The organism is Burkholderia humptydooensis (assembly GCF_001513745.1).
In the GTDB taxonomy this organism is placed as follows: domain Bacteria; phylum Pseudomonadota; class Gammaproteobacteria; order Burkholderiales; family Burkholderiaceae; genus Burkholderia; species Burkholderia humptydooensis.
Window position 1 is genome coordinate 1,998,526 of sequence record NZ_CP013382.1, and the last position, 57,671, is coordinate 2,056,196.

At 68.4% G+C, this 57,671-nt stretch carries 44 protein-coding genes and 2 pseudogenes (2 of these 46 only partly in view); 5 read left to right on the forward strand and 41 right to left on the reverse strand.

Going from position 1 to position 57,671, the window contains the following annotated elements; genetic code table 11:
- Window positions 1–151, reverse strand: a pseudogene (locus tag AQ610_RS38455) (glycine betaine ABC transporter substrate-binding protein) (its annotated part extends 83 nt beyond the left edge of the window); the annotation flags it as partial.
- Window positions 143–757, reverse strand: a pseudogene (locus AQ610_RS27865) (sulfatase-like hydrolase/transferase); the annotation flags it as partial. The pseudogenes AQ610_RS38455 and AQ610_RS27865, both read right to left, overlap by 9 nt.
- 193 nt (window positions 758–950) lie before the next feature.
- On the opposite strand from AQ610_RS27865, the gene purU reads away from it, so the two are divergent.
- Window positions 951–1,826 (forward strand): formyltetrahydrofolate deformylase, encoded by an 876-nt coding sequence (gene purU, locus AQ610_RS27870; protein ID WP_006027766.1) that lies wholly within the window; start codon window positions 951–953, stop codon window positions 1,824–1,826.
- A gap of 86 nt (window positions 1,827–1,912) precedes the next feature.
- Here the strand turns inward: purU and AQ610_RS27875 are convergent, their stop codons facing one another.
- From AQ610_RS27875 to AQ610_RS27925, 11 genes are all read right to left on the reverse strand, one after another.
- A complete protein-coding gene (locus AQ610_RS27875; protein ID WP_043282826.1) occupies window positions 1,913–3,568 on the reverse strand; it encodes a trimethylamine N-oxide permease in 1,656 nt (551 codons plus the stop codon).
- Window positions 3,569–3,748: 180 nt separating this feature from the next.
- Window positions 3,749–4,612 (reverse strand): glycine betaine ABC transporter substrate-binding protein, encoded by an 864-nt coding sequence (locus AQ610_RS27880; protein ID WP_006027768.1) that lies wholly within the window; start codon window positions 4,610–4,612, stop codon window positions 3,749–3,751.
- 109 nt (window positions 4,613–4,721) lie between these two features.
- Window positions 4,722–5,861: an FAD-binding oxidoreductase gene (locus tag AQ610_RS27885; RefSeq protein WP_006027769.1), complete on the reverse strand. Its 1,140-nt coding sequence runs from the start codon at window positions 5,859–5,861 to the stop codon at window positions 4,722–4,724.
- 20 nt (window positions 5,862–5,881) lie between these two features.
- Window positions 5,882–7,150, reverse strand: coding sequence for an aromatic ring-hydroxylating oxygenase subunit alpha (locus AQ610_RS27890; RefSeq protein WP_006027770.1), 1,269 nt, complete (start codon window positions 7,148–7,150; stop codon window positions 5,882–5,884).
- A gap of 24 nt (window positions 7,151–7,174) precedes the next feature.
- Window positions 7,175–7,960: a drug:proton antiporter gene (locus AQ610_RS27895; protein WP_006027771.1), complete on the reverse strand. Its 786-nt coding sequence runs from the start codon at window positions 7,958–7,960 to the stop codon at window positions 7,175–7,177.
- The gene (locus AQ610_RS27900; protein WP_006027772.1) at window positions 7,957–9,135 is read right to left on the reverse strand and encodes an electron transfer flavoprotein subunit alpha/FixB family protein; all 1,179 of its coding nucleotides are present in this window, start codon (window positions 9,133–9,135) and stop codon (window positions 7,957–7,959) included. The genes AQ610_RS27895 and AQ610_RS27900 overlap by 4 nt, the downstream gene beginning before the upstream one ends.
- Window positions 9,136–9,139: 4 nt before the next feature.
- Entirely contained in the window at window positions 9,140–11,065 is a 1,926-nt protein-coding gene (locus tag AQ610_RS27905; RefSeq protein ID WP_006027773.1) for a (Fe-S)-binding protein, read from the reverse strand.
- Window positions 11,066–11,067: 2 nt separating this feature from the next.
- Window positions 11,068–13,131 carry an NADH:flavin oxidoreductase gene (locus tag AQ610_RS27910; RefSeq protein WP_043282827.1) on the reverse strand — a complete coding sequence of 688 codons (2,064 nt, stop codon included), beginning with the start codon at window positions 13,129–13,131 and terminating at the stop codon, window positions 11,068–11,070.
- Between the two features lie 60 nt (window positions 13,132–13,191).
- A complete protein-coding gene (locus AQ610_RS27915; RefSeq protein ID WP_006027775.1) occupies window positions 13,192–13,725 on the reverse strand; it encodes a DUF5943 domain-containing protein in 534 nt (177 codons plus the stop codon).
- A 160-nt stretch (window positions 13,726–13,885) separates the two neighbouring features.
- Window positions 13,886–14,857, reverse strand: coding sequence for a dipeptidase (locus tag AQ610_RS27920; protein WP_006027776.1), 972 nt, complete (start codon window positions 14,855–14,857; stop codon window positions 13,886–13,888).
- Between the two features lie 28 nt (window positions 14,858–14,885).
- Window positions 14,886–16,160 carry a serine hydroxymethyltransferase gene (locus AQ610_RS27925; RefSeq protein WP_006027777.1) on the reverse strand — a complete coding sequence of 425 codons (1,275 nt, stop codon included), beginning with the start codon at window positions 16,158–16,160 and terminating at the stop codon, window positions 14,886–14,888.
- A 35-nt stretch (window positions 16,161–16,195) separates the two neighbouring features.
- Between AQ610_RS27925 and AQ610_RS37050 the strand changes: the two genes are divergently transcribed.
- Entirely contained in the window at window positions 16,196–16,390 is a 195-nt protein-coding gene (locus AQ610_RS37050) for a hypothetical protein (RefSeq protein ID WP_006027778.1), read from the forward strand.
- 206 nt (window positions 16,391–16,596) lie between these two features.
- Window positions 16,597–17,622, forward strand: coding sequence for a GlxA family transcriptional regulator (locus AQ610_RS27930; protein ID WP_006027779.1), 1,026 nt, complete (start codon window positions 16,597–16,599; stop codon window positions 17,620–17,622).
- 27 nt (window positions 17,623–17,649) lie between these two features.
- Here AQ610_RS27930 and fdhA read toward each other — a convergent pair whose 3' ends face one another.
- From fdhA to AQ610_RS37055, 3 genes are all read right to left on the reverse strand, one after another.
- A complete protein-coding gene (fdhA, locus tag AQ610_RS27935; protein WP_009914481.1) occupies window positions 17,650–18,849 on the reverse strand; it encodes a formaldehyde dehydrogenase, glutathione-independent in 1,200 nt (399 codons plus the stop codon).
- 268 nt (window positions 18,850–19,117) lie between these two features.
- Entirely contained in the window at window positions 19,118–20,134 is a 1,017-nt protein-coding gene (locus tag AQ610_RS27940) for a substrate-binding domain-containing protein (RefSeq protein ID WP_009914480.1), read from the reverse strand.
- Complete coding sequence (locus tag AQ610_RS37055; RefSeq protein WP_162486727.1) at window positions 20,131–20,412, reverse strand: hypothetical protein; 282 nt, start codon at window positions 20,410–20,412, stop codon at window positions 20,131–20,133. Before AQ610_RS37055 ends, AQ610_RS27940 begins: the two co-directional genes overlap by 4 nt.
- Here AQ610_RS37055 and AQ610_RS27945 point away from each other — a divergent pair.
- Together AQ610_RS27945 and AQ610_RS27950 are read left to right on the forward strand one after the other, a co-directional pair.
- Entirely contained in the window at window positions 20,323–21,879 is a 1,557-nt protein-coding gene (locus AQ610_RS27945) for a glycoside hydrolase family 68 protein (protein WP_041862047.1), read from the forward strand. The genes AQ610_RS37055 and AQ610_RS27945 overlap by 90 nt on opposite strands.
- Before the next feature lie 148 nt (window positions 21,880–22,027).
- Window positions 22,028–23,692, forward strand: coding sequence for a glycoside hydrolase family 32 protein (locus AQ610_RS27950; RefSeq protein ID WP_006027783.1), 1,665 nt, complete (start codon window positions 22,028–22,030; stop codon window positions 23,690–23,692).
- Window positions 23,693–23,888: 196 nt separating this feature from the next.
- Here AQ610_RS27950 and AQ610_RS27955 read toward each other — a convergent pair whose 3' ends face one another.
- From AQ610_RS27955 to tssC, 25 genes are all read right to left on the reverse strand, one after another.
- Window positions 23,889–25,151, reverse strand: coding sequence for an HlyD family secretion protein (locus AQ610_RS27955; protein WP_043283427.1), 1,263 nt, complete (start codon window positions 25,149–25,151; stop codon window positions 23,889–23,891).
- 240 nt (window positions 25,152–25,391) lie between these two features.
- Window positions 25,392–26,972 (reverse strand): efflux transporter outer membrane subunit, encoded by a 1,581-nt coding sequence (locus tag AQ610_RS27960; protein WP_059213601.1) that lies wholly within the window; start codon window positions 26,970–26,972, stop codon window positions 25,392–25,394.
- 50 nt (window positions 26,973–27,022) lie between these two features.
- The gene (locus AQ610_RS27965; RefSeq protein WP_059213602.1) at window positions 27,023–27,982 is read right to left on the reverse strand and encodes a glycosyltransferase family 2 protein; all 960 of its coding nucleotides are present in this window, start codon (window positions 27,980–27,982) and stop codon (window positions 27,023–27,025) included.
- Between the two features lie 57 nt (window positions 27,983–28,039).
- Entirely contained in the window at window positions 28,040–29,617 is a 1,578-nt protein-coding gene (locus tag AQ610_RS27970) for a DHA2 family efflux MFS transporter permease subunit (protein ID WP_045554733.1), read from the reverse strand.
- Window positions 29,614–30,915 carry a glycosyltransferase gene (locus AQ610_RS27975; RefSeq protein WP_059213618.1) on the reverse strand — a complete coding sequence of 434 codons (1,302 nt, stop codon included), beginning with the start codon at window positions 30,913–30,915 and terminating at the stop codon, window positions 29,614–29,616. Before AQ610_RS27975 ends, AQ610_RS27970 begins: the two co-directional genes overlap by 4 nt.
- A gap of 220 nt (window positions 30,916–31,135) precedes the next feature.
- Window positions 31,136–32,047 (reverse strand): alpha/beta fold hydrolase, encoded by a 912-nt coding sequence (locus AQ610_RS27980; protein WP_006029873.1) that lies wholly within the window; start codon window positions 32,045–32,047, stop codon window positions 31,136–31,138.
- Window positions 32,048–32,559: 512 nt separating this feature from the next.
- Entirely contained in the window at window positions 32,560–32,835 is a 276-nt protein-coding gene (locus AQ610_RS27985; RefSeq protein ID WP_043283401.1) for a hypothetical protein, read from the reverse strand.
- Window positions 32,836–33,114: 279 nt separating this feature from the next.
- Window positions 33,115–33,534 (reverse strand): hypothetical protein, encoded by a 420-nt coding sequence (locus tag AQ610_RS27990; RefSeq protein ID WP_006029748.1) that lies wholly within the window; start codon window positions 33,532–33,534, stop codon window positions 33,115–33,117.
- A 22-nt stretch (window positions 33,535–33,556) separates the two neighbouring features.
- Window positions 33,557–33,916: a DUF6277 family protein gene (locus tag AQ610_RS27995; protein WP_006029749.1), complete on the reverse strand. Its 360-nt coding sequence runs from the start codon at window positions 33,914–33,916 to the stop codon at window positions 33,557–33,559.
- A gap of 58 nt (window positions 33,917–33,974) precedes the next feature.
- Window positions 33,975–37,478, reverse strand: a complete 3,504-nt coding sequence (gene tssM, locus AQ610_RS28000) for a type VI secretion system membrane subunit TssM (RefSeq protein ID WP_006029750.1) — start codon at window positions 37,476–37,478, stop codon at window positions 33,975–33,977.
- Window positions 37,475–39,157 carry a type IVB secretion system protein IcmH/DotU gene (gene icmH, locus AQ610_RS28005; RefSeq protein WP_006029751.1) on the reverse strand — a complete coding sequence of 561 codons (1,683 nt, stop codon included), beginning with the start codon at window positions 39,155–39,157 and terminating at the stop codon, window positions 37,475–37,477. The genes tssM and icmH overlap by 4 nt, the downstream gene beginning before the upstream one ends.
- Before the next feature lie 82 nt (window positions 39,158–39,239).
- Entirely contained in the window at window positions 39,240–40,601 is a 1,362-nt protein-coding gene (tssK, locus tag AQ610_RS28010) for a type VI secretion system baseplate subunit TssK (protein WP_009914466.1), read from the reverse strand.
- Window positions 40,598–41,191, reverse strand: a complete 594-nt coding sequence (gene tssJ / locus AQ610_RS28015; RefSeq protein ID WP_009914465.1) for a type VI secretion system lipoprotein TssJ — start codon at window positions 41,189–41,191, stop codon at window positions 40,598–40,600. Before tssJ ends, tssK begins: the two co-directional genes overlap by 4 nt.
- 5 nt (window positions 41,192–41,196) lie before the next feature.
- Window positions 41,197–41,586, reverse strand: coding sequence for a DUF4150 domain-containing protein (locus AQ610_RS28020; RefSeq protein WP_009914464.1), 390 nt, complete (start codon window positions 41,584–41,586; stop codon window positions 41,197–41,199).
- A 36-nt stretch (window positions 41,587–41,622) separates the two neighbouring features.
- The gene (locus AQ610_RS28025; protein WP_015602799.1) at window positions 41,623–42,321 is read right to left on the reverse strand and encodes a DUF3540 domain-containing protein; all 699 of its coding nucleotides are present in this window, start codon (window positions 42,319–42,321) and stop codon (window positions 41,623–41,625) included.
- 2 nt (window positions 42,322–42,323) lie between these two features.
- A complete protein-coding gene (locus AQ610_RS28030; protein ID WP_009914460.1) occupies window positions 42,324–43,394 on the reverse strand; it encodes a pentapeptide repeat-containing protein in 1,071 nt (356 codons plus the stop codon).
- A complete protein-coding gene (locus AQ610_RS28035) occupies window positions 43,394–45,610 on the reverse strand; it encodes a DUF2169 family type VI secretion system accessory protein (RefSeq protein ID WP_009914458.1) in 2,217 nt (738 codons plus the stop codon). The genes AQ610_RS28030 and AQ610_RS28035 overlap by 1 nt, the downstream gene beginning before the upstream one ends.
- 3 nt (window positions 45,611–45,613) lie before the next feature.
- Window positions 45,614–47,905, reverse strand: a complete 2,292-nt coding sequence (locus AQ610_RS28040; RefSeq protein ID WP_043283395.1) for a type VI secretion system Vgr family protein — start codon at window positions 47,903–47,905, stop codon at window positions 45,614–45,616.
- 114 nt (window positions 47,906–48,019) lie between these two features.
- Window positions 48,020–50,311: a type VI secretion system Vgr family protein gene (locus AQ610_RS28045; protein WP_059213604.1), complete on the reverse strand. Its 2,292-nt coding sequence runs from the start codon at window positions 50,309–50,311 to the stop codon at window positions 48,020–48,022.
- On the reverse strand, window positions 50,302–53,163 hold the full coding sequence (tssH, locus tag AQ610_RS28050) for a type VI secretion system ATPase TssH (RefSeq protein ID WP_006029760.1): 2,862 nt from the start codon (window positions 53,161–53,163) through the stop codon (window positions 50,302–50,304). Before tssH ends, AQ610_RS28045 begins: the two co-directional genes overlap by 10 nt.
- Window positions 53,164–53,165: 2 nt before the next feature.
- The gene (gene tssG, locus AQ610_RS28055; protein WP_006029761.1) at window positions 53,166–54,155 is read right to left on the reverse strand and encodes a type VI secretion system baseplate subunit TssG; all 990 of its coding nucleotides are present in this window, start codon (window positions 54,153–54,155) and stop codon (window positions 53,166–53,168) included.
- The gene (gene tssF / locus AQ610_RS28060; RefSeq protein ID WP_006029762.1) at window positions 54,152–56,011 is read right to left on the reverse strand and encodes a type VI secretion system baseplate subunit TssF; all 1,860 of its coding nucleotides are present in this window, start codon (window positions 56,009–56,011) and stop codon (window positions 54,152–54,154) included. Before tssF ends, tssG begins: the two co-directional genes overlap by 4 nt.
- A 13-nt stretch (window positions 56,012–56,024) precedes the next feature.
- A complete protein-coding gene (locus AQ610_RS28065; protein ID WP_006029763.1) occupies window positions 56,025–56,456 on the reverse strand; it encodes a GPW/gp25 family protein in 432 nt (143 codons plus the stop codon).
- Between the two features lie 78 nt (window positions 56,457–56,534).
- Window positions 56,535–57,062 carry an Hcp family type VI secretion system effector gene (locus AQ610_RS28070; RefSeq protein WP_004530039.1) on the reverse strand — a complete coding sequence of 176 codons (528 nt, stop codon included), beginning with the start codon at window positions 57,060–57,062 and terminating at the stop codon, window positions 56,535–56,537.
- Window positions 57,063–57,205: 143 nt separating this feature from the next.
- Window positions 57,206–57,671: the 3' end of a type VI secretion system contractile sheath large subunit gene (gene tssC, locus AQ610_RS28075; RefSeq protein ID WP_006029764.1), read on the reverse strand. It continues 1,037 nt past the right edge of the window; only the last 466 of its 1,503 coding nucleotides appear in the window; the start codon falls outside the window, past its right edge — the gene reads right to left on this strand; the stop codon is at window positions 57,206–57,208.

Sequence of the window (57,671 nt, forward strand, 5' to 3'; positions counted from 1 at the left end):
AGCCGAGCGCCTTCAGCACGACGCCCGCGAGCGCATCCGTCGCTTCGATGTCGGTCCAGCCGGGGCCGGCCATCCGCACGTCGCGGCACGCGGCGGCCTCCGCGGCCGATGCTGTCGCGGCACACCACGACAACGCCGCAGCCGCCGTCATCGCGGCCGGCACGCGGCACGCGCCTTCGAAGAAGGTCATCTTGTACCAGAGGCCGCGCTCGCCGAGCATGTCGCCACGATCGGCGGTGACGATCACGATCGTGTCGTCGGTGAAGCCGCATTGGTCGAGCGCCGCGCCGAACTGCGCGTCGCTCGGCGGCGTGCGGTCGACCTCGCACACGGCGCGCAGGCGCCGCGAATGCGGGTCGCTCGCGTCGAAATCCATTCGGACTGCCAGCAGATCGATGTCTTCATCCCGGTACAGATCCCAGTATTCGCGCGTGATCGCATACGGATCGTGCGGATGCGTGAGCGACACGACCATGCAGAAGGGCCGCGTATCGCGGACGGCGGCTTTCTCGCGTGCGACGTCGAAGATCTTCTGGCGCGCGGCGAATGTCACGTCGTCGTCGAAATCGAGCTGGTTGGTCCGCACGCACGGGCCGGCGTCGAGCACCGAGCTCATGTTGTGATACCAGCGCGGCCGCTCGGCGGGATGCGTCCAGTCCGGCACCCAGCCGAAGTCGGCCGGGTAGATGTCGGTCGTGAGCCGCTCCTCGAAGCCGTGTAGCTGATCGGGCCCGCAGAAGTGCATCTTGCCCGACAGCGCGCGCAGTGCCGCTCTTTCGCCGCTGGCTGCTCGAGGCGTGCCCGTGACGCGTCCGGCGTTGGCGCGCCGATTCCAGCAGCGCGGCGCTTCGGTTCTATCCGCATCCGATCTGGCTTGATTAACTTGTGCATCGCCTCGGACGTCCGGCATCCGCGCCGTGCGCGGGGCGCCATCGAGTCAGAGGAAATCCATGTCCGTTTCACAACGTCCCCATCAGTTCGTGCTGACGCTGTCGTGTCCGAGCGCGGCGGGCCAGGTCGCCGCCGTCGTCGGCCTGCTCGACCGGCATCGCTGCTACGTCGACGAGCTGACCGTCTTCGACGACGATCTCAGTGCGCGCTTCTTCGTGCGCTGCGTGTTCCATGCGACGGACGACGCCGATTCGCTGCGCGTGGACGCGCTGCGACGCGAGTTCGAGCCGATCGCCGCACGCTTCGGGATGCAGTGGGCGATCCACGACGTCGCCGCGCGGCCGAAGGTGCTGATCATGGTGTCGAAGCTCGAGCATTGCCTCGCCGATCTGCTGTTCCGCTGGAAGATGGGCGAGCTGAAGATGGACATCGTCGGGATCGTGTCGAACCATCCGGATTTCGAGCCGCTCGCCGCGCAGCACGGACTGCCGTTCCGGCACTTCCCGATCACCGCTGACACGAAGGCGCAGCAGGAAGCGCAGTGGCTTGACGTGTTCGAGACGAGCGGCGCCGAGCTCGTGATCCTCGCGCGCTACATGCAGGTGCTGTCGCAGGAAACGAGCGCGAGGCTCGCGAATCGCGCGATCAACATCCACCATTCGTTCCTGCCGGGGTTCAAGGGCGCGAAGCCCTACCACCAGGCGCACGCGCGCGGCGTGAAGCTGATCGGGGCGACCGCGCATTTCGTCACCGACGATCTCGACGAAGGGCCGATCATCGAGCAGGTGGTCGAGCGCGTCGATCACTCGTACCGGCCCGAGCAGTTGCTCGCGGTGGGGCGCGACGTCGAATGCATCACGCTCGCGCGCGCGGTGAAGGCGTTCATCGAGCGGCGCGTGTTCCTGAACGGCGATCGCACCGTCGTGTTCCAGTAGCAGGCGCGCAGCAAGCGGCGGCCTCGACGTTTCGCTGCGGCCCGGATGCGGCGACGCATCCGGGCATCCTCGCCGGCGCACGCCTGCTATCGCAGCCAGGCGAAGTAATACGACGCCGCGATCGTCAGCGCGGCGGCCGCGAGCGCCGCATACGGCGCGACGTTCAGCCACGCGCTGCGCGCCGGCACGACGAGCTCCATGTCGCGCTGCATCTGCGCGGGGAAACGGCCGCGATCCTGCCAGTAGTGGCGATAGACGAACACCGGCACGATCAGCAGCATCGCGATGAGCCCGTTGCGCAGCGTGCCCGCGCCTTGCAGATCCGCGCCCGCGCCGACATAGACGAGGTTCGCGTAGCCGCAGATCGAGCCGAGCACGACGAGCCATGTCGGGCAACGAAACGGCCGCTGCCATTGCCCGCGGTCCATTCGATGAATCCAGCCCGACTGCAAATTCAGGAAGACGAACAACATGTAGCAGACGTTCGAGATCGACAGCACCGTCATGTAGTCCGACATCAGCAGCAGCACGAGATTGAAGCCGAGATCGGTCCACATCGCGCGCGTCGGCGCACCGTGCTCGTTCACGTGCGACAGGTACTTCGGCAGCCAGCCGTCGACCGACGCCTGATAGAGCGTGCGCGACGAGCCCATCATCGACGTCATCACGATCAGGAGGATCGACAGCATCAGCATCACGACGACCGCGTTCGCAACCCAGGCGCCGCCGCCGACGATCCTCGCCATCGCGGCCGCGACGCCCGTGCCGTCGCCGATGCGCGGATCGAGCATCGCCGCGGTGCCGAGCGCGCCCTGGAACGCCATCGGCACGAGCGTCATCACGATCAGGCAGAGGGCACCCGACCAGAAGATCGCCTTCGCAGTGTCGCGGCGCGGATCACGGAATTCGCGCGTGTAGCAGACGGCCGTTTCGAAGCCGTACGACGCCCAGCCCGCCATGAACATCGCGCCGAGCACCATCACGACGCCCTGCCCGTTCCAGCTACCGAACGTGGCGGCGGTGAGATTGCCTTGCGCATCGTGGCCGAGCGGCAGGAGCGGCAGGAGATTCGACATCGGCACGTCGCCCGTGACGAACGGCACGATGCCGACGATGAAAAGCGGCGTCAGCGACGCGATGCCGAGAATGCGCTGCGTGCGTGCGGCCTTCGATGCACCGCTGTGCTGCAGCTTGAACGTGATCAGCAACAGGATCGTCGCGATCACGAAGGTGGCGTTGACCCGCAGGGTCAGGCCGGGCTTGATGAAGCCGAGATCGGCGAGCGTCCATTGCCAGTGCAGGATCGCTGCGTCCGCCGGGAACAGGCTGGTGAGCGCGTAGCTTGCCGCGAGACCGCAGCCGAGCGCGAGCATCGGCGACCACGCGAGCCAGTTGCACCACACCGAGACGGGCGCGATCAACTTGCCGTATCGCACCCAGCCGATCGCACCGTACACCGATGCGCCGCCCGATTTATGGGGAAATAGCCCGGAAATTTCCGCATAAGTCGCGCTTTGAATCAGACCCATCGTGATTGCGGCGATCCACACCGCCCACGCGGGCTGGCCGACCGTCGCGCATACGCCGCCGATCGTGAACAGCACGCCTGCCGGCACGCCGCTCGTTACCCAAAATGCGTCCTTCCAACTGAGGCCACGGTGCAACGTGTGGCCCCTTTCTTCATGTGAGATGGTTGCCTCGATCTCGCTGGTGCTGCGCGCGCGCAGTCCTGCTTGACTCATCCAAAATCCTCCGTTGAAGACTCCGCACAAGGGTACATTCTAACAACACTACATTGTGCGAGTCGAAAAAATATCGAAAATTACGCAGGAAAACCCGCAGTTTTCTCCAATTGTTTCGGATACCTTCGAATTTTTATTCACACGCTCAAGCCCCTCACACGGGCCTGAGCGGGCTTGTCGTCACTGCCCGGAGCCGAGCCATTCGCCGACGCGATCGCCATGTGCTGCGATCCATGCATCGGCCGCCGCCGCAGGCTTCGATCCGTTCTGGATCGCGAGCATCACGCCGTCGATCTCGCCCGGCTTCCACTGGAACTTCTTCAGGAACGCGACGACGGGTTTCGCCTTCGTTTCGAGCGCCGGATTCGCGACGTTGTCGACGTGCTCGGCCTCGCCGTACACCTTCTTCGGATCGTCGAGGAAGCGCAGCTTCCATTTCGCGAACATCCAGTGCGGCGCCCAGCCCGTGACGACGACAGCCTTGTTCGCATGGATCGAGCGCGCGAGCTCGGCGGTCATCGCGCTGCCCGAGCTCGGCATCAGCGAATAGTTCAGGCCGTATGCCTTGATCGCGTCGTCGGTCTTGCGCATCACGCCCGCGCCGGCGTCGATGCCGACGATGCGCCCGGCGAAGTCGCTCTTCTGCGCGTCGAGATCGGCGATCGTCTTCGCCTTCACATAGATCGGCACGATGAGGCCGATCTTCGCATCGGGAAAATTGGTGCCGAGATCGACGACCTTCGTCTTGAACTGATCCCAGTACGCGCCCTGCGTGACGGGCAGCCACGCGGACAGCGTCGCGTCGAGATCGCCGCGCGCGACGCCCTGCCACATCACGCCCGCCGCGACCGGCACGAGTTGCACCGGGTAGCCGAGCTTCGTCTCGATGATGCGCGCGGCGACGTTCGACGTGGCAACGCTGTCGTCCCAGCCTTCGACGTAGCCGATCTTCAGCGTCGGCTTCGTATCGGCCTGCGCCGGCGCGGCGGCGGCGAGCATCATCGACAGCACGCCGCAGCCCATGAGTTTCGTGAGGAATTTCATGATCGATCTCCTTGAGGTTGTCGGAAAGCAAGGGGCCTCTCTAGGTTCTTCAACCACAATTCCCCGGTATCGTTCTTTTACGACACGTTCTTGCGCAGCGGCGACGCGCTCACTTGTCGACGACGAGATCGGACAGCGGCTTGCTGCAGCAGAGCAGCACCATCCCCTGATCGATTTCGCGCTGACGAATGCCGCCGTTATGCTTCATGTCGACCTGACCGGACACGAGCTTCACCTTGCAGGTGCCGCACATCCCCTGCGTGCACGACGCCGGCAGGCGCACGCCCGCGCGGCGCGCGGCGTCGAGCACGTGCTGGTCCGCGCCGCATGCGATCTCGCGATTGCTCTTCGCGAACGCGACCGTGTACTGGCGCACCTGCGCGTCGCTAGCGGCGTCATCCGCCGGCGCTTCGGTCCGGGGCTCGCTTTGCGCGGGCGTCTCGAACGAGAAGCTCTCTTCGTGATAGCGGCTGCGATCGAATCCCGCTTCGGCGAGCATGTCGCGCACCGCTTTCATGTACGGCGCGGGTCCGCACGTGAAGATCTCGCGCTCGGGGAAATCCGGCGCGATCAGCTTCAGGAGCGGCAGCGACAGGAAGCCCGTCACGCCGTGCCAGTTCGTGCGCGCGCCGAGCCGCTCGCACACGAATGCGGTGCGGAAGTTCGTGTGCGTCGACGCGATCAGATCGAGTTCGCGCGCGAAGATGATGTCGTCCGGCGTGCGCGCGCTATGGACGAACACGATGTCGCGATCCTCGGCGAGGTCGTGATGCGCGCGGCTCATCGACATCAGCGGCGTAACGCCCGAGCCCGCGGACAGAAACAGGTATTTGCGCGCCGGATGCCGCGCGCACGTGAATTCTCCCGCGGGGCCGAGCACGCGCAGCGGCGCGCCCGGCTGCAGGTTGTCGTGCAGCCAGTTCGACACCTTGCCGCCCGGCACGCGCTTGACCGTGATCGAAATCGTGTGCGGACGCGCGGGCGACGACGAGATCGTGTAGCAGCGGTTGATCGTCTCACCGCCGATGTCGAGCTCGAGCGTGATGAACTGCCCCGGCTCGAACGAGAACGCGCGCCCCTGCGGCGAGCGAAAGAAAAAGCTCTTCACATCGTGCGTTTCCTGCCGCACGTGGCAGCAGACGAGCGTCTCCTCGACGTCGCTCGTCCAGCGTTCCGGCAGCGCCTGCCAGAATGCGGAACGCGTCACGCGGCTGTCGGCCGGCTCGAAATTCGCGGCATCTCGCATCATTGTTGCGCTCCGTCTTCGTGCTATGCGCCGATATGCGCGGCCAGCCGGCCGACGTACCACTCGCAGAACTTCTCGACGAGCCCTTCGGTGTACGGAGAATACGGGCCCGGCTCGTATGCGCTGCTCGCCGCGCCGCGCTGCGAGAATTCGACGAGCGCGCGATCCTGGTCGTTCGTCGCGTTCCAGACGGCCGTCAGGTTCTTCACGTCGTAGTCGACGCCTTCCTTCGCGTCCTTGTGAACGAGCCATTTCGTGCGCACGAGCGTTTCGTCCGCCGACAGCGGAATCACCGAGAACGTGACGATGTGGTCGCTCATGAAGTGGTGCCACGAATTCGGCTGTGTCCAGAACGACAGGCCGCCGAGATCTGCGCGGCGAAATTCGCCGAGCAGCTTCTTCGACGCGATCTTCGCGTCGAGCGTTTGCGATTCGCCGCTGCGGTCGAGCGGCAGCCGCTGCGTGCGAAAGCCCGTCACGTCGGTCAGGCGCTCCACTTCGACGGACGGCAGATTCAGCGCTTCCCACTGCGCGGCGCGCTCGGTGCAGGTACGCTCGAACGCGGCCATCCCATCGGCATTCGCGGGCGACGGCTGATAGCCGAAGCCGTATTCGTACAACGAAATGGTCAGCTCCGGATGGTTCGCGACGCAGTGATAGCACTCGCGATTGTTCTCCATCGTCAGCTTCCAGTTGCCTTTCTCGATGATGTCGATCTGCGCGGCGATCTTCGTGTTCGGCAGATCGTGCGGCAGCAGGTACGGCTCCATCGCGGCGCGCATCGTCGCGAAATCGGCGGGCGGCTCGTCGGCGAGGCACACGAACAGCAGCCCCGCGAGATTCTGCAGATGAACGGGCTTCAGGCTGTGCTTGCAGCGGTCGAACTTCTCGCCCATGTGCTCGGCGAACATCAACTGGCCCGTCAGGTTGTAGGTCCAGCTGTGATACGGGCACACGATGTTGCCGACCGATCCCTTTTCCTCGTTGCACAGGCGCGCGCCGCGATGGCGGCAGACGTTGTGGAACGCGCGAACCTGCATGTCGTCGTCGCGCACGATCAGGATCGAATCGGCGCCGAGCTGCACCGTCACGTAATCGCCCGGCTCGGGCACGTCCGGCTCGACGCCCACCTGGATCCAGTGCTGCCGAAAGATCGCGTCCATGTCGAGCGCAAAGATCTCGTCGCTCAGATAGAACGGGGCTTCGAGGCTGTAGCCTGCCTTGCGGCGCGCCACCAGCGCGCGGATGTCTGCCGATACTTTCATCGTTTGCTCCGGATTCCTTGCATCCATGGTGTTGTTGCCGACAGGCTTCGTTCAGTAGTCGATGAGCTGATGCTCGCGCAAATACGCAAGGATCACTTGTGCTTTTTCGACCGAACTCCCTTCAATTACGACGTTTCCGCCGCGGCTTTCGGTCGTCGTCGCGGACAGCATCCGCGCGTGGCCGGAGCGCTTGTCGGCCGCCGCGAGCTTCACCGGCTTGCGCTCGGCCGCGCGCGTCGCCCATTGCCCGGCGTCCGCCGCCGCGCGGGTGGCGACGCGCGTCGCGCGCACGTCGCCCGCGCGCAGCCGCGCATACGCGTAGCGCGGCTGCGCATTCGCGAGCGGATGCACGGCGACGACGGCGGGCAGCGCGGCGTCGACACGCCTGCGAACGCCTTTCGGCAGGAATTGCCGCAGCGTCGCGCGTGCAGCGTCGACGCTCACGTCGACCGCCGCGCCGGCGAACCGCCAGCCGAGCGCCGCCGCGACGCGGTACGGCAGCATGCCCGTGTCGTAGGCGCCTTCGGCGCGCGTGCCCGTCAGCACGAGATCGTGGTCGCGCACGCGCTCGGCGAGCGCGGCGGCCGCGTCGTCGCCGTCCGCGCACTCGAGCACGTCGACGCTCGCCGCGCCGAGCGCGAGGTAGTCGGCGAGCGCCGGATTGCGCGCGTCGCCCGCGTGGATCACGTCGAGCCGGGCGCGGTGCTCGGCGGCCAATGCGCGGCCGATCTCGAGCGCGGCCGCATCGTTGCGGCTGTAGCGCGGCGCACCCGACACCGGATGGCGTCCGACCGACACCAGCACCGCGATGCTGGTCAGCTTGCGATTCGCGTTCATGCGGCGGCTCCCATGTACTCGCGCTCGTTCGATACGGCGCCCGCTCGCGGCTGCGCGGCGCGGGCCGCGTTCACCGCTTCGATCAGCGCCGCGATCGTCGCCTGCGCGTCGCCGACGATCGTCAGGTTCGCGCGCTTGACGATCGGCGCGCTGCCGTCGAGATTCACCGCGATCACGTGGCGGCAGTCCTTGATCCCTTGCAGATGCTGGACCGCGCCCGAGATCCCGAACGCGATGTAGACGCTCGCGTCGACCGTCTTGCCCGTCGCGCCCACCTGCTTGTCGCGCGTGAAGTGGCCGTTGTCGACCGCGACGCGGCTCGCGCCGACCGCCGCGCCGAACGCCGCCGCGAGCGTCTCGAACGCGGCGACGTCGGTCACGCCGTTGCCGGCCGACACGATGAAGTCCGCCTCCTCGAGCGCGACCTGCGCGGCATCGATCTCCTCGAGGCCGAGGTCGCGATAGTCGCCCGATGCGCTCGGGCGCGCGCCGAAGGCGCTGGAGGCGTCGAGCGCGCGCTCGAGCGCCGCGCCGACGAACGGCAACGTCGGATCGACCGCGTTCGGCGCGAGCAGCACGACGTCGGGCAGCGCGCGCGTCGCGAAGCCGCGCTTCGCATCGACGTACACGCCGACGTGGTCCGCCGCGATTTCGACGACGTGCGCCGCGACGCTCGCGTTCGCCGCCGCCGCGTAACGGCGGCCGAGATCGCCGTCGCCCGTCGCGTTGTCCGGGATGAACACGTGCTGCGGCGAGAGCGCGGCCGCGCACGCGCGCAGCGCGTCGAGCTCGCGCTCGGGCGCGAACGCGCGGCGGTCGAAATCGCGCAGCACGATCAGCGTGTCCGCGCCGAGCGCGCCCGCATCGTCGTTCAGTTCTCCGAACACGACGAGCGCGACTTCGGTCTGCGCGCCGGCGAGCAGCGCGGCGGCCGCGAGGGTCTGGCGCGCATGGTCGTCGAGCGCGCCGCGCTCGCTGTGCGCGGCGACGAGAAACACGCGCGCAGCTTCCCGCACGACGCGCACCGGCTTCGCGGCCGCCGCGCCGTGCGCGCGCAGCGCCCATTGCGCGGCGCCGCCGGGCGCGCCGCCCGTCTCGCCGAGCGTGATGCGTTTCAGTCCCGTCGCGGTCACGATGAACGGCCGGCGCGGATCGATTCGTTTGAGCGTGGTCATCGTTTCACTCCAGCGAAGCGGCGACGAGTTCGGCGACGTCGAGCACGTCGGGCCGCGGGCCGACGACGCCTTCGAGCATCGCGGTGCAGTTCGGGCAGCCGACCGCGACGACGTCCGCGCCCACCGCGCGCGCGTCGGCGATCCGGATGTCGGGAATCCGCTGCTTGCCCGGGATGTCGGTGAGCGGCGCGCCGCCGCCGCCGCCGCAGCAGCGGCCGCGCATGCCGTTGCGCTCCATCTCGACGATCTGGATGCCGAGCGTCTTCAGGAGCTTGCGCGGCGCTTCCGTCTCGCCGTTGTAGCGGCCGAGATAGCAAGGGTCGTGATAGGTGATGCGCTTCTCGCGCAGCGCGTCGGCCGCCTGCGGCTTGATCCTGCCGGCCGCGACGAGCTCGGCGACGAACGTCGTGTGATGCTTGACTTCGTAGCGGCCGCCGAGCGCGCGGTATTCGTTGCGCAGGCTGTGCATCACATGCGGATCGGCCGTCACGATCTGCTTGAACGACAGCGCGCCGAGCGTGCCGATCAGGCGCTTGCCCATCTGCTGGAACGTCGCCTCGTCGCCGAGCCGGCGCGCGACGTCGCCCGTGTCCGTTTCCGCTCGGCCGAGCACCGCGTAATCGACGCCCGCATGATCCAGCACCTTCACGAGCGCACGCAGCGTGCGCTGGTAGCGCATGTCGAACGCGCCTTCGCCGGCGACGATCAGCACGTCGACGGGACGCCCCGGCTGCGCGACGGGCGCGCTCAGGTCGACCGACCAGTCGTAGCGCGCGGCCATGTCGTAGCCGCCCATCGTGCCCGTCTCGCGCAGGTTCGCGAGCACCTCCGCGCCCTTGCCCGGCACCGCGCCGTGCACGAGCGTCTGGTTGCGGCGCATGTCGACGATCGCGTCGACGTGCTCGATCAGCATCGGGCACTCCTGCACGCACGCGCGGCACGTCGTGCACGACCACAGCGTGTCGGCCTCGATCAGCGACGACACGATCGGCCGCTGCGGATCGCCGCCGTGCTTGCCGACGGCAATGCCGGGCGTCGGGCTGCCGGCATACGCGGCGTCGGTGCCGCCCGCCATCCCGACGACGAGATCCTGGATCAGCTTCTTCGGATTGAGCGGCTGGTCCGACGCGAACGCGGGGCAAGCGGCTTCGCACTTGCCGCACTGCACGCACGCGTCGAAGCTCAGCAACTGGTTCCAGCGGAATTCGGCCGGCCTCGCGACGCCGTACTCGTCGTGCTCGACGTCGGACGGCTTCAGCGCGGTCGGCGGCGTCGCGCCGCCGTTGCCGGTGTATGCGTCACGCGTCGTCGCGAAGCGCTCCTGGCGCGGATGGAACGCGAGATGCAGCAAGCCCGCGATCGCGTGCTTCATCGGCCCGCCCTTCGCCGCGCCGACCGTCATCGCGAACGCGCCGGCGCCGATCAGCGCCGCGCAGAACGCCGCGAACGCGCCCGACATCGCGGCCGCCGGCACGAGCATGAACAGCACGAGGCCGAGCGCGAACGCGCCGAGCAGCCACGGCAGCGTATTCCACGGCCCGCGCGACAGCCGCGCGGGCACGTCCCTTGCATGACGGCGACGCCAGACGAACACCGCGCCGGCGAACATCGCGAGCGCCGCGAGCAAGATCAGCTTGTCGAGCCACGGCGAATAGATCGCGAGCCCGTAGTTGACGAACACGAGCGCGAGCGCGGCGAGCGCGCCGCCCGCCGTCGCGACGTGCGTCTTCGCGATATACGGATCGCGCGCGACGACGTGGTGCAGATCGACGAAGTAACGCTTCGGAATCGCAAACAGATTCGTGAGCCCGAACGCGCCGGGCGCGGTGGCGCGGCCGAGCCGCCAATACGACGAACGCTTCGCGACCGCGAACGCGAGGCCCGCGACCGACAGCCACAGCAACGCGGTAATCAGGATGGCCGGCTTCATCGTCAGAAATCCTTCACGAGACGCAGCGCGTCGTAGATCGCGCCGTGGATGTTGTGCATCGAGATGCAGTCGCCGACGCGAAACAGCAGGAAGCGGCCGTTGCCGAGCGCCTCGGAAAGGCACGGCTGCGGCTCGGCGGCGAACAGCCTGTGCACGTCGACCTGGCCGCGATTGACCGATTCGGGCTTCAGCTTCCAGTACAGCGAGTCGTTCGGCGTGATGCCGTTCTCGATCACGACCTGATCGACCGCGCGCTCCTCCTGCTCCTCCGTGTATTCGTTGCGCAGCACCGCGATCTTCTTGCCGTCCTCTTCATAGACGCGATCGAGCCAGTGGTTCGGCGTGTGGATCACGCCCTGCGCGTAAAGCCGGCGATAGAAGATCGGGAACGTCGTGCCGCCGCAGTCGTCGGCCACCTTCACGTCCGGCGTGACGATCTCGACGTTCGAGCCGCGGCTCGCGATGAAGTCCGCGACGCCAGCGCCCGCATGCGTGCTGACGCCGTCGTAGACGAGCACGTTCTTTCCCGGCTCGACGCGGCCTGACAGGATGTCCCACGAGCTGACCGCGAGCGCGTCGGCGACGCCCCAGCCCGGCACCTGATCGGTGAAGCTGCGCCCGCCCGTGGCGAGCACGATGATGTCCGGCCGCTCGGCCAGGATCGTCTTCTCGTCCGCCTCGACACCGAGCCGCCGGTCGACGCCGAGCCGCTTCGTCTCCATGTCGAACCAGCGCACGATGCCCGCCATCTGCTCGCGCTGCGGCGCTTTCGCCGCGAGCATGATCTGCCCGCCGACTTCGTGGTTCTTCTCGAACAGCACGACGTCGTGGCCGCGCGAACGCGCGACGCGCGCGGCCTCCAGCCCCGCGGGCCCCGCGCCGACCACGACGACCTTGCGCTTCGGCCCGCGCGACTTCCCGATCACGTGCGGCATCGTCGCCTCGCGCGACGTCGCCGCGTTCTGCACGCACAGCACGTCGAGGCCGTTGTACTGGCGGTCGATGCAGTAGTTCGCGCCGACGCACTGCTTGATCTCGTCCTCGCGGCCGTCGCGGATCTTGATCACCATGTGCGGATCGGCGATCTGCGCGCGCGTCATGCCGACGAGGTCGACCATCCCGCTCGCGAGCAGGCGCTCGGCCTGGCCCGCGTCACGGATGCTCTGCGCGTGCATCACCGGAATCTTCACGACCGACTTGATGCCCGCCGCGAGATGCACGAACGGCTCGGGCGGCAGTGCCATCGGCGGCATGCAGTTCGCGAGCGTGTTGTGCGTGTCCGCGCCCGAGCCGATCACGCCGAGGTAATCGATCAAGCCCGTCTCGGCCATCGCCTGCGCGATCTCCTTCAGTTGCTCGTGATCAAGGCCGTCCTCGTGGAATTCGTCGCCGCACATCCGCAGGCCGACGCAGAAATCGCGGCCGACCGCCTCGCGCACCGCCTTCAGCACTTCGACGCCGAAGCGCAGCCGGTTCTCGAGGCTGCCGCCCCATTCGTCGGCGCGAAAGTTCGTGCGCGGGCTCCAGAACTGGTCGATCAGATGCTGGTGCGCGGCCGAGATCTCGATGCCGTCCATCCCCGCATCCTTCACGCGCTTCGCGGCCGCCGCGAAATCGCCGATGATCCGGCGGATTTCCTCGACCTCGATGATCTTCGCGTTGCCGCGGTGCACCGGCTCGCGCACGCCCGACGGCGACATCAGGTGCGGCCAGTGCTCGCCGTGGAACGCCGAGCGGCGGCCCATGTGGGTCGCCTGGATCATGATCTTCGCGCCGTGCCGATGCATCGCCTCGGCGAGCCGCGCGAGCGGATCGACGATCCTGTCGGTCGACAGGTTCACCGATTTCCACCAGCCCTGCGGGCTGTCGATCGACACGGGGCTCGAACCGCCGCACACCGCGAGGCCGACGCCGCCCTTCGCCTTCTCTTCGTAATAGCGGATGTAGCGGTCGCCCGGCAGGCCGCCCGGCTCCGCGTACACCTCCGCGTGCGCGGTGCTGACGATCCGGTTGCGCAGCGTGAGCTGGTTCAGCGTCAAGGGTTTGAACAGATTGGGATAGCGCATCGCAGGCGACCTCTGGCGTTCGAATGTCTCGTGTTGCGGGTGGGGTTCCGTGTCGGCGAATCAGCGGGCGATCGGCGACACTTCGAAGACGCAATGGTCGTGGCCCTCGGCCGCGCACTGCACTTCCGTCGACCGCGCGCGCGGCGCGCCGCGGCCTTCCGGCGTCGTGTCGTTGACCCAGTCCATCGCGCCCGCGAACCAGCCCGCGAACATGTAGCAGAGCTTGCCCGCCTTGCCCGGCTGCGCGAGCACGAACGACGAATGGCGCAGCTCGATCCTCGCGCGCGCGGCGGCCGGATCGGCGTCGACGATCGAGAACAGCCCCCAGCCGCGCTGCGACAGGCGCTTCAGGTAGTGCTCGAACACCGCCATCCCGGCGATCCCGTGCTGCTTCGCCTCCTTGTCGCACCAGTGGTACGCCGACTTGTAGCCGGCCTGATAAAGGATGTCCGCGTAGGCGTCGCGGCCGAGCGCCTCTTCCACTGCCGTATGGTTGTTCGTGAAGAAGTGGCGCGGCACGTACAGCATCGGCAGCGCGTCGGTGGTCCAGACGCCGGTGTTCGGATCGACGTCGATCGGCAGTTGCGGTTGCATCGTGTGACTCCGTGGGGGTAAAACGCGCGGCGCCCTGGCGCACGCGCGGCATCGTCCGCGCGCCGACGCTCGTCGAGCGGGCGCGTCCTGAATCGGATCGGTTGAAAGCGGGCTGAAAAACGGGTTGAAAACGAACGGCGCGGGCGTGGCATGCGGACGTCTACGCGCCCCAGACCTCCTTGAACACGCGCACCCAGTTCTCACCCATGATCTTGCGGATGCGCGATTCCTTCCATCCGGCGCGCGCCATCGCGGCCGTCAGGTTCGGGAACTCTCCGATCGTTCGGATGCCTTCCGGATTCACGACCTTGCCGAAATTCGTGAGCCGGCGGTAGCGGCCCTTGTCGTGCGTGAGCCAGTCGAAGAAGTCGACGCTGTAGCCCTGCGTGAAATCGGTGCCGATGCCGACCGCGTCCTCGCCGATCAGGTTCACGACGTAGCCGATCGCCTCGATGTAGTCGTCGATCGTCGCGTCGATCCCGCGCTTCAGGAACGGCGCGAACATCGTCACGCCGACGAAGCCGCCCGCATCGGCGATCTCCTTCAACTGCGCGTCGCTCTTGTTGCGCGGATGCTCCTTCAGCCCCGACGGCAGGCAGTGCGAATAGCAGACGGGCTTCTTCGAGAACGCGATCGCCTCCGACGACGTATTGCCGCCGACGTGCGACAGATCGACCATGATCCCGACGCGGTTCATCTCCGTGATCACCTCCCGGCCGAAATCCGACAGCCCGCCGTCGCGCTCGTAGCAGCCGGTGCCGACGAGGTTCTGCGTGTTGTAGCAAAGCTGCACGACGCGCACGCCCATGTCGGCGAACGCCTCGACGTAGCCCAGGTTGTCCTCGAACGCGTGCGCGTTCTGGAAGCCGAGGATCACGCCCGTCTTGCCGTCCTTCTTCGCGCGGAGGATGTCGCCCGTCGTGCGCACGAGCGTCAGCAGTTCGCCGTTGTCGCGAATCTGCTTTTTCATCAGCGCGATGTTGTCGACCGTCTTCGTGAAGTTCTCCCACACGGATACCGTGCAGTTCGCGGCCGTCACGCCGCCCTTGCGCATGTCTTCGAACACCGAGCGTTCGAACTTCGAAATGTTCAGGCCATCGATGACGATGCTGTCCTGGTGCAGCGTGCTCATGGATTCTCCAGTCTTGTCGGCGCGTGGGTCAGTAGATCGGGAAGCGCTCGCAGAGCGCGAAGATCTCGCGGCGCACGCGCTGTTCGGTCGCGTGATCGCCTTCCGGGTTCGCGCGCAGCGCGTCGAACACGTCGAGAATCAGGCGGCCGACCTCGCGGAACTCCGCGACGCCGAAGCCGCGCGTCGTGCCCGCCGGCGTGCCGAGGCGAATGCCCGACGTGATCGTCGGCTTCTCGGTATCGAACGGGATGCCGTTCTTGTTGCACGTGATGCCCGCGCGCTCGAGCGCCTGCTCGACCTGCGCGCCCTTCAGGCCCTTCGGCAGCAGATCGACGAGCAGCAGATGGTTGTCGGTGCCGCCCGTCACGAGGTCGACGCCGCCCGCCTTCAGCACGTCGCCGAGCGCCTGCGCGTTCGCGAGCACGTGGTCGATGTAGGTCCTGAAGTCCGCGTGCAGCGCCTCGCCGAACGCAACCGCCTTGCCGGCGATCACGTGCATCAGCGGGCCGCCCTGCAGGCCGGGGAACACCGCCGAGTTGATCTTCTTCGCGATCTCCTCGTCGTTCGTCAGCACGAAGCCGCCGCGCGGGCCGCGCAGCGTCTTGTGCGTGGTCGACGTGACGACGTGCGCGTGCTCGACCGGATTCGCATGGCGGCCCGCGGCGATCACGCCGGCGATGTGCGCCATGTCGACCATCAGCTTCGCGCCGACCGAATCGGCGATCGCGCGAAAGCGTGCGAAATCGAGCTTGCGCGGATACGCGGAGAAGCCTGCGATGATGAGGCTCGGCTTGTGCCGCTGCGCGAGTTCCTCGACCTGGTCGTAATCGATCAGCATCGTGTCGCGGCTCACGCCGTACTGGAGCGCGTTGAACCACTTGCCGGACAGCGCCGGCTTCGCGCCGTGCGTGAGGTGCCCGCCCGCGTCGAGCGACATCCCGAGCACCGTGTCGCCCGGCTTCGCGAGCGCGAGCATCACCGAGCCGTTCGCCTGCGCGCCGGAGTGCGGCTGCACGTTCGCGTAGCCGGCGCTGAAGATCTGCTTCACGCGATCGATCGCGAGCGCCTCCACTTCGTCGGCGAATTCGCAGCCGCCGTAATAGCGCTTGCCCGGATAGCCTTCCGCATACTTGTTCGTCAGCACCGAGCCCTGCGCGTCGAGCACCGCGCGCGACACGATGTTCTCCGACGCGATCAGCTCGACCTGCGACTGCTGGCGTTCGAGTTCCTTGAGGATCGCGCCGCGCACGGACGCGTCGCGCTCGGCGAGCGATTGCGAGAAGAAGGGGTTGGCGTTCGACATAAGGCGTCTCGTCACTGAATTTTGAGGGAGCGCCGGTGGCAGGCCAGAAGGCCCTTCGCACGGCGTTTGGGCGTTCCGCCGCAGCGGCTGCCGACGGCTCTATTCTTGTCGTTCGGATTTTCAGCCGATTGATGAATTCAGACGCTTTCTTTCCCTTTTCCGACATGTCCGTCACTTTTGAACAAGTGACCGGTCGTGCGTTTTTCGCGGCGGCCGTGCCGGGCGTCTGACGGCCGTCCGGCACTGGCTCGGTGCCGCCGCTGCACTCGCGCCGCGCAGCCGCTCACGGTTACGGTGCGGCGCAGCGAAAGGCCGCCGACAGGCAGCCGACGGAATCTAGGGTTTAGCCGTATGGCACGCTTGTTGCGCTCGATTTCACAATACGCGAGCCGAGCGCCCCGGCCGCATCAAGATCAGATCCAAGGAACGCTTCCCCATGTCGCCCGACCGCACCGCGTCGCTGTCTCATTTCGCGTTCATGCCGCTGCCCAACTTCACGATGATCGCGTTCACGAACGCGATCGAAGTGCTCAGGATGGCAAACTACCTGAGCGGGCAGCCGCTATACCGCTGGTCGATCATCAGCCCCGAAGGCGGCATGATCACGGCGAGCAACGGGCTCGCGGTCGACACCGGCCCGGCGGAATGCGCCGGGCAGCCCGACATCGTGTTCGTCTGCGGCGGCGTGGACGTGCAGCGCGCGACGCAAGCCGGGCATCTCACGGCGCTGCGCCGCTTCGCGCGCGCGGGCGTCGCGCTCGGCAGCCTCTGCACCGGCACCTATGCGCTCGCGAAGGCGGGGCTCCTCGCCGGCTACGCGTGCGCGATCCATTGGGAAAATCTGTCGGCGCTGAAGGAAGAATTTCCCGATACGCGCTTTCTCAAGGAACTGTTCGTGATCGACCGCGATCGCGTGACCTGCACGGGCGGCGTCGCGCCGCTCGACATGATGCTGAACCTGATCGCGTCGCGCATCGGCACCGCGCGCGTCACGCAGATCGCCGAACAGTTCATCGTCGAGCACGTGCGCGACACGAGCGCGCAGCAGCGGATGCCGCTCGTCGCGCGGCTCGGCTCCGCGAACAAGTCGCTGTTCGAAGTGATCGCGCTGATGGAGAACAACATCGAGGAGCCGCTGTCGCGCGAAGAGCTTGCGCGGCTCGCGAACATGTCGCAGCGGCAGTTGCAGCGCCTCTTTCGCGAGCATCTCGGGATGACGCCGACGCATTACTACCTGACGCTGCGCCTGCGCCGCGCGCGCGAGCTGCTGCTGCAGACCGACATGTCGATCATGCACATCACGATGGCGTGCGGCTTCCAGTCCGCGTGCCACTTCAGCAAGAGCTACCGCGACGCATTCGGCACCGCGCCGACGCGCGAGCGCCGCAAGCAGGTCGCGCCGCTCGCGCAGCCGTCGATGCCGGGCGGCGCGAGCGTGCCGTCGATGATGCTGCACGCTTGAACACGATCGCCGCGCCGCGCCCGCGCGTCAGGCCGCCTTCAGCATCCCGTGCGGATCGATGACGAATTTGCGCGGCGCGCCGCCGTCGAACTTCTTGTAGCCCTCCGGCGCGTCGTCGAGCGAAATCACCGTCACGTTGACGATCTCCGCGATCGGCAGCCGGTCGAACAGGATCGCCTGCATCAGGTTGCGGCTGTACTTGAGTACGGGCGTCTGGCCGGTATGGAACGAGTGCGACTTCGCCCAGCCGAGGCCGAAGCGGATGCTCAGGCTGCCGTGCTTCGCGGCGACGTCGACGGCGCCCGGATCGTCGGTCACGTACAGGCCCGGAATGCCGATCGCGCCCGCGGGCCGCGTGATCTCCATCAGCGAGTTCAGCACCGTCGCGGGCGCTTCCTCCGCATGGCCGGACGAGCCGTGGCCGTGCGCCTCGAAGCCGACGCAGTCGACCGCGCAATCGATCTCCGGCTTGCCGAGAATCTGCTCGATCTGCTCGCCGAGCGTCGCGTCCTTCGACAGATCGACGACCTCGAAGCCCATCGCCTTCGCGTGCGCGAGACGCTCGGCGTTCATGTCGCCGACGATCGTGCACGCGGCGCCGAGCAGGCGCGCCGACGCGGCGGCCGCCATCCCGACCGGGCCCGCGCCCGCGACGTAGACGGTCGAGCCGGGCTTCACGCCGGCCGTGACCGCGCCGTGATAGCCGGTCGGCAAGATGTCCGACAGGCACGTGAGATCGCGGATCTTCGCCATTGCCCGATCGCGATCGGGGAATTTCAGCAGGTTGAAGTCGGCATACGGAACGAGCACGTACTCGGCTTGCCCGCCGATCCAGCCGCCCATGTCGACGTAGCCGTAAGCGCCGCCCGCGCGCGACGGATTCACGTTCAGGCACACGCCCGTGTGCTGCTCCTTGCACATCGCGCAGCGGCCGCACGCGACGTTGAACGGCACCGACACGAGATCGCCGATCCTCAGCGTCTCGACATCGCGACCGACCTCGACCACTTCGCCCGTGATCTCGTGACCGAGCACGAGACCGACGGGCGCCGTCGTGCGGCCGCGCACCATGTGCTGATCGGAGCCGCAGATATTCGTGCTGACGACCTTCAGGATCACGCCGTGGCCGATCGCGCGGCCGCTCGGGTCGACCATCTTCGGATAGTCGATCTTCTGCACCTCGACCTTGCCCGGCCCCTGATACACGACACCTCGGTTGCTGCTCATCGCTTCGTCTCCATGTCTCGTTGGCGGTGCGCCGCGCGTCGCCCGGCCCGCGCGTTCGCGCGTCGGCCGGACTTGCAGCGGGCCTTTCGAGGTTAGTCCGCGAGCCGGGGGGCCGAGCGTCCAAAAACCGACATCCGCTTGGCCGCGGCCGACATGCGATGGAAACGGCGGCGCCGAAGCGGCACCGGCGATAGCGGCAGCGACGGCGATCCGCGCGACGCGCGGGGCGTCGCGACGCGCAACCTGTGCGAGTGGGAGGAAATGCGCGTCAGCCGCCGCGCGGGCCGTCCGTGTCGCCGGCCTCGACGACGGGCAACGCGAGCCGATGCGCGACGTCGGCCGGATGCGCGATGACGCCGAGCATCAGCTCGGCGATCGCGCGGCCGGACGCGTGCCCGGTCGGCTGCAGCACCGCGCTCGCCTTGTACGGAAACGAGATGTCGGGCGATACGCCGTCGTAGACGATCAACGACACGTCGTCGACGAAACGCCTGCCGCTCGCGACGATCGCCCTGAACGCGCCCGCGCCGGCGATGTTGTTGTCGATGACGAGCGCGGTCGGCGGATCGGGAAGCGCGAGCAGCGCCTGCGCCGCGCCGTAGCCGCCGTCGCGCGTGAACGCGCATTCGCGGATCAGCGCGGCATCGGGCTCGATCCCCGCGTCGCGCAGCGCGCGCTCGAAGCCCGAGCGCCGCTGCGCGGCGAAATTCATCGTCTGCGGCGCGCAGACGAGCGCAATGCGCCGGTGCCCGAACGCGATCAGCCGCTGCGCGGCCGCATGCGCGCCCGCCTCGTTGTCGAAGTCGAACCACGTGTATGGCTTCGCGCTCGCGGTCCGGCCATAGGCGACGAACGGAAATTCGCGCTCCTGAAGAAAGCGGATGCGCGGATCGTCGACGAGCGTGCGCGCGACGATCAGCCCGTCGACGAGCCGGCCGTCGACGAGCCGCCGGTACGTCTCGAGCTCCGCGTCCGGCCGCGCGGACACGATGAAGAAATCGCGGCCGCTCTCGCCCAGGCGCTCCGTGATGCCCGCGACGACCTCGGCGAAGCGCGGATCGCCGAGGTCGCCCGCGCCGAACGGATAGACGATGCCGACCGCGTCCGCACGCCCGGTCGCGAGCCGGCGCGCGGTCGGGTCGGCGACGTAGCCGAGCTCGCGCGCCGCCTGCATCACGCGTTCGCGGGTGGCCGCGCTCACGTCGTCGTAGCCGTTCAACGCCCGGCTCACCGTCGTGCGCGACAGCCCGAGCGCGTCCGAAAGCGCCTTCAGATTCACCTTCACCGTCGTTCCCCGTATTCGATGTCCTGCCCGGCCGAACCCGTTCGAGCAATTATTTCCATCTGGTAAGCATTACCGTCAAATAAATATCTTTTGCCTTCCAAACCGGTTTGAAATAGTATCCAAACCGGTTTGGATATCGATACCACCCTTAGACGTTCCCTTTCACCGTCAACTGAAACAACGCCGAGATGACATATTTTCTTTCTTGCCGCACGACTGCGGCCAAACGTTTGCTGCTCGCTGGCGGCGCACTTGCCGCCTTCGCGTCCGCTTCGCATGCGCAGACCGCCGGCGCCCCCATGCCCACGCCGCACACGCAGCAGGCTTACGACCCTGAAAGCAACTTCACGATGCGCTGGACGCGCGCCGACATCCGTCAGATCGTCGCCCAGTCGCACACCGCAGGCGCAGACAAGAACTCGCTGCCGCAGGCGCTGACGATGCCGAACATCCCGCAGGATTTCCCGCTGATCAATTCGGACGTGTGGGTCTGGGATACTTGGCCCCTCGCCGACCTGCGCGCGAACCAGCTCAGCTACAAGGGCTGGGAAGTGATCTTCTCGCTCACCGCCGACCCGCACGCGGGCTACACGTTCGACGACCGCCACGTTCATGCGCGGATCGGCTTCTTCTATCGCCGCGCGGGCATCCCCGCGTCGCAGCGGCCCGCGAACGGCGGCTGGACGTGGGGCGGCCACCTGTTCCCGGACGGCGCGAGCGTCAAGGTGTTCGGCACCGCGCCGATGACCAACAACGCCGAATGGTCGGGCTCGGCGCGCCTCACGCACGGCGACAACGTCAGCCTCTACTACACCGCGACGTCGTTCAACCGCTCGGCGCCCGGCGGCGCCGACATCACGCCGCCGATGGCGATCATCACGCGCGCCGACGGCCACATCCACGCCGACGACAAGCACGTCTGGTTCAGCGGCTTCGACGATCACAAGGCGCTGCTGCAGCCTGACGGCAACTATTACCAGACCGGTCAGCAGAACACCTACTTCTCGTTCCGCGATCCGTTCGTGTTCACCGACCCCGCGCACCCGGGCAAGACCTACATGGTCTTCGAGGGCAACACGGGCGGCCCGCGCGGCGCGCGCACCTGCACCGAAGCCGATCTCGGCTACGCGCCGAACGATCCGTACAAGGAAGACCTCAACGCGGTGATGAATGCGGGCGCAGTGTATCAAAAGGCCAACGTCGGCCTCGCGGTCGCGACGAATCCGCAGTTGACCGAGTGGAAGTTCCTGCCGCCGCTGCTGTCGGCGAACTGCGTCGACGATCAGACCGAGCGTCCGCAGATCTACATGAAGGACGGCAAGTACTACCTGTTCACGATCAGCCACCGCACGACGATGGCGGCGGGCGTCGACGGCCCGGACGGCGTGTACGGCTTCGTCGGCAAGGGCATCCGCAGCGACTTCCTGCCGCTGAACGGCGGCAGCGGCCTCGTGCTCGGCAACCCGACCGACTTCTCCGCGCCCGCCGGCGCGCCGTACGCGCAAGACCCGAATCAGAACCCGCGCGAGTTCCAGTCGTACTCGCACTACGTGATGCCGGGCGGCCTCGTCGAGTCGTTCATCGACGCGATCGGCGCGCGGCGCGGCGGCACGCTCGCCCCGACGGTAAAGGTCAACATCAACGGCGAATCGACGGCGGTCGACCGCACGTACGGCGTGGGCGGCCTCGGCGGCTACGGCGACATTTCCTCGAACCAGCCAGCCTTGGGCGCAGGCCACAACTAACTGAAGCAACGATGCCGGAAGGCGGACGCCGCGCCCGCCTTCCGGCGCGAGGACGATCGGACATCCCGCGCGCCATGCGCGCCGTGTCCGGCCGTCCTCGCGCATCGCGCCGCACGCGCCGGCCCCGCAGCAAAGAAGGATTCATCCGATGTCCATCCCCCGATCACGTTTTTCTTCCCTCTTCTCCGGCTTCGTCGCGCTCGCCGCGTGCTTCGGCTTCGTCGCGCATGCTGCGGAGGCGCCATGCACGCCGCGGTCCGCGACATCCGCACCGTCCGCCGACGGCACGCCGCAATGGCGCCCCGCGCTGCACTACGCGCCGCAGCGCAACTGGATGAACGACCCGAACGGCCTCGTCTACGACGACGGCGTCTATCACCTGTTCTATCAATACAATCCGCACGGCAACTTCTGGGGCGACATGTCGTGGGGGCACGCGACGAGCCGCGATCTCGTGCACTGGGACGAGCAGCCGGTCGCGATGCCGGCGAACGCGCGCGAGGAGATTTTCTCCGGCTCGATCGTCGTCGATGCGCGCAACACGTCGGGCCTCGGCACCGCGGATGCGCCGCCGCTCGTCGCGCTCTACACGAGCGTCTACAAGGCGGGCTCCGGCCACGCAGCCGGCACGCAGGCGCAGTCGCTCGCGTACAGCGTCGATCACGGCAAGACATGGCGGCCGTACGCACGCAATCCGGTCCTCACGCTCGATCCCGAATCGCGGCATTTCCGCGACCCGAAAGTGACGTGGTACGCGCCGGGCGGCTACTGGATGATGACGACGGTCGTCGCCGACGCGCACGTCGTCAAGCTGTATCGGTCGAGCGACCTGATTCACTGGGATTTCCTGAGCGACTTCACGCTGCCCGACGTCCCGCATCGCGGCGCGCTGTGGGAAATGCCCGAGCTGCTGCCGATGCCGCTCGACGGCGACGCGACGCGCACGAAATGGGTGTTGATCGTCAACGTCAATCCGTGGTCGATCGCGGGCGGCTCGGGCGCGATGTATTTCGTCGGCGGCTTCGACGGCAGGACGTTCACGCCCGATCGCGCCGCGCCGGCGAACGCCGATCCCGCGCAATACCAATGGCTCGACCACGGCGCCGATTACTACGCGGCCGGCACGTTCGCGAACGCGCCGGGCGACCGGCCGGTCGCGATCGGATGGATGAGCAATTGGGACTATGCGGACCGCATTCCGACGACGCCGTGGAAAGGCACGATGGCGTTGCCGCGCGAGCTCGCGCTGAAGACGATCGATGGCCGGCCGCAGTTGACGGTCGTGCCCGCGCGGCCGTTCGACGCTTTCGCCCGCGGCCTGCCTGCCGTGCGTATCGGCTCGCTCGCGGTCGCGTCGGCGACGCGCGAGCTCGACGCCGGCGCACGCGGCACCGTGCAGCGCATCGCGCTGACGATCGAGCCGCGGTCGGCGCGGCGCGCCGGCTTGATCGTGCGGCGCTCGGCAGACGGCCGCGTCGGTACGCGTATCGCCTATGACACGGCGGCGCGCACGCTGACCGTCGATCGCTCGGCGTCCGGCGAAACGAACTTCTCGAGCGCGTTCAGCAAGCAACACATCGTCGCGCTGCCGCTCGTGAACGGCAAGCTGCGGCTCGACGTGATCGTCGATCGCGGTTCCGTCGAAGTGTTCGACGGCGACGGCCGGACCGTCATCACCGATCTCGTGTTTCCGTCGCCGGCAGACGACCGGGTCGCCGTGTTCGCCGAAGGCGGCGATGCGACGTTCAGCGATGTCGTGGTGACGAATCTCGGCGCGGCCGCGGGCATGCGGCGAGCGTGCTCGAAATCATAGGGATCGCTGACGGTTGCGGCGTCGATGCGGTTGGCGCACGACATTGCGAGCACGCGTGCCGATCATGTGCAGGACGAGCGAAGCCGATACGCTTCGTTCGTTCTCGGCGGGCGAGCCGGTGGATGTGGAGCCACCTGTCCCGCGACGCGAATGACGCGCACGAGTAAATCGCCGTGACGAGGCGGGGGGCCGCCCGTCACCGGCCGCCGTCATTCTCCCGAATCACCGCCTCGGCGGCCGCCTCCGCCTCGCCCGCATGCGCTTCGTGCACCCGCGTGCGCAGCCCCGGCAGCGGCGCGTCCCCGTCGAGCAGATGCCCGCCGCGCACCTTCGTCTCTACCGTCGCCCGCATCGACAGCCCCACCCGCAGCGGATGCGCCGCCAGCTCCGACGCATCCAGCGAGATCACCACCGGCAAGCGCTGCACCACCTTGATCCAGTTCCCCGCCGCGTTCTGCGGCGGCAGCATCGAGAACGCGCTCCCCGTGCCCGCCGAGAACCCCTCCACCCGGCCCCGGTACGTCACCCGCGAGCCGTACAGATCCGATTCGAGCCGCACCGGCTGACCCACCCGCATGTGCCGGAGCTGCCCTTCCTTGAAGTTCGCCTCCACCCACACCTGCCGCAACTGCACCACCGACATCAGCGGCGCACCGGGCCCCACCTGCTGCCCGATCTGCACCGACCGCTGGCCGACCGTCCCGTCCACCGGCGACACGATCGTCGTGCGCTTCAGGTTCCGGTACGCGAGCTTGAACTGCGCGCCCGCCTGCTGCACCGCCGGGTTCTGCCCGACCGGCCGCTCGCTGCCCAGCGCGCGCGCCGCCTCCAGTTGCGCCCGCGCCCCCGCCAGCGCCGCCTGCGCGTTCGCGAGCGAGGACTTCGCCCGCGCCAGCTCCTCCGGCGCCACCACCTCCACCGACGCCCCCACCCGCGCCCGATACGCCTGCTGCGCGAGCGTCAGGTCCGCCTCGCGCGCCTTCACCGTCTGCTCGTACGTCCCCATCGACAGCCGCGTGTTCGCAACCTGCCGCACCGCCTGCGCAAGCTGCGCCCGCGCCTGCGCGAACGCCGCCGACGCGTCCGCGTCGTCGAGCTTCACCAGCGCCTGCCCCGCCTTCACCTGCTGCGTGTCCGCCACCAGCACGTCGGTCACCGTCCCCTGGATCTGCGCGGCGATCTGCACGACGTTGCCGGCCACGTAGGCATCGTCCGTCTCTTCGCTGAAGCGCCCGACGAGCCACCAGTAGAGCGCGGCGGCCAGCGCCGCGATCGCCAGCACGCCGAAGAACAGCGCGAAGCGGCCGCGCCGCGCCGCACGGCGCGCGGCGAGCGACGCCGCGGTTTCGGGATGCGGCCGCGGCCCCGGCTCCGGCGCGGGCTTCGCGGGCGCGCCGCCGATGGCGGCCGGATCGGTCGGCGCCTTCGCGCGCGGGGTGTCGGTGGCGGTGTCGTTCAAGGTCTTCGCGTGCGTGATGTCGGCGGCGCCGGGCTGCGCGGGCCGGCTCGATGCGCTTCGATGCCCGGCGGCGGTGTCGGTTGACTCTCTCGTATTCACAATGATGGTGACGTTGGTGTGGATGTCTTCGCGCTCGATGGCTTCGTCCTCGACAGGCTCCTGCGATGCGTTTGTACCCGATGCGTTCGCGCATCGATCCCAGCGGACAGCGCGGCCATCCGCCGCGCCGCGCGATCCCGATCAATCGTGTCGCGTGTCGTTCGCCGCGGCCGGCGGCGCCGCCGCGAACGGCTTGCCCGCCTGCGCCAGCGGCGCGCCGTCCGCCTGCCGGGCGTCGAAGCCCCCGCCCAGCGCACCGATCAGCCCCACCCGCAGCGTCCGCCGCCGCGCCTGCAGCTCGATCGCGTGCGTGCGCTCGTCCAGCAGCGTCAGCTTCGCCATGTCGACGTCCTTGCACATCCCCATCCCGCGCCGGTGCCGGTCCTCCGCCAGCGCCACCATCCGCTGCGCCGCGCGCACCGCCTGCTGCTGCTCCCCGAGCAGCGCATCGACCGTCGACAGCGACGTCAACTGCCGCGCCACCTCGCCCAGCGCCGCATCCACCGTCTGGTTGTACAGCGCCAGCGCCACCTCCGCGTTCGCCACGTCGCCCCCCAGCTTCGCCTTCAGCCGGCCGCGATCGAAGATCGGCAGCGACAGCGCCGGCCCGATCGAGCCCCCCAGCGCGTCGTGCCTGAACAGCGACGCCGGCGCGAGCGCGAACAGCCCGCCCAGCGCCGCCAGGTTCACGTCCGGGTAGAACGCCGCGCGCGTGCCGTCGATCGTCGCATACGCCGCCTCCACCCGCAGCCGCGCCGCGACGATGTCCGGCCGCCGGCCCAGCAGCTCCGCCGGCAGCCGCCGCGGCAGCGGCGCGTCCGCGAGCGGCGCGAGCCTCGGCCGCGCGAGCGACAGCCCCCGTTCCGGCCCGCGCCCGCTCAGCACCCCCAGTTGCAGCTTCTGCAACTGGATCTGCTCGTCGGTCAGCGCGATCTGCTCGAACAGCTTGCTGCGCTTGAGCGCCGCGTCGTCCGCGTCGTAGCCGTTGTCGATCCCGCGCGCCGCGCGCTCGCGCAGCACCGCCTCGACCTGCTCGCTCGCGCGGCGCTTGAGCTGCAGCAGCTCGCGCAGCGCATACGCGCGGTCCAGCTCGCCGTACAGCGTCACGATCGCCACCGACAGCGCGAGCCGCGCCTGCTGCGCCTCGACCCGCGCCGCGTCGCGCATCGACAGCAGCCCGCGCGTGGCCGCCGCGTTCTTGCCCCACAGGTCCAACTGATAGTTCAGCCCGACGAACAGCGACGACGACGACACCACCGATTCGCTGACGAGCGGCACCGACACCGGCAAGCCGTTCAGCGTCGTATTGATGGTGCCGCCCGAGCGCGGCACGTGCGCCTTGGACAGCGACGCGCCCGCCTTCGCGGTGAGTCCCGTCAGCGATTCGAACTGCTGCAGTTGCGACTGCGCGACGCCGATGCGCGCCTGCGCGGCCTGCAGCGTCGGGTTCTGCCGCAGCGCTTCGTCGACCAGCGCATCGAGCTGCGGATCGCCGAGCTGCCTGACCCAGTCGGGGCTCGGCCAGGCGCCGTGCGCGGCGCCCCCCGTCGTTTGCGCGAGCGCGTCGTCGCCCGGCGCGCGCGGCGCGAGCGCCGGCTCGAAGCCCGACGGCGCGCAGCCGGCGAGCGCCCACGCGAGCGCGGCCGCCGCGAGCCGGCGCGCCGCGCGGCTGCCTGCCGTGGTCGTTGCGGTCGTTGCCGCTTGCGTTGCGCTCTGCCTCATGCTCGTGACGCGTGCCTCGTTCTCATATCCCTCTGTCCGGCCTGCTCCGGTCATTCCTGCCGCACCGGCTCGCGCGCCGCCGCGCCCGCGCGCGCATCGTCGAACGATCCCAGCCGCCCGAACAGGCCGTCGAGCACGCCCAGCGCGATCCCCCGCAGCTTCGCGCCCTTCTCCCGCTCGCACAGCACCACCTGAACCACCTGCCATAGCGTCAGCAGAGTCGGCACCAGCGCCACCGGAAACCGCAACCCGTACTGCAGCCCCAGTTGCATCGCGTTGCGCGCGCCGTAGTACCGGCGCAGCCACCCGTGATGCATCGCCGTCAGCTCGAACGGCCCCACCTTGTGCCGGCGCCGCGCGCCGATCCGGTGCGTCAGCACGAGCGACGGCACCACGTACAGCGGCACGTTGTGCGCGAGCGCGCGCAGGCAATACTCGGTGTCGACGTGATCGATGAACAGCGCCTCGTCGAATCGCCCGAGCCGCGCGTACGCGGCCCGCGAGATCACGCTGCCCGACGAGATCAGGAACGCGCAGCGCCGCGGCCCCGTCTCGCCCTCCACCCGCACGCGGCGCACCGTCACGCCGCTCGTCATCAGCGCCGGCAGGAAGCGCCGCTCGTTCGCGTCGTAGATCCGCGGCCCCGCAATGAATGCGCCCGCGTGCGCGCCCGCGCCCAGTTGCGCGCACGCCTCGCGCATCCGCGCGAAGTACGCGGCCGGCACCGTCGAGTCCTGGTCGAACAGCGCGACCGCCTCGACGCCCTGCGCGAACAGCGCCGACAGCCCCGCGTTGTACGCGCCCGCCACCCCGCCGCGGTTGCCGTGGTGCTGCCACACGACCCTCGTCCGCGCCGACAGCGCGCGCACCCGCTCGCGCGCCGCCGCGTGCTCGTGCGGCGTGTTGTCGATCACCGCGAGCGCATCGCTGTCGCGCGCGAGCGCCTCCAGCCCCGACAACTGCTCGTCCGTCGGGTCATACAGAATCACCAGCGCGCCCAGGGTCGTCATCGCTCTTCCTTCCTCCTTCCGTGGTTCGAGCTTCGGCGTGCTCGCCTCGCCTTCGCCTCAATGCCCGAGCGGCGCCGCCGCGCCCCGCTTCGGCCGTGTCAGCCACATCAGCCCCGCCAGCAGCAGGCACGTCGCGCTCGCCATGCAGAACATGTCGTTCGTCGCCATCATGTACGCCTGCTGCCGCACCACCTGGTGCAGCGAGCTCAGCTCGCGCACGCCGTGCAGCCCCATCGCGTGCAGCGCGTCCACGTACCGCTGCGTGTTCTCCGACGCGCGCGTCACCGACTGCGACACCACCGCGTAGTGATACGTCGCCCGGTTGTCCCACCACGTCACGCTCAGCGCCGTGCCGAACGCCGCCGACAGCGTCCGCAGGAAGTTCGACAGGCTCGACGCCGCCGCCAGCCTGTCGTCCGGCACCCGCGACAGCGTCGCCGCCGTCAGCGGGATGAAGAAGCACGGCAGCCCCATCCCCTGGATCAGCCGCGGCGTCACCACCTGCGCGAACGTCATCGACAGCGTGAAGTGCGTGCTCCACCACATCACCGCCGCGAACACCCCGAACCCGAACGTCACCAGCACCCGCGCGTCCAGCCGGCTCGCGTACAGCCCCACCAGGATCGAGAACGCCAGCGCCAGCACCCCCATCGACGCCGTCGCCAGCCCCGCCTGGTACGCCGTGTACCCCATCACCGCCTGCAGCCACAGCGGAAACACCACCCCCACCACCGAGAAGCTCATCATCCCCAGCGAGATGATCACCACGCAGAACGTGAAGGTCCGCTCCCGGAACAGGCTCAGCTCCACCACCGGATGCGCCTCGCCCAGCTCCCAGATCAGCAGCGACACGAGCGACACCCCCGCCGTGATCGCCAGCCCCGTGATCAGCGGCGAATCGAACCACCCCCGGTCGTGGCCCAGATCCAGCATCGCCTGCAGCGCGCCCACGCCGATCACCAGCAGCACGATCCCCGGCACGTCGATCGGACTCGCCTCGCCCCGCTGCGCCTGCGGCCGCAGCATCAGCGCGCACACCGCGAACGAGAACAGCCCGATCGGCAGGTTGATCAGGAAGATCCACGGCCACGAGAAGTTGTCGATCAGCCAGCCGCCCACCACCGGCCCGAAGATCGGCGCGAGCAGCACCGTCATCCCCCACAGCGCCAGCGCCAGCGTGCGCCTGGCCGGCGGGAACGCGCGCATCAGGATCGTCTGCGACAGCGGCACCATCGGCCCCGAGAACAGCCCCTGCAGCGCCCGGCACGTCACCAGCACCTCCAGGTCCCGCGCGAGCCCGCACAGCAGCGACGTCAGCGTGAACAGAAGCACCGACGCGACGAACAGCCTGAGCTCCCCCACCCGCCGCGCGAGCCACCCCGTGAGCGGCACCGCGATCGCCGCGGCCACCGAGTACGAGCTGATCACCCACGTGCCCTGGCTGTTCGCCACCCCGAGGCTGCCCGAGATCGCCGGCACCGCGACGTTCGCCACCGTCGAGTCCAGCACCTCGATGAACGTCGCGAGCGACAGCGCGAACGTCAGCAGCGCGAGCTTCGCCCCGCGCAGCGGCGCGACGGCGGGCGGCGCCACGCCGGCCCTGGCCCGATCCGCCGGCAACGCCTGCGCGCTCATGCCGGCTGCGCCTGCCGCGCCGCGACGCCCGGCGCGAAGCGCTCGATGAAGCGCGCCGCCTCGTCGCAGCCGTCGGGCTGCGCCGCCATGCGCGCGCGCACCTCGGCGCAGCGCGCGGCCATCGCCGCGTCGCCCAGCACGCGCGCCAATGCCCGCGCCAGCGGCTCGCCGCGCACCGGCGCGTCCAGCCGCACCCCGCAGCCGCTCGCCGCCACCCGCTGCGCGTTGTCGAACTGGTCGTGCGCGAACGGCGTCACCACCTGCGGCACGCCCGCCGCGTACGCCAGCGACGCCGTGCCGATCCCGCCGTGATGCACCAGCGCCCGGCACCGCGGCAGCAGCGCCGCGAGCGGCACGTAGCGGCGCTTGAGCAGCGCCGCGCCCAGCGTCTTCGCTGCCGTTGGCCCCGTCGTCCCATCCCATGCCGCCGGCGCGTCCGGCGCGAGCAGGATCCCCCGCACGCCCGTCGCCCGCAGCACCTGCGTCACCGCCCGCTCATACGTGCGGCCGTCCACCCGCGTCGAGCCCGCCGTGAACACCACCGGCGCCTCGCCCGACGCGACGAACGCCTCCAGCTCCGCATCCGCCTGCGCCGGCCCCGCGTCGTTGAACAGCGCAAACCCGCTTTGCACGCAATTCGCCGGCCAGTCCGGCTGCGCCGGCGCGAACCACGACGGAAACAGGCACAGCACCCCGTCCGTCGAATGCAGCCACCGCCCCAGGATCCGCTTCGCCGGCGCCAGGCCCAGCGCCTGCCGCGCCGCGTTCAGCTCCGGGCCGCACACCCGGTCCAGCACCTGCCGCTCGATCAGCGTCATCAGCCCCGCCTTCACCGCCAGCGGCAACCCCGCCGGGATCGTCAGCCGCTTGTGCGTCGGCGGCGCGTGCGCCGACAGCAGCGTCGACGGCGACACCTGCACCGACACGTAGCGCGTGCCGAAGCGCTCCTGCATCAGCCGCGCCGAGAACGCCCACAGCGTGCCCACCAGCACCGTGTCCGCGTCGCTCAGCGCGCGCAGCACGTCGAAGTGCGGCCGCACCACCGGCGCGATCACCCGCCACAGCGTCCGGAACGACGTGCGCGGTTCCCACAGCGCCGGGTCCGCCATCGCCTGCGCGTAGTCCTCGGCCGTGCCCACCGGCACGAACGCGAACCCGCTCGCGCGCACCGCCGCCTCGAACGGCGCGTGCGTGCAGAACACCACCTCGTGGCCGCGCGCCGACAGCGCCCGGCTCACCCCCAGCAGCGGGTGCACGTCGCCCGCCGACCCGATCGCCGTCACGATTACCTTCGCCATCGCTTCGTCATCCCATCCCGCGCGGCAGCCGGCGGCACATCCGGCCTCGCCAAACGTTCGAACCGGATCGTCCATCCCCGGCCGGAATCCGTCCAACTGCCGCCGAACGAACGCCTGCGTCATGCCGATGCGCCTGGCCATCGCCTCGCGCCGCGCGCCGCGTTTGCCTGTCTGATTGAAGGAGCCTCGCCCGCCGGTGCGTCACGGCCGATGCCCGCCGCTACGACAGCGCCGGCAATTGGCCCAGCGGCGGACCGAGCGGCGCGAGCGTCTCGTCCTGCGCGTCGTCGCGCGCCGCACTCGCCCGCTCGTCGCCGAAGAAGCCCAGGATCGACGCGCGGAGCTGCTCCTGCGGCTGACGCCCCTCGAGGTCCAGGAAGTGCCCCGCCTGCCGGATCGTCGCGAACTCCGCGCGCCGCACGTACGCCGCCAGCCGCCGCACGTCCGACGCCGTCGTGTACTCGTCCAGCTCGCCGTTGATGAACTTCACCGCGCAGCCGATCTGGCGGAACTCCGGCAGATACTGCTCCGGCTGCATCGACAGGATCTGGTCGACGTGGAACGCCACCTGGTCCTGCTCGTTGCGCGGCAGCTTCGTCAGATACCGGTAGTTGTACAGCTTCATGATCCGCGGCAGGTAGCGCCCCACCGTGTCGTTGAGCAACTGCGCCGCCTTCAGGTTCTCGCCCGCCGCAATGTGATCGCGCGCGCGCGTCACGTAGTCCGTCATCGCCTCGTTCAGGAACGGCGAGAACGACGCGATCACCGCCCGCCGCACGCTCGCGCACCCGCGCGCCAGCGCGAACAGCGACGCCACCCCGCCCCACGACACCGACAGCATGAAGCTCGGCTCGAACCGCTCGGCCAGGTGCAGCAGAATCTCGACCTCGTCGTCCTTCGTCAGAATGTACTCGCCCGGATTGTGCTGACGCGACTGCCCCGCGTACGGCAAATCGAAGCACACCGCGTTCACGCGTTCGCCCAGGTAGCGAATCGTCTGGCCGAACGACGCGCTCGTCGCCAGCGCGCCGTTCACGAGGATGACCGTCTCGAAGGCCGGATCGAACACGTGACGCTCGACGTGGACCTTCAGTCCGCTCGGCAGCGCTACAACCTGTTTCTCGATAGGCATGGCGTATCTCCCGCATCTGCTCGGCAAATGAGCTGATCCCGCGCCCTTGACAGGACGCCAACACGTAGCCGCACGCCCTCCCGCGCGCGCCGCGGCGGCTACCCACCCGCCGGAGCCGCGCATCGCCTCGTCTCCTATCCAACCGGCAATACGCTCCCACCAGGCCCAACACGGTCATCCCGCTGCCTTCGGCCCGTGGTCTCCAGCGCCTCTTACTCGCATGACGCCTCTTGAAGGATTAACCGCTTCCCGACATCCTGCCGCCCGAATTACGCCGTGCGGCGACGTGTCTTATTGAACTGAGGATTCTGCGATGCAGCATAAGATATCAAATCCCAAATGTAAACATTTTTAAATCTATTTTCGATTTTCGAAGCGGGCTTCAAAAATGCACTTGCTCACCACCATCATGCCGATATGGAATTTTCAAATAAGCTTAATCGTGTATTTACGGCACCGCTTCCGGGAAATGACATCGCACCCTGATCGCCATCGGCCGCCGCGCACCGGAATCAACGCCCGACGCCGGCCAGCCCCACGTATGACACGCGGCCGTTGTCCGCCGGATCGACCATCACCCGCACCCGCTCGCCGACGCGCGGGATATTCCCCAAATCGATGAATTGCTTGATCGTCACGTCCCACGATGCGCCATTGTGGTGAATGCGCAGCTCGATCCGCATCATCGGCACGTTATTCAGCGTCACGCCGGTTTGACCGATGCTCAAGACGTCGGCCACCGCCTCATAACCGTTCTTCACGACGGTCTGAGCCCGAACCGACGACATCACCATCGACAAAGTCTTTGACGTCGTCACCACCACGAAAATCAAGACCATCGCCACCAATATGCCGACGACGCTGATTATCGAAGTCTGGAACATGAATACGCTCCCTTTCCGTCAATAAAACACTCCTGGTTGATTCCGAGAAGAGTCTCGATTACTGCATACGCAAATCGATGTTTATACGATAGTTTTACGCTTATTCAAGCGGCTTTCACGACGGTCGCGCCACACGTCACGCGCCACGCGCCGCGAAAGCCGTCCGGCACGGCGCGCCGGCCGTTATTTGCGCGCTTCGTTCAGCGTCGCGTCGTTCGTCTCCGCAGTCGTCGAAGTCGACGTGGCCGCGGGCGACGACGACGGCGAGCGCACCGAGTCGATCGCCTTGCGCGTGCGCGTCGACGTCGCCTGCACCGCCTCGTCGGTCGCCGAGCGCACGCCCTGGTTGACCTGCGACGTCGCCGCCTGCGTCACCTGCTCCTTCACCGACTGGAACAGTTGGCCCAGTTGCGCCTGGCTGCTCATCGACACGAGCCCCACCACGATCCCCGCCACGATTTGCTTCTTCATCGACATCTCTCCATTCCTCACAAAAGATTGAAACGGGCGCGCCGGCGCGCGCCCGGAATTCGCCTGTGCATCGCCAGGCATCGCGCGACGCGCGACGACGCCCGCGGCCGCAGCGCGCTGACGCCGACGCAACTGCCCACGCAGCCGAAGCGCATCACTTGCCGGTCCTGAACGGCGCGAAGAAGATCGACGGCATCTCCTCCGGGAAGCCGACCGCGTTGGTCGGACGCAGGTCCCGCATGTCGACGTTGAAGTCGTAGGTCTTCTGGCGCTGCTGGTTGTCCTGATGGATCATCACCTGCTTGTCGACCGCGGACTTGATCGTCGACATGTGCTCGAGCATCTTCGAGCCGACCTGCTGCACGTTGCCGATCAGGTTGCTCGCGTTGCTCGACGACGCCGTCGACAGATCCGGAATCGAATCGATGAACGGCTTGGCCATCGAGCCGCTCGCGTCCTGCCCGTACTGGTGCGCGTTGTTGCATGCAGCGAAGATTTCCTTCGGATCAATCATGTCTTGCTCCTTTCCAGTGTGCGCGCCCTGCGGCGCATGAATAGCGATGCTCGACGCATCACGACGGACACCTGAACGACTGCAGGATGCCCGACCATATCGGCGACGGCAGCGTGAGCGCCTGCCATTCGATGCGGACCGTGCCGAGGCTCGTCTGATAGAGCCGCTCGCGCCGGTCCGCGGTGCCCGTGCCGCCCACTGCCTGCCCCGCGTCGAAGAAGCGGAACAGCGCCCACGGCCCGTCGAACTGCAGCGTCGTCATCCGGCCGTCGACGGACTTCAGTTGCAGCTTGATCGCGAGCTGCGTGTTCTGATTGGTCCAGTCGACCCGGTGCGGCGACGTCACGCCGTGCGCGAAGCGCACCGTCTGGCCGGCGGCGCTCAGTTGCGCTTCGGACAACTGCGAATCCATGTCGATGAAGCGCAGCACGGTCGACACGCGCAGGTGCCCCGAATCGTCGAGCATCGCGCTGCGGATGCGATCGGCCGTCTCGTACGAGTTGAGGACCGACTGGCTGACCATCCCGTTCGGCCCGCCGTTCGAGCGCAGCGCCTGCCACGGCTTCGCGGACGTATCGACATAGGCGGCGAGGTGATCGCGGAAGTACGTCGCCATCAGCCCCTGCGAGCTGAACAATCGTTCGAAGTCCTCGACGCCCGCATCCGCCTGCGCGTTGCGGCGCATCGGATAGCGGCCCGTGAAGCCCTGATCGCAGACCATCTTCGTCGCGCCCGCCGCGCCGCGATTGAGCAGCGCGCCCGATTCGCGCGTCGTCATCGTGCTGCCGCTGCTCACGAGGTCGAGCATGATGCCGCGCACGGGCTCCGGCTGACGCGCGGCCGTCTCCTTCAGCCGCGAGAACGCGTCGTACTGCGCGGGCAGCACCTGGCCCGCCTGCAGCGCGCCGTTGACGAGGCCGAGCTGCCGGTACAGCGGCTCGAACAGGCGCGACAGCGGATTGTTCGCAATCGTGTTGTTGCGGTTCAACTGCGCGGCGAGCTGGTGGATCGCCTGGAAGTGCTCCTCGACGACGTGCTCGGGCAGCAGCACCGTCCGGTAATGCTGGCCGCTCAGCTCGCCGACGACCTGCCGCCGCCCCTTCTCGAAGCGATACTTCTGGCGATCGATCCAGCTATCGATGTTGCCCTCGTCGCTCGCGCCCGTTAGCGTCGTCTCGCGCGCGGCGAAGCGCAGCAGGTTCGCGAGCGGCGATTGCGCCTCCATCATCGCGGCCGCGAGCTGCGACGCATCGTCGAGGCCCGTCACGCCGCGCACCGTCACGTCGTTCAGGAAGTTCTGCCACGCGGAGATATAGTCCTGAAGGAACTGGTTGCGCGCGGAATCGGCGAGCTTCTGCACGAGTCCGTCGATCTGGAAGCTGTTGCCGGACAGCGTCTCGTCGCGCAACACCCAGCTCTCTTCCTCGAGCATCGCGCGCGCGCTCTTCTGCAGGCGCGGCACGAACACGTCCGTGTAGCCCGCGCGCGTGAACCAGCCGGACACCGCGGTGTCGGTCGACGGCACGTTGCTGCGCATGCGCAGGCTCATCGACGCCTCGAAGCCCGCCGCGCGCGACAGCGAGATGTCGTTGACCTGCTGCGGCAGCCCCTGCGCGTGGATGTGCTGCAGCACGCGCGTGACGAGCGGAATCTGCGCGGCCTTCGCGCGCGCCGAGCGCACGAGGTTCGCGTCCTCCGGCGTCGCCGGCACATTCTTCAGCGATATCAGCGTGCGCACGTGCGCGAGCAGCGAGCGGCGGTCGTCGTCCGAGTACTGGCCGCCCGCGAGCCCGTCCCAGCGGCCGTCGAGCCAGCGCACGACGTCGTCCGCCGAGCGTCGATCAGGACGACAGAGCATCAGGTAGACCTTCAGCGTCTGATAGATGTCGCCCGGGCTGCCGTCGACCTGCGACACGAGCGTGCGCCGCACTTCGTTGTACAGCTCCGGCATCAGCATCTTCTGCAAGTGCCGGTAATAGGTGTCGCGCGCCGTCTCGGCGACGAGCCCGTGCTCGAAGTACGGCGTGGCCATCCCCTGTGCGGCGTCCTCGGCCTGCAACTGCGCATAGCGCATCTGGTTCGCGATCTCGATGAGCGTCGAGCCGCCGTCGTTGCCATAGGACGCCTCGGCCTGCGCGAGCCGCTTCGCCTCGGTGAACTGCGCCCAGACGCCGTCCAGATAATCGCGCTCGGTGACGTAGCCCCAGCCGAACCACAGCAGGAGGCCCAAAGCGACGATCGGCACCGCGCTCCAGCGCAGCGCCCCGCCGAGGCGGCCGCGCCACGACTTCGGGCCGCTCGGCCGCACCGCATCGCGCTCGAGCGACACCTGCCGGATGAGCGGCGTCCACAGCTCGCTGAACGGCCGTGACGGCACGGGCAGCTCCGACGAGCCGGCGCCCGCCGCGCCCGCCGGATGCGCCTGCGCAAGCTCGGCCATCGAGCCGAGCCACACGCCGCGCAACCGCGCGGCCGTATGCGTTTCGCCCGGCGCGAGCGCGACGTGCAGCCATGCGACGAGCGCCTTCTGCAGCCGGCTGAGCGTCTCGACGAAACGCAATTGCGCGTGGTTCATCGACACCTCGGTCGCGGCGGGCGCCGAATACAGCACCTGCTGCTGGACGCGCTGCTGCAGCCCTTGCAACGCGTGCTGCCACGTCGCGTCCGCGCGCGCCGCGTCGGCTTCGGCGCCGTCGTCGGGCAGGCTGAAGCCGACGCCCTTCGCCCACTTCGACGCGTCGAGCAGCGACAGCGTCGACACCGCGCCGTCGAGCCGGTCGAGCCCGTTCAGCGCGACGTACACCTGCGCCTGCTGGCCGAACGCCTCGCGCATTTCGTCGAGCCGCGCGCGCACCGAATCGGCGAGGCGCTTGCGCGCATCGAGCGGCGCATCGACCATGTCGGCGCCGTCGACGCACAGCACGACGCCGCTGATCGGCGCGCCCTTGCGCAGCCGCCTCATCCCGCGCAGCAGCTTGCGCCACGCATCGAGCTCACCCTCGTCGACGCCCGCGCGCAGGCTCCAGCGGCCGCCGACGTCGAACCACACGGCCTCGCGCGTGATCCGGAAGTTGAAATCGTCGCCGCGCCCGTAAGTGGCGTCGGAGCCGAGCACGCGGTCCTGCAGCGAGCCGGACACGCTGACCGCCTTCGCGACGAGGCTCGACTTGCCGCTGCCCTCCGAGCCGAGCACCAGATACCACGGCAGCATCGCGCGATGCTCGCGCGTGAGCGCGCCGATCCCGCGCTTCCAGCGGCTGCGCGGCTCCTTGCGCCAGCGCTCCTTCAATTGCTGGTCGAGGTTGCGCAAATGCTTGTCGACGAAATCGAGCTGCTTCGTCTTCGGCGCGACCTTCACCTGCCGCGGACTCATCGCGAGCCGCGCCCAGAGCCGCGCGAGCGTCGGCCAGAAGCCCCAGATCAGCACGAGCGCGACGAGGATCTCGCGCACCCACACGGGGCCGAGCGGGTGATAGATGCCGAACGCGAAGAGCGGCCCCACCCACCAGATCAGGATCGCGATCAGAATCGCCGCGAATACTCTCAAGCTCGTGCGGATCATGGCTGACGGCCCTCCGTGGCCGGTCTCGTCGCTTGCGTCGTTGCTGGCATCGTGGTTGGCGTCGCGGTCGTGATCTCCGTCGTCGCATACGGCAGTTGCCCTTCAGGCGCGATCTCGACGCCTTCCGGCATCGCCGGACGCATCGGGACCTGGCCGGGCTTCTCCGGCTGCTGCAGATTCAGGCTGCGGCCCGGTTGCGACGCGCCGTCGGGAATCACCTTCCACAGCACGTCGACGCGGCGGTTGCGCTCGTAAGCGGCGGCCGTCTTCGCGGTGTCGATCGGCTGCGCGTCGCCGCGCCCCGAATACTCGATGCTGCGCTGCACCGCGTTCTCCGGCGCGCGCGCGCCGCCCGGCAGCGCGGTCGTGCGCAGTTCGTCGGCGACGGTGCGCGCCCGCGCTTCCGACAGCGCCTGGTTGTCCGGGAACTCGCTCGTGCGGATCGGCCGCGAATCGGTGTGGCCGATCACCTCGAGGTCGCCCGGCCACGGCGCGAACGCGAGGCCGAGCCGCTCGATGTTGTGCATGAAGTCCGGCCGGACCTTCGCCTTGCCGACGTCGAACGCGCCGTCGCTCTTGAACACGAGCAGCCATCCTTGCGGATGCTTGTACGCGGTGAGCCACCCTTCCGTGAGGATCTGCGGCAGCGGCGGCGGCAGCGTCTCGGCGATGTTGATCGTGCGCGTGGGCGGCATCCACGCGGCGAGCGCGTTGCGGATCGGCCGCCCCTGCGAATCGAGCCAGAGGCTGATCGCGCCGTACGCGAGCACGAGCACGCCGAGCGCGACGGCCGCCGCGCGGCCGGCCGTCCACCACGAGCGGCGCCGCTTCGCGGGCGTGACGAGCTCGGTGCCGAGCGGCTCGGGCGGCACGTGATGCCAAATCAGCGCGTGCAGTTGCGAGCGCAGGTCCTGCAACAGCACGTCGCCGCGATCGAGCACGCGGTAGCGGCCCTGCCAGCCGAGCGACAGGATCAGTTCGTAGAACGAGAGAAGCGGAACCGGCGGCTGGTCCGCCTTCATCCAGCGCGACAGGTCGGCGAACGCGTCCTCGCCGCCCCATGCGTCATCATGGAACTCGACGAGCAGGCTGCGCTCGCCGTCATAGACGACCTGCGAATGCTCGCGCGCCGAATCGTTGACGGTCTCGTCGAGATACGTGCACAGCAGGTACGACGCATCGCGGATCTGTTCCCATTCGCAGCCGGAGCCGGCGAGCCGCTCGCGGTAGAGCCGCACTTCGAGCCCGAGCTGCGTGCGGATCGCGGCCTGATTGAGCGGCCCGGCCGCGAGATGCCGCTGCAATTGCAGCACCGCGGGCAACGCGTGCGACACGAACGGGTTGTTCCAGCTCGCCTGCTGCAGGCCCGCCTTCATGATCGCGGCCTGCTCGCCCTGCGCGCTGTAGACGACGGGCGCCGCGCCCCGCGCGTCGGCGGGTGCGTGCGCGCCGCCCGGCACCGGAAACTGCAGCACCGCCGGATTGCGCGGCGAGCCGTCGGCATGCGGCGGCGCGTCCGCGGCCGCAGATCCGGCCACCGACGCGGCGGCGCCCGACGCGGCCACGTTCGTCGTGCCGGCGGTCGACACGGCGGAGCTCGACATCGCCGCGCTGGACAGCGACGACAGCGTCGGTATCCGCGTCGCGAGATCCGGATTCGCCGCCGCGCGATCGAGCATGTTGGATGCCATCGATACGCGGCGCAGCGTAGTGGAAAGATTTCGTAGCAGGCTCATAGCAGATTGCGTCTCATGTCGTGGTTCACGCCACCTTGCCGTCTCTCAGCCCCCAGGCTTCGAAGCGAAGATCGGGGAAATCGCCGACGATGCGCAGCGCCATCGCCGAGCCGGCGAGGGTCTGCTTCCAGAACGGATCGGTCGATTCCACTTCGAAGTACGTGCTTTGGGCGTAGTAGGGAATCTGGCGCGGGGGATTGGGCAGCGCGTTCAGGCGCGCGCCCGGCAGTTGCAGGTCCACGAGCTTCTGGATCTGCTCGACGGCGCCCAGCTTCGCCTGCTGCGGCAACAGTTGCCGCAGCTTCTCCGCCGGCATCGCGGCCGAAAACGCGAAAATCAGTTTCTTCAGGTTCCACTGCTTGTCGATGATGCAGATGTGCACCTGATCGCCGCGATCCTCGAAGCGCAGCGGCAGCACCGGCGTCTCGATCACGCGCGCGAGCGCCTGGCGCAGCATCGTCGCGAGCGGCTCGAAGCTCGTCTGAAGATCGTCGTGGTCGTAGCCGAGCTCGCGGTCGGCGAGCTCCTCGTCGACGCCCGGCAGCACGCTCAGGCGCCCGAGCAGGCCGACCAGCTCGTGATACAGCATCGCGGGCGGCAGCGGATCGAACGCGTCGAGGTTCGCGAGGCGCATCCGGTACTCGGCGATCGCCTGGCGCAGCAGCAGCTCGATCAGATCGGCGACGCCGCCGCCCGTCGACAGCACGCGCTGCGCGGACGTGCTCGCGAGCCGCACGCGCAGCGTGCTCTGCAGCTCGTCGATCAGCGAGCGCAGCACGAGATGCGCGCGCGTGTCGAGGAGCGGCGGAATGAAGCGCGGGTCGAGCGATACGGTGCGGCTCGCGTTGCGGCCCGCCACGCGCGCGATCGGCAGCGCGGCTTCGTCGGAGCGCAACTGCGACTTCCAGCAAAGGCGCGTGACGAGCTGCCCGGTCTCGATCGTCAGGCGCCGCGGCGTGCCGGGCGCGTCGAGGCCGACCGCGAGATCCGGCACCTCGGTCGACACCGCGCGATAGCGCGACGCCGACGCGACGTCGCCGAACGCCATTTCCGGGCCGCCCGTGCGCGCCGCCTGCAGCGCGAGGCACGCGATGTCGCCCGCCTGCGCGAACTCGGTCTCGAGCGGCGGCGGCAGCGGATCGTCGGACGGCAGCGAGAACGCGGTGCCGTCCTGGAACACGCCGCGAGCGTGGCGGAGCCCGAGCCTGCCGAGCCCGAGGCCGTCCTGATCGAGATCGAGCAGCGTGAAGCCCCAGCCGTGATTCGACGTCTGACCGAGCCGCAGCGCGGCCTGATGCGCGAGATGCCGCTCGAGCTGCTGGAAGTGCTGCGTCTCGATCAGCATGCCGTCGCTCCACGCGACCGGTCCTACCGGCAGACTGCTCATTGCCTGCTTCTCCTTGTCCCATAGGTGGTTTTCGTCCTGCGCTCGGGCGGCGGCTCGTCGGTGCGGACCGCCGATGCGGCGAGCGCGCCGCCGACGGGCACAGGCCCCGGCAACAACGCGTTGTAGATGCCGTCGCGGTCGAGCCAGACGGCCATGTGAATCAATCCGCGGCCCTCGATGCGCACGCGCAGCGGCCCGTAGTTCGTCGGCCGGCGCGCGTAGTCGGCGTCGGCGACGAGCCACAGGTCACCCGAGCGCGGCAGGTTCAGCGAGAACTGCAGCACCTGGTTCGGCGCGACCACGTGGCGCGAGTCGGCGACGACCGTGCTGTCCTGCCCGCGCGACGCGCACGACGAATCGTCGCCGCCCTGCGTCGGCAGCCAGTCGGCCGCGGTCACGACGTACACGCACGTCTGCACCGGCCGCGGCTCGCCCGTCGGCGCGACGTTCAGCCGGTTGCCGCCGACGAGCGTCACGTGCAGTTGCCGCGGCTCTTCCGGCTTCGACGACGAGAACATCGAGCAGCCGGCGAGCATGCCGAGCGCGAGCGCCGCCGCAAATGATTTGAAGGGGCCCATCTTGCGACGCACGGTGCTTAGCTGAGTGTCATCGTGATCGTCTGCGACGGAACGGCGGAAAAGCCGGCCGTGTTCTGGTTGTTCGGCAGGTTGGTGTCCGTGAGGCGCGTCTCCGGCGCGCCCTGGATCATCACCTTGCTCGAGCCTTTCGCGTGCCGCGACGGCCCCGACACGGTGCCCGACGCGACGCCGCCCATCGATCCCGGCTCGTCGCTGTGCGTGACCGGAATGATCGTGTTCATGTTGTGAGCCGGCCCGCCGTTGATCAGGATGTTCGGCACGTTCGGCACGGCCTCCGGCTTGTTCGCGATGTTCGTGTACGGCATGGGAATCGCGAGGGGCGGCGTCTTGCAGACGTCGTTCCCCGGCGCGATCGCCATCCCTCCCGCAGAGCAATTTGCAAACATGATTGCCTCCTTCTAGAAACCGGGCGCGAGCGACGCTCAGCCCATGTGGATCTGGCCGGCGTCGATCTTCAGGAGCGACGCCGCCGTGACGGCCGCGCTCTTCGCGTGCATCGCCATGTGCCGCTCGGTGTGGACGACCGTGCTGCCCGCGTGCGTCGCGTCGGTGCCGCTCACGTGCGTCTGGCGCTCGGCCGCCGCCTGCGTCACTACCTGCGCGCGGCTCGCGAGCTGCGCGGCCTCGAGCGACAAACGATCGCGCGCCTCGACGCGCACGTCGCGCGCGCGAAGCGCGACGTGCGCGTCGCCGAAATCCAGCGTCACCTCGTCGTTGGTCCTGTCGTTCGCTTCATCGCTCGCGCCGCCGCGCTCGAGCACCGCGAGCACCCAGCACCGCTCGCCTTCGCGGCAGATCTGCACGAGGTCGCCCGCCCGAGGCGCGACGACGCAGCTCACCGCCTTCTTCGCGCGCAGCACGACGCCCGGGCGCAACGCAACGCGCCATTCGTCCGCCGCCGTGCGCTCGCCGTCGATGCGCGCGAGCGCCGTCGTCGCGGCGGCGTTCGCCGGCGGCGCCGACTCGCGCGCCGGCACGTCCGCGGACGCGGCACGCGCGCTCGCATCGGCATCGCGCCCGCCGCCCTTCATGATTCGCGTCAGCGCGCGACGCGACGCCGAATCGTCGTCGCCTTCGTATGCAAGCGCGTCGTGCGCGACAGCCATTTCCTGCATGCTCATCGTCAAACTCCTCTTGCTCCGGGTTGCACTCGCTGCCACCAGAGCCGGTCGTCGGCGCTCGTGGCTTCCTCGAAAACCGCGTCCCGCGTATCGGCCGCCGCCCACGTGTGGCGAAGCTGGCCGATCAGATTGCCGCCGCGGCAATCGGCGCCGCGCAGATCGACGCGCTCCAGATGCGCGCCGCGCGCGTCGAGCTGCTGCAATTGCGCGCCCGACAGGTTCACGCGCGTGAGCCATGCGTCGCGCAACGCGATGCGCGGCGCGCGCAAGCCCTGGAGCGCGCTGTCCGCGACGCTCGCGCTGTCGAAGATCGCCTGCGGCAATTCGCTGTTCGTCACGGTCAGGCCGTTGACGCTCGCGTGATCGAAGCTCGCGATCGGCAGCCGGCTCGCATGGATCTCGCCCGTCGCCCATGTGCTGTGCGACCACGCGGCCTGCTTCAGCTCGCAGCCGTGCACGGTCATCCGTTCGATGCGCGAATCGATCCAGCGCACGTTGATCCCGCGGCATTCGACGAGCACCGCGCGCTCGCAGCCGCTTTGCCCGGCGATCAGGTTCTCGAGCCCGACCGATTCGAGCCGCAGATCGGCGAGCCGGCAGCCGATCCACGACGTGTCGCTCCAGTGGCCGCCGCGCAGCGTAACGCCCGCGTAGTCGCCCGCGACGAGCGACACGTGCGCGCCGCGCACGGCGTCGAACGTCCAGGCGCCGCCCTTCGATTGCGTGCACACGACATCTTTCAGCAGGCAGCCCGTCCACGTACCGCCGTCGATCTCACACTCGTCGAACGTCACGCGCTGCAGCGCGCTCTGCGTCCACGCGCCCGCGCGGATCCGGCTCGATTCGTGAGAGAGCTTCACGAGCTCGCAGCGATCGAAACGGTTCGCATCGAACGTGCAGTTCACGAAGCGCAGGTTCGACAGCCGGCAGCCGGTCCATTCGACGCGCTCGAAGTGGCAATCGACAAACAGCGTGTCCGCGAGCGCGACGCCCCGCTGCGGCGATGCGTAGCGCTGCCCCTCGACGATTTCGGGTAGCGGCGGCGGCAGCACCGCCGAGCGGATCTTGCTCATCACGCCCTCCTCGGCACGTCGAGCTGGCCGGCGTTCAGATTGCCTCGCCACGCGCCCGCTTCCGGAGGATGGATCCACGACGTGCGGACCCGGACGAGATTGCAGTCGCGCATCCGCGTCTGCCGCATGTCTGCGCCATAGAACATCGCCTCCTTCAGCGAGCAGCGGTCGAACGACGTGCCCGTCAGTTGCGCATGCATCACGTTCGCGCCGTCGAGCACCGTGCGGCTCCAGTGCGACTGCTGCGCATGCAGGTGCTGCGCGTTCAGTTGCATGAACGAGCAGTGGTCGATTTGCACGCGGTCCGCGCGCAGCTCCTGCAGGCTCGACGACTTGAACACGCAATCGGTGAGCCGCGCGCCGTTGATCGACGTGCCGTGCGACAGCACCGCGAACGTCAGCATGCTGCGCTGCCAGATGCTCGCGGACAGGTCGGTCAGCAGGATGCTCGGCTTCGCGAGCGTGCATTGCGACACCGCGAGGCCCGCCATCCCGCACTCGACGATCGCGAGATCGTCGGCGCGCACGCGCGTCCAGGTCCACCCCGGCGCGCTCACCTCGGACCACGACACCGAATTCCATTGGACATCCTGAACGTCGCCGCGCACGCCGCCGCGCCCCTGCACCGCCAGCATCGACCACGATCCGCCCGCAACCTTCAGATCGTCGAGCCGGCACTCGTCGAGCGAGATCCGCTCGATCTCGACGTTCAGCCACGCGCCGCGCTCGAGATTGCAGCGCTGGAGCTTGCCGCCCTTCCACCAGCCGTCGCTCATCTTCACGTCGGCGAACGAGCAATCGACCGCATGCACCTGATTGAGCCGGCAGTTCGCCCACTCGCTGCGATCGAACGTGCAGCGCTCGAAGCGCACGTCGTCGAACTTCCAGCCGTCGAAGCGCATCGACGACAGATCGGCGTCGCGAATCGTCACGTTCGCGAGCTCGGGCGTCTTCGCCTGGCGCAGCCGCGTGCGCCAGTTCTCGCCTCCGCGCGGCGCGCCCGGCAGCTTCGCGTTGCGGTTCGCTTCCTCGAATGCCGAGAGCCGCTCGCTCGCGTCGCGCGCCTCGGCCAGCTCGCGGCGGTTCTGCTCGACCCGCGCACGGACTTCTTCATAGCCGCGCGGCGCCGGGGCGAAACGCGGGTGGTCTTCCGTGTCGAGGATCATCTCCCAGGTCCAGCCCCTCGCAACGGCAGGCATCAGTTCGTGATCCGCCTGCTGAAGCGGATCGGTGCAGTTCAGATCGGCGCGCTGATCGGCGAACTTCATCAGCGCGCCGACGTCGATGCGCTCGGCGTCGTCCTTGAATGCGGTGACGAGCATCGTCGGGCTGTCGTCGAGCAGGAAGTCGAGCGCGACCGCGCCATTCCACCACAGCACGCCGATGCCGCGATCGGGCAGGAACCACGCCGTCTGCTGCTTGAACGTCAGGCGCTCGATCCCCGGCCGGCCGTTGCGCGTCACGAGCGCGACCGGCGCAATGCGCGGCAGCTCGCCCGCGAAGCCCTCGCCCTGCGGCCCGAAGCCGCTCATCTCGAAAGGCGCGCCGGGCGTCCAGCATTCGCCGCGCGCCCACTGGTCGGGCGCCGCCTGCTGGAAGAAGCGCAGATCGACGTCCGCGGGCCAGCCCATGTGCGTGCCGTCCTGCGCCATCGCGTCGACCGTGCCCGGCCGCGCCGGCATCCATTGCGTGCGCTCCGGCCAGTCGCTGCCGATCGCGCCCATCGCCGCGAGCGGCGCGGGGCCGACGCCGAACGTGCTCAGTTGCTGCAACGGCGGCGTGCCGGACGCCATGCCGAACGGGTTTTCCTGCGCGCCGCCCGCCGCCGCGTGCCGGTGATCGATCGCGATGCGCGCGTAGCCCCCCGGCGCATGCTCGTCGCCCGACTGCGCCGCGCACGAAACGATCTTGCGCACGCCGTCGAGCTCGACCCAGGCGGTCCAGTCGACGTCCCGCGAGCGAGCGAGCGGCGCGACCGCGTGCACCGAGTGGCCGGCGAGCAGCCATTCGGCGCGCTGCTTCGGCAACGCGGCCTCGTACAGCGGCAGCGAAGGCGCGGCCGCCTTCAGCGCCTCCCAGACAGCCGCTTCGTGCACGAGGATCGACGGCTGATCGAGCCGGAATCCCATCCCGACGCTGATGCCGAGCATCGGCTGCGCGCCGATCTGCGTATTGGTCGTGGCCACGAGGGCCGCTTGTGGTTTGATATGTCGCATAGGTCAGTTCTTCGTCTGCATCCCGAGCTTTTTCAGATCGACGCCCACGTCCTCGTAGCTCGCCCCTGTATACGAGAAGCTGAAGCCGGTGACCGACATCTTGCTTCCCGTCGTCGATACGCTCGAACCCGTCGTGCCCACCGAGCTGCCGGTGGCCGACATGCTCGAGCCCGTCGTGCTCACCGAGCTGCCTGTCGTCGACGTCGACGTGCCCGTGATGCTCGTCGAGCTGCCGGTGTTCGACATCGACGTGCCGGTGATGCTCGTCGAGGTGCCCGTCACCGACGTACTCGTGCCCGTCATGCTGTTCGACGTGCCCGTGTACGACAGCGACACGCCGGTGATGCTCTGCGACTGGCCGGTCGTCGACATGCTGACGTCGGTCCACGACGACGAGATGCCCGTCATGCTGTTCGACACGCCCGTCACCGAATTGCTGGAGCCCGTCATGCTCGTCGCGACGCCGACCATCGACGTGGCGACGCCGGTGAAACTCGTGTCGACGCCCTTGAATCCGGTCGAGACGCCGGTGAAGCTCGTATCGACGCCGGTGAACGAAGTCGACACGCCGGTGAAGCTCGTGCTCACGCCGGTAAACGACGTGCTCAGGCCGGTGAAGCTCGCCGATACGCCGGTGAAGCTCACCGACAGCCCCGTGTACGACACCGAGATTCCGGTGAAGCTGACCGAGATCCCGACGACCGACGTCGACGTCCCCTTCACCGACAGGTTCAAGTCCTGCGCGATCGACGTCGAGCTGTTGCGCTCGACCGTCTGCTGCATGTCGCGCTCCGCGTGGACCATCACGCGCTCCGCGCCGCGCAGATCGTCGAACGTCAGTTGGCTAGCGTTCGGAAAACCGCCCGCGCGCTTGATCGAGCGCGTGACGAGGCCCGTGTAGCGGATGTCCTTCGGCAAGTCGTATGGCGTCGGGTTTTCGCCGTTGTAGACGATGCCCGTCGCGAGCGGCCGGTCGAGATCGCCATCGACATACACGACGATCACTTCCTGCCCGACCCGCGGCATCGCGATCACGCCCCAGCCCTTGCCCGCCCATGCCTGCGACACGCGAATCCAGCACGACGCATCGGCCTCGGTCGTCTTGTAGCGGTCCCAATGGAAGTGCACACGGATGCGCCCGAGCTTGTCGGTATGCACCTCCGACATCTCCGGCCCCACCACCGTCGCGCTCTGGAGACCCGACACGCGCGGCCGCCTGGTGACGAGCAGCGGCCGGAACGGCTGATCATCGGCGAGCGCGCGGAACTTGACCGCGACGTTGCGCCCCTGCGACGTACTATCCGGTCCGTCCTGAATGAACGTCAGCTCGCTGTTCGTCACGTAGTACCGCCGATTGCGGCCCAGCGCCGGATGCCCGATCAGCGTGAACGCCCGGCCCGTCGCCAGCGCGCGCGCGTTCGCCTCGCCCACCAGCGTGTGCGATCCCGCCTGAAGCGCTTCGAGCCGCAGGCGCGCGAGACGCTCGCCCTGCTCCGGCTCCCGATAGCCCGTGGCGTAGTCGTAGTATTCGAGCGGAATCCCCTCGAGATTCGGCGGCGACTCCTGCCGCGCATCGCTATCGAGCTTGTTCGACGGCGCGTGATAGTCGAAGTCGCGCAGCGCAACGTTGTTCGACTTGATCCGCCGCGTGCGCTGCAACCGCTGCACGCCTTCGCGCCCCTGGATCGCTCGCGATTCCTCGCCGTCCGGCAAGTATTCGAGCTCATCGTTCGGCAGCGGCAGATCCTCGAACCGCTGCGTATCCGAGATCACGACGACGTGACGGTCCTGCTCGTGCTCGACCCGGAAATAGATCCCTTCGTCCTCCAGCAACCGCTTCACGAAGTTCAGATCCGTTTCCTGGAACTGCACGCAGTACTCGCGCGGCTCGTACGCGCCTTCCAGCTCGAACCGATAACCGTTGCGCTGGTGCCCCTGAAACACCTGCTCGACGATCTGCGGCACGCTCACGTTCTGGAAGATCCGGCTGTTGCGGTTCTCCGCGAGAAACGACAGCCAGCTCCTCAGCTCCAGCGTGTACGTGTACTGCCCGCTCATCTGCCCCGTGTCGTAACCGCCGAACACGTGCGTGTTGAACGTGCGCACATCGCCTCCGCCCAGATCGATGTCCGCCGACAGCGTCGAGCCGAGCAGCGCGTCGAAATCCAGATCCGGGTCGTGGCTCAGCAGGTCGAGCTGATACGACGGCTCCTGCGACAGGCTCTCGTGCACCACGAAGCTCAGCGCCACCGCGTCCGGGTCCAGCAGGGGACTACGCAGTTCGATCAGACGCATGGCCACCCTCCGATCGTCCCGGCATCCGCGGATGCAAACGCCGCGCGCAGCGAGCCGTTCCCGTCAGGCGACGCGACCGAAGCAACCGCTTGTGAATGAATATCGCTCATAGGATCAACTCTTCACTTGCATGCCGACCTTCTTCAGGTCGATGCCGGTATCCGAATAGCTGACGCCGGTGTACGAGAAGCTGAAGCCTGTCGTCGACACGCTGCTGCCCGTCGTCGATACGCTCGATCCTGTCGTGCTGACCGAGCTGCCCGTCGTCGACACGCTCGACCCGGTGACGCTCGTCGAGCTGCCCGTCGTCGACATCGACGTGCCCGTGATGCTCGTCGAGCTGCCGGTGTTCGACATCGACGTGCCGGTGATGCTCGTCGAGGTGCCCGTCACCGACGTGCTCGTACCCGTCATGCTGTTCGACGTGCCCGTGTACGACAGCGACACGCCGGTGATGCTCTGCGACTGGCCGGTCGTCGACATGCTGACGTCGGTCCACGACGACGAGATGCCCGTCATGCTGTTCGACACGCCCGTCACCGAATTGCTGGAACCGGTGATGCTCGTGCTCACGCCGGTAAGCGAAGTCGATACGCCCTTGAAGCTCGTGTCGACGCCGGTGAACGAAGTCGATACGCCCTTGAAGCTCGTGTCGACGCCGGTGAACGACGTCGACACGCCGGTGAAGCTCGTGCTCACGCCGGTAAACGACGTGCTCAGGCCGGTGAAGCTCGCCGATACGCCGGTGAAGCTCACCGACAGCCCCGTGTACGACACCGAGATTCCGGTGAAGCTGACCGAGATCCCGACGACCGACGTCGACGTCCCCTTCACCGACAGGTTCAGGTCCTGCGCGATCGACGTCGAGCTGTTGCGCTCGACCGTCTGCTGCATGTCGCGCTCCGCATGGATCATCACGCGCTCCGCGCCGCGCTGGTCGTCGAACGTGATCTGGCTTGCGTTCTGGAAGCCGCCCGCGCGCTTGATCGAGCGCGACACGAGGCCCGTGTAGCGGATGTCCTTCGGCAAGTCGTATGGCGTCGGGTTTTCGCCGTTGTAGACGATGCCCGTCACGAGCGGCCGGTCGAGATCGCCGTCGACATACGTGACGAGCACTTCCTGCCCGACCCGCGGCATCGCGATCACGCCCCAGCCCTTGCCCGCCCATGCCTGCGACACGCGAATCCAGCACGACGCATCGGCCTCGGTCGTCTTGTAGCGGTCCCAATGGAAGTGCACGCGGATGCGCCCGAGCTTGTCGGTATGCACCTCCGACATCTCCGGCCCCACCACCGTCGCGCTCTGGATGCCCGGCACTTCGGGGCGCGGCGTCGTCAACAGCGGCCGATACGGCTGATCGTCGGCGAGCGCGCGGAACTTGACCGCGACGTTGCGCCCCTGCGACGTACTATCCGGTCCGTCCTGAATGAATGTCAGCTCGCTGTTCGTCACGTAGTACCGCCGATTGCGGCCCAGCGCCGGATGCCCGATCAGCGTGAACGCCCGGCCCGTCGCCAGCGCGCGCGCGTTCGCCTCGCCCACCAGCGTGTGCGATTCCGCCTGAAGCGCTTCGAGCCGCAGGCGCGCGAGACGCTCGCCCTGCTCCGGCTCCCGATAGCCCGTGGCGTAGTCGTAGTATTCGAGCGGAATCCCCTCGAGATTCGGCGGCGACTCCTGCCGCGCATCGCTATCGAGCTTGTTCGACGGCGCGTGATAGTCGAAGTCGCGCAGCGCAACGTTGTTCGACTTGATCCGCCGCGTGCGCTGCAACCGCTGCACGCCTTCGCGCCCCTGGATCGCTCGCGATTCCTCGCCGTCCGGCAAGTATTCGAGCTCATCGTTCGGCAGCGGCAGATCCTCGAACCGCTGCGTATCCGAGATCACGACAACGTGACGGTCCTGCTCGTGCTCGACCCGGAAATAGATCCCTTCGTCCTCCAGCAACCGCTTCACGAAGTTCAGATCCGTTTCCTGGAACTGCACGCAGTACTCGCGCGGCTCGTACGCGCCTTCCAGCTCGAACCGATAACCGTTGCGCTGGTGCCCCTGAAACACCTGCTCGACGATCTGCGGCACGCTCACGTTCTGGAAGATCCGGCTGTTGCGGTTCTCCGCGAGAAACGACAGCCAGTTCCTCAGCTCCAGCGTGTACGTGTACTGCCCGCTCATCTGCCCCGTGTCGTAACCGCCGAACACGTGCGTGTTGAACGTGCGCACATCGCCTCCGCCCAGATCGATGTCCACCGACAGCGTCGAGCCGAGCAGCGCGTCGAAATCCAGATCCGGGTCGTGGCTCAGCAGGTCGAGCTGATACGACGGCTCCTGCGACAGGCTCTCGTGCACCACGAAGCTCAGCGCCACCGCGTCCGGGTCCAGCAGGGAACTACGCAATTCGATCAGACGCATGACGGTTCTCCCGTCGTGCCGGCGTTCGCCGAGGTCGTTTCGTCGGACCGATGCGCGTCGGCCTGAGGTTCGTCGCCCGCATCGGCACGCGCGCCGCCGATCGCTTCATGCGCGTCATGCGACTCGGGGGCGCCATGCGCATCTTCGTGCGCGTCGCGTGCTTGCGCTGCAGCGGCCGCCGCCTCGCGCGACGCCGCATCCGCCTGCTCGCCGAGCGCCGCGGCATCCGTGCCGCTCAGCTCCCACGCGTCCTCGTCGAACACGAGCGACAGCTTCTCGTGCGCGGCGAGCCGCACCGTCTTCAACGCACGCCCTTCCGCCCGCGCGGCGAGCACGCCGCGCGCGACGGCCGGCATCACGTGCTGGCGCAGCAGGTCGCGCACCGCGCGGCCGTTCGCCGGATGCTGCGACACCGCGTGCGCGACCCACGACGCGACGCCTTCGTCCGCGCGCCATTGCAGATCGTTCTCGGCCAGGCGCTCGCCAAGCTCGTCGAGCGCCTGCGTCGCGACGCCGGTCAGTGCGTCGACGTCGAGCGGACGGAACGCGACGAGCTGGATCCGCGCGAGCAGCGCGGGCGAGAAGCGCCCTTGCAGCCGCTCGCCGACGAGCTTGTCGAGCTTCGCCTGCGAAATCCGCGGATCGGCTTTGCACGCCGCTTCGATCTCGACGTCGCCGAGATTGCTCGTCAGCAGGATCAGGCAGTTACGGAAGCTGATTCGGCGGCCTTCGCCGTCCTCCATCCAGCCCTGATCGAAGACTTGATAGAACACCTCATGAATGTCCGGATGCGCGCGATCGAATTCGTCGAGCAGCAGCACGCTATACGGCTTCTTGCGCACCGCCTCGGTCAGGCGCCCGCCCTTGCCGTAGCCGACGTATCCGGGCGGCGCGCCCTTGAGCGTGGACACCGTGTGCGCTTCCTGGAATTCGTTCATGTTGAACTGCAACAGGTTGCGCTCGCCGCCGAACAACAGCTCGGCGAGCTTCGCGGCCGCCTGGCTCTTGCCGGTGCCGGTCGGGCCGGCGAGCAGCATCACGCCGAGCGGCCGGCGCGGATCGTTGAGCCCCGAGTGCGACACCTGCAGCGCCTGCGCGATCGAGCGCATCGCGCCCGTCTGCCCGTGGATGCCCGCGTTCAGCGCGCCCTCGAGCTCGACGACGCGCTGCGCGTCGTCCTGCGCGAGCTGCGCGACGGGCACGCCCGTCCATTCGGCGAGCACCTCCGACACGACGTGCTCGTCGACCCACGGACGCACCCAGCGATTCGCGCCGATGCGCGCGGCGAACGAATCGCCGTCGCCGTCGCCGTCGCTATCGGCCGACACATGCGTTTCGTCGTTCAGGCGCGCGAGCCACGAACGCACTTCGTCGCGCTGCGCGCCGACCACCGTCTCGAGCGTCGACGCCTGCTGCACGAGGCTCGCGCGGCGGCCTTCGAGCTCGGCTTCGTCGCCCGGCGTGCGCACGCCCATCCGGCGGTCGCTCGCGCGCCAATCGAGCGTCTGGCCGATCGCGAACGCCTGATGCTGCAAGCGCTCGAGCTCGGCGGGCGCGCAGTTCTGGCTCATCGCAACGCGCGCGCACGCGGTGTCGAGCAGACTGATCGCCTTGTCCGGCAGTTGCCGCGCGGGCAGATAGCGGCGCGACAGCTCGACCGCACCGCGCAGCGCCGAATCGACGATGCGCACGCCGTGATGCGCGGCGAAGCGCGGCGCGATCGTGCGCAGCATGTCGACCGCCGCGTCGTCGCCCGGCTCGTCGACGGGAACCGCCTGGAAGCGCCGCACGAGCGCGGCGTCCGGCTCGATGTACTGCTTGTATTCGGACCACGTCGTCGCGGCGACCATCCGCAGTTGGCCGCGCGCGAGCATCGGCTTGATCAGGTTCGCCGCGTCGCCCGTGCCGGCCGCGCCGCCCGCGCCGATCAGCGTGTGCGTCTCGTCGCAGAACAGGATGATCGGAGCGGGCGACGCAATCACCGCGTCGATCAGCGATTTCAGCCGCTGCTCGAACTCGCCGCGCACGCCCGCGCCCGCCTGCATCCGCGCGAGATCGAGCGCCCACACCTGCGCGCCGATAAGGCCCGGCGGCACTGCGCCCGCATGGATCTTCTGCGCGAGCGCCTCGACGACGGCCGTCTTGCCGACGCCCGCCTCACCGACGAGGATCGGGTTGTTCTGCCGGCGGCGCGACAGGATGTCGATCACCGTGCGCAATTCGTCGTCGCGGCCGACGACGGGATCGAGCTCGCCGCGCGCGGCCTGCTCGGTCACGCACGTCGCCCATTTCGCGAGCGCGTCGCTCGCGCCTTCGGCGCCGGCTTCGCCCGCATGCTCGCCGAGCGCGCCGCCGCCGGCCGCGGCGGGCGCTTCGTCGGTCTCCGGCCAGCCGGCCGCGAGCGCCTCGTAGCGCTTCACCACTTCGTCGAGCGCGACCGACGTGATGCCGCTCGGCACGCGCTGCTGCAGCCAGCGGCGCGTCAGATCCTCGTCGAGCCACGCGAGCAGCAGGTGGCCGGAGCGCACCTTGGCCGCACGCGCCGCGATCTGGCTCCAGATGACGGCCGGCCCGACGCTGCGCTCGAGCGAGCTGGAGATGTCGCGCAGCGAGTCGCCGCTGACGTCGAAGCCGTCGAGCGCCTTCTCCATCCGGCGCTTCGCTTCGCCGACATCGCTGCCGAACTGCTCGAACAGCCGGGCGAGATCGCTCTGCTCGCGCTGCAGCAGGCACAGCGCCCAGTGATCGAGATCGATGAAGGCGTGCCGACGGGATCGGCCTAGCGCCGTCGCATCGACGAGGGCCGCATAGGTCGTGCGGCCGAGACAGTTGAATATGCGTTCGCGATTCACGTCTAGTCCCGAAAAGATTCAAAGACAGTCAAGGTGCGCAGCGCCCGATTCGGCCGTGACCACGCGTCGACGCCGACGCGCATGCACCCAACCCTTCCTGCGAGCTCAGGGCGCGTCCACACCTGAACCTTGATGACGGGGTAAATTCGTCCGTCGACGAAATCCGTCACGACCGCGGACAGCGCCATCACGGCGGCCGCGCGGCGTTGCCACCGGTAGAACTCGTCGGCCTCGATCGGACCGACGACGATCTCGACCGAGTGCTGCACATCCCAGATCCGCGCGCCGAGCCGCCATCCGCCGAGCCGCCGCGCGCGGCTCGGCGCGGCCGGCACCGGCACCCAGCGGCCGTGGCGCGGCACGACCCGCAGCGCGACGCCGAAGTACGCGCACAGCAGCCGCTGCAGATCGGCGAGCGAGCGGCGCGGCGCGCAGTAGATGCCCGGAAACGCGCGCCGGCATGCGAGCGCGTGCTGCTCGAACGGCTCGCCGTCGCCCTGCTGCGCGCGACGCGCATCGGCGAGCGCCGTCACGCGCTCGACGAACGGATTGCGCGCGCGCTCGTAGCCGAGCACCGGATGCATCGACGACCACGCCGAGTAATGCAGCCATGCGAGGTCGCCGCACGCGACGTTGACGAAGCGCTCGAACGCCGCGTTGCGCTCGAAGCGCTTCTCCTGCATCGCGTGCTCGGTCACGTGCAATGGCAGCGGCCCGTACGGCGCGAACAGCCCGAAGTGACGCTGGGCCACCGTGACCTGCGGGTGGTCGTCGTCCTCGATGAAACGCGCGAGCGCCACGTGCACGCGCTCGACTTCCGTGCTCGCGAAATGCATCCCCGCCGGCTGCTCGATGCGCAGCCACTTCGGCATCCGGCGCCTGCGCGCCGAGCGCTTGTCGTGCCTGCGCTGCAGCGCTTCGACCCGCCGCATCAGCTCGAAGAACGTGCGGCGCGGCGTCAGCGCCTGGGTCACGCGCTCGAGCGTCGTCATGCGAGCCTCCCGTCGCGCGACGCGACGTTCGTGTGCGTGCTCGCCGCTTCGCCGTCGAGCCGCACGACGATCTCGATGCCGTCGTTGAGCGTCGCGGCCTCGGCGAGCGCGTGCGCGAGCAGCCGCCCGAACAGCCAGCCGCCGCGATCCGCGTGCAGCGATTCGGCGATGTCGATCTCGACCTGCGTCGCGCGCACGAGCGCGGTCGGCGTCGCGCGGCCCGCCGCGACGAAGCGCGAGCGCAGCAGGACCGAGCGCAGGCTCTCGAGCCGCTGACGGTCGAGCGCGTCGTCCTTGTCGATCGCGAGCAGCAACTGCTCGACGATGCGCGCCGTCACGTCCTGCTGCGGTGCGCGCAGCGCGAGCGGATTGCGGCCGACGTGCGACACGGCCTCCCAGCACGCGTCGATGCTCGGCTTGCCGCGCGGCGCGCTCGCCGGCCACAGGCACTCGATGCGCTTCACCGCCGTCGGATCGAGCAGTTGCAGCTCGGCGTCGAGCAGCCCGCTCGGACGCCAGTCGCGATCGGCCACGAGCGCGCGGCCCGTGATCGTCGCGACGTCGTCCGGGGCGAGCGTGTCGTCGACCATCGAGACGGCGATCAGGTCGTGGCTTGCGAGCGGATCGAACCGATCACGCCGCACGCCGTCGACAAGCAGCGCGTCCTCGCGCCGCATGCCGTAGCGGATCGAGCCTTCATGCCCTTCGTAGCCCGCCGTCTCGAGCACTGAGCGCGCGCGATGCGCGCGGCCGTTGGTCTCGCACACGAACACCTCGGTCAGCGCCCACAGGTGATGCGCGGCGGGCCGCATCCGGTCGACGGGAATCCACTGCTCGGGCTGATTCGCGTCATACGGCACCGGATCGAAACGTTTGGAATACAGATTGATCGCCGGCGTCGCGAACAGGCGAAACTGGCTCGCGTCGACGTCGCCGACCAGATCGCCCGGCGCGGCGCGCAACGCGAAGAACAGCTCGAACGCGCGCGCGGACGGCGCCTTCGCGGCGATCTCCGCCAGTGCGTCGACGTAGACGCCGAGCAGACGCGTCGGCTGCGCGAAGTACTCGCGCAACAGCCGCAGGCCGGGCAACCCGCCGAACTCCTCCGGCAGCAGCGCCTCCGCGTCGTCGACGCCGGACAGCCGGATGCCCGACATCGGCAGCGTCAACACCTCGTCGCCGCGGTTCGTCGACACGAGCGCGTACCACGCGGTCGTGTCGGCGAGCATCGCGCGATGCAGCGCATACGCGCGCGGCAGATCGCCCGCGAGGCTCAGGTGCAGCGGCTTGAATCCGTCATCCTCGCGTGAGAGCTCCGCGATCGACGAGCCGCCCTCGACCTCGAACCTGAAGCGCAGCACCGCGTGCGACGACGCAAGCCGCTGCGCGAGCAGCGCCGGCAGCCCGGTGACGCTGCGGCTGCACTCGACCGACGCGATGCGCAGCGGCAGCAGCGTGACGTCGCGCGCGGTCGAGAACATCACCGGCAGCTTGCGGCCCGGCAGGTGCGCGGCAACGAGCGAGCCGCGCGGCAGCGTGTTGCCGCGAAACGCGTCAGGCGAGCCGAGATCCGGATGGAACGCGAACGTCGAGATCGCGGGCGTCGACGCCATATAGAGCGGACAGATGCGCCCGAGCGCCTGCTGCGCGAACTCCGCGCACTCGCGATCGAGCCGCTTCTGCACGCGCGCCGACAGATACGCGACGCCCTCGAGCAGCCGCTCGACGAACGGATCAGTAACCGCATCGGGATGCAGCCCGAGCGCTGACGCAACCTGCGGGTGCTCCTTGGAGAAGCGCGCGCCCGCATCGCGCAGTTGGCGCAATTCGTCGTTGTAGTGATCGAGGAAATTCATCGCCGTTCGCCGCTCATCGGTCGTCCGCCAGGCTGAAATAGCCGCTCAGGTAATCGAGCGCGAGGCTCGCCCTGAGCTCGGCTCCGTCTTCGCGCGCCTTCATCGACACATCGAAATAGATCGTCTGCGCGAGACGCTTGCGGCTCTCGGTCCGAGGCTTGACCGTCGTGGCGACGGGATCCACGCGCGGCTCGAAGCGACGAATCACCTCGCAGATGTGCGCGGCCGCATGAGCCGGATTGATCTTCGTCGCGCCGGCCGTCTGCATCGGCGGACAGCCGAAGTTCAACACCGAATGCGCCGCCGGGCTGTCGTCCGCGATACGCATGCGCGCGCCGCGGATCGCGTGATTCATCAGGTCGACCAGGTGATCGGCGACGACCTCTTGAAGCGAATGGCGACGAATCCGTCTCGACAGCTTGTTGTAGAGTTGAAGATCGCTCATGTGCGTGTTCCCGAGTGTTGTGGCGCGAGGCCACAACACTGCCCAAGGTTAGCCTGGAAACCAGAACCTTCCGGCGGGTTAGATCGGGGCGTTCTGCTTGAGGTCGTATCCGGCCTTGATCACCGCGCCCATCGTGCCGTCGTTGCGCTGCTCGCGGTACTCGAACTCGATCTGGGCGAAGTTGATCCGGATCTGGTCGGTCGGCAGCACGCCGTCGACTTCGCCGCTGGCGTGGCCGAGCTGCGAAATCGGCATGTTGCCGAGCGTGCGGAACGACGACACGAGGCCGCTCGCGAACGAGATCGTCAGGAATTCCTGCTGGCCCTTGCCCGACTTGCGGCAGATCAGCTTCGCGTTCTGAATGTGCTCGCCCGTCGCACACATCAGGAACAGCTTCGGCGAAGCCTTGTTCGACACCATGCGGAACTCGAAGTCCTTCATCTCGACCTTGCCTGCGCCGCCGCCGCTGCCGAAGCCCCAACGGCCGGAGTTCTCTTCCGCCCACTGCCAGCTCTGAATCTGGATCAGGCCGGGGTATTGCTGATCGGTCGACTCGCCCTCGACGCCATCGATCTGCAAGAAGTAATCAACCAACGCATTTGCCATGCTATGAACTCCTAATTAGTTATAACAAGACCATATCGAAAAGACCGCTGTTGAATCTGCTGCGAAACGGTTCGACTCCGTCCCGCAGCGCCTCGAACACCTCCTTCTTTAAGCGAAACCGCAACCGGCCCGGGAGTCGCGGCTCAGGTCGTCACCTCTTGCTTGGTCGACGGAAGCTTCGAAACCAGCCGGAGAGAAACGGTCAAACCCTCCAGTTGGAAATGGGGGCGCAGGAAAAACTGCGCGCGATAGTAGCCGGGGTTCTCCGGAATCTCATCGACGACCACCTCCGCCGCCGACAGCGGACGCTGCGATTTCGTCACCTCGCTCGAGATGCTCGGGTCGCCGTCCACGTAGTTCATCAGCCAGTCGTTGAGCCAGCGCTGCGTGTCCTCGGCCGACTTGAACGAGCCGATCTTGTCGCGCACGATGCACTTCAGGTAGTGCGCGAAGCGGCACGTCGCGAAGATGTACGGCAGCCGCGACGACAGATTCGAGTTCGCGGTCGCATCGTCGTCCTCGTAGATCGCCGGACGGTGCACGGTCTTCGCGCCGATGAACGCGGCGGTGTCCGAATTCTTCCGATACACGAGCGGCATCAGGCCGGAC

Bases quoted from the DNA above. Each gene is read 5' to 3' on its own strand.
- AQ610_RS27925 (WP_006027777.1), bottom strand. From the start codon at position 16,160: ATGTCGAACGCCAACCCCTTCTTCTCGCAATCGCTCGCCGAGCGCGAC.
- AQ610_RS27930 (WP_006027779.1), top strand. From the start codon at position 16,597: ATGTCGCCCGACCGCACCGCGTCGCTGTCTCATTTCGCGTTCATGCCG.
- AQ610_RS27980 (WP_006029873.1), bottom strand. From the start codon at position 32,047: ATGCCTATCGAGAAACAGGTTGTAGCGCTGCCGAGCGGACTGAAGGTC.
- AQ610_RS27960 (WP_059213601.1), bottom strand. From the start codon at position 26,972: ATGAGGCAGAGCGCAACGCAAGCGGCAACGACCGCAACGACCACGGCA.
- AQ610_RS37055 (WP_162486727.1), bottom strand. From the start codon at position 20,412: ATGCGAAGCGGACGCGAAGGCGGCAAGTGCGCCGCCAGCGAGCAGCAA.
- AQ610_RS27975 (WP_059213618.1), bottom strand. From the start codon at position 30,915: ATGGCGAAGGTAATCGTGACGGCGATCGGGTCGGCGGGCGACGTGCAC.
- AQ610_RS27945 (WP_041862047.1), top strand. From the start codon at position 20,323: ATGACATATTTTCTTTCTTGCCGCACGACTGCGGCCAAACGTTTGCTG.
- tssK (WP_009914466.1), bottom strand. From the start codon at position 40,601: ATGAGCAGTCTGCCGGTAGGACCGGTCGCGTGGAGCGACGGCATGCTG.
- AQ610_RS27880 (WP_006027768.1), bottom strand. From the start codon at position 4,612: ATGAAATTCCTCACGAAACTCATGGGCTGCGGCGTGCTGTCGATGATG.
- AQ610_RS28040 (WP_043283395.1), bottom strand. From the start codon at position 47,905: ATGCGTCTGATCGAACTGCGTAGTCCCCTGCTGGACCCGGACGCGGTG.
- AQ610_RS27995 (WP_006029749.1), bottom strand. From the start codon at position 33,916: ATGATTGATCCGAAGGAAATCTTCGCTGCATGCAACAACGCGCACCAG.
- AQ610_RS27885 (WP_006027769.1), bottom strand. From the start codon at position 5,861: ATGATGCGAGATGCCGCGAATTTCGAGCCGGCCGACAGCCGCGTGACG.
- AQ610_RS27900 (WP_006027772.1), bottom strand. From the start codon at position 9,135: ATGACCACGCTCAAACGAATCGATCCGCGCCGGCCGTTCATCGTGACC.
- AQ610_RS27920 (WP_006027776.1), bottom strand. From the start codon at position 14,857: ATGAGCACGCTGCACCAGGACAGCATCGTCATCGATGGCCTGAACATT.
- AQ610_RS27910 (WP_043282827.1), bottom strand. From the start codon at position 13,131: ATGCGCTATCCCAATCTGTTCAAACCCTTGACGCTGAACCAGCTCACG.
- AQ610_RS28035 (WP_009914458.1), bottom strand. From the start codon at position 45,610: ATGCGACATATCAAACCACAAGCGGCCCTCGTGGCCACGACCAATACG.
- AQ610_RS28070 (WP_004530039.1), bottom strand. From the start codon at position 57,062: ATGGCAAATGCGTTGGTTGATTACTTCTTGCAGATCGATGGCGTCGAG.
- purU (WP_006027766.1), top strand. From the start codon at position 951: ATGTCCGTTTCACAACGTCCCCATCAGTTCGTGCTGACGCTGTCGTGT.
- AQ610_RS27915 (WP_006027775.1), bottom strand. From the start codon at position 13,725: ATGCAACCGCAACTGCCGATCGACGTCGATCCGAACACCGGCGTCTGG.
- AQ610_RS28045 (WP_059213604.1), bottom strand. From the start codon at position 50,311: ATGCGTCTGATCGAATTGCGTAGTTCCCTGCTGGACCCGGACGCGGTG.
- AQ610_RS27890 (WP_006027770.1), bottom strand. From the start codon at position 7,150: ATGGATGCAAGGAATCCGGAGCAAACGATGAAAGTATCGGCAGACATC.
- AQ610_RS27970 (WP_045554733.1), bottom strand. From the start codon at position 29,617: ATGAGCGCGCAGGCGTTGCCGGCGGATCGGGCCAGGGCCGGCGTGGCG.
- AQ610_RS27985 (WP_043283401.1), bottom strand. From the start codon at position 32,835: ATGTCGTCGGTTCGGGCTCAGACCGTCGTGAAGAACGGTTATGAGGCG.
- fdhA (WP_009914481.1), bottom strand. From the start codon at position 18,849: ATGAGCAGCAACCGAGGTGTCGTGTATCAGGGGCCGGGCAAGGTCGAG.
- AQ610_RS27950 (WP_006027783.1), top strand. From the start codon at position 22,028: ATGTCCATCCCCCGATCACGTTTTTCTTCCCTCTTCTCCGGCTTCGTC.
- AQ610_RS27965 (WP_059213602.1), bottom strand. From the start codon at position 27,982: ATGACGACCCTGGGCGCGCTGGTGATTCTGTATGACCCGACGGACGAG.
- tssG (WP_006029761.1), bottom strand. From the start codon at position 54,155: ATGACGACGCTCGAGCGCGTGACCCAGGCGCTGACGCCGCGCCGCACG.
- AQ610_RS28020 (WP_009914464.1), bottom strand. From the start codon at position 41,586: ATGTTTGCAAATTGCTCTGCGGGAGGGATGGCGATCGCGCCGGGGAAC.
- AQ610_RS28030 (WP_009914460.1), bottom strand. From the start codon at position 43,394: ATGAGCAAGATCCGCTCGGCGGTGCTGCCGCCGCCGCTACCCGAAATC.
- icmH (WP_006029751.1), bottom strand. From the start codon at position 39,157: ATGCTCGATCGCGCGGCGGCGAATCCGGATCTCGCGACGCGGATACCG.
- AQ610_RS27875 (WP_043282826.1), bottom strand. From the start codon at position 3,568: ATGAGTCAAGCAGGACTGCGCGCGCGCAGCACCAGCGAGATCGAGGCA.
- AQ610_RS28025 (WP_015602799.1), bottom strand. From the start codon at position 42,321: ATGAGCATGCAGGAAATGGCTGTCGCGCACGACGCGCTTGCATACGAA.
- tssF (WP_006029762.1), bottom strand. From the start codon at position 56,011: ATGAATTTCCTCGATCACTACAACGACGAATTGCGCCAACTGCGCGAT.
- AQ610_RS27895 (WP_006027771.1), bottom strand. From the start codon at position 7,960: ATGAACGCGAATCGCAAGCTGACCAGCATCGCGGTGCTGGTGTCGGTC.
- AQ610_RS28065 (WP_006029763.1), bottom strand. From the start codon at position 56,456: ATGAGCGATCTTCAACTCTACAACAAGCTGTCGAGACGGATTCGTCGC.
- AQ610_RS27905 (WP_006027773.1), bottom strand. From the start codon at position 11,065: ATGAAGCCGGCCATCCTGATTACCGCGTTGCTGTGGCTGTCGGTCGCG.
- tssM (WP_006029750.1), bottom strand. From the start codon at position 37,478: ATGATCCGCACGAGCTTGAGAGTATTCGCGGCGATTCTGATCGCGATC.